Annotated in this window: 56 protein-coding genes and 2 pseudogenes (2 of these 58 running past the window's edge); 30 read left to right on the top strand and 28 right to left on the bottom strand. The window is 64.9% G+C overall.

Annotated features, from left to right (window positions below; translation table 11 throughout):
* The 11 genes and pseudogenes from C3Y15_RS00395 to cynR all read left to right on the top strand — a co-directional run.
* On the top strand, window positions 1–49 hold the 3' portion of the coding sequence (locus C3Y15_RS00395; RefSeq protein WP_059493822.1) for a DUF2325 domain-containing protein. The gene continues 494 nt to the left of window position 1, outside the view; the window shows 49 of its 543 coding nt (coding positions 495–543); its start codon lies off the left edge, out of view; it ends in the stop codon at window positions 47–49.
* Window positions 50–395: 346 nt separating this feature from the next.
* Window positions 396–1,070, top strand: coding sequence for a molybdate ABC transporter permease subunit (gene modB, locus C3Y15_RS00390; protein WP_059493824.1), 675 nt, complete (start codon window positions 396–398; stop codon window positions 1,068–1,070).
* Window positions 1,071–1,085: 15 nt separating this feature from the next.
* On the top strand, window positions 1,086–1,838 hold the full coding sequence (gene modA / locus C3Y15_RS00385; RefSeq protein WP_059493826.1) for a molybdate ABC transporter substrate-binding protein: 753 nt from the start codon (window positions 1,086–1,088) through the stop codon (window positions 1,836–1,838).
* Window positions 1,839–1,850: 12 nt separating this feature from the next.
* Complete coding sequence (locus C3Y15_RS00380) at window positions 1,851–2,630, top strand: ATP-binding cassette domain-containing protein (RefSeq protein ID WP_034192732.1); 780 nt, start codon at window positions 1,851–1,853, stop codon at window positions 2,628–2,630.
* Between the two features lie 12 nt (window positions 2,631–2,642).
* A complete protein-coding gene (locus tag C3Y15_RS00375) occupies window positions 2,643–3,458 on the top strand; it encodes a TOBE domain-containing protein (protein WP_059454659.1) in 816 nt (271 codons plus the stop codon).
* Between the two features lie 147 nt (window positions 3,459–3,605).
* Window positions 3,606–4,112, top strand: a complete 507-nt coding sequence (locus C3Y15_RS00370; RefSeq protein WP_081052188.1) for a PhzF family phenazine biosynthesis protein — start codon at window positions 3,606–3,608, stop codon at window positions 4,110–4,112.
* A gap of 33 nt (window positions 4,113–4,145) precedes the next feature.
* Entirely contained in the window at window positions 4,146–4,712 is a 567-nt protein-coding gene (locus C3Y15_RS00365) for a cupin domain-containing protein (RefSeq protein WP_060715418.1), read from the top strand.
* A gap of 395 nt (window positions 4,713–5,107) precedes the next feature.
* On the top strand, window positions 5,108–5,377 hold the full coding sequence (locus tag C3Y15_RS00360) for a DUF1778 domain-containing protein (protein WP_059457546.1): 270 nt from the start codon (window positions 5,108–5,110) through the stop codon (window positions 5,375–5,377).
* Window positions 5,374–5,862 carry a GNAT family N-acetyltransferase gene (locus C3Y15_RS00355; protein WP_059493830.1) on the top strand — a complete coding sequence of 163 codons (489 nt, stop codon included), beginning with the start codon at window positions 5,374–5,376 and terminating at the stop codon, window positions 5,860–5,862. The genes C3Y15_RS00360 and C3Y15_RS00355 overlap by 4 nt, the downstream gene beginning before the upstream one ends.
* A 165-nt stretch (window positions 5,863–6,027) precedes the next feature.
* Window positions 6,028–6,383 (top strand): annotated as a pseudogene (locus tag C3Y15_RS32080) (hypothetical protein).
* Between the two features lie 287 nt (window positions 6,384–6,670).
* Entirely contained in the window at window positions 6,671–7,558 is an 888-nt protein-coding gene (cynR, locus tag C3Y15_RS00335; RefSeq protein WP_059457756.1) for a transcriptional regulator CynR, read from the top strand.
* 422 nt (window positions 7,559–7,980) lie between these two features.
* Here cynR and C3Y15_RS00330 read toward each other — a convergent pair whose 3' ends face one another.
* The 4 genes from C3Y15_RS00330 to C3Y15_RS00315 all read right to left on the bottom strand — a co-directional run bounded on the left by C3Y15_RS00330 (window position 7,981) and on the right by C3Y15_RS00315 (window position 10,485).
* Window positions 7,981–8,238 carry a hypothetical protein gene (locus C3Y15_RS00330; protein ID WP_059493832.1) on the bottom strand — a complete coding sequence of 86 codons (258 nt, stop codon included), beginning with the start codon at window positions 8,236–8,238 and terminating at the stop codon, window positions 7,981–7,983.
* Window positions 8,239–8,668: 430 nt separating this feature from the next.
* A complete protein-coding gene (locus C3Y15_RS00325; protein WP_046424764.1) occupies window positions 8,669–9,148 on the bottom strand; it encodes a DUF1348 family protein in 480 nt (159 codons plus the stop codon).
* Window positions 9,149–9,293: 145 nt separating this feature from the next.
* Window positions 9,294–9,764, bottom strand: a complete 471-nt coding sequence (gene cynS, locus C3Y15_RS00320) for a cyanase (RefSeq protein ID WP_059457549.1) — start codon at window positions 9,762–9,764, stop codon at window positions 9,294–9,296.
* 61 nt (window positions 9,765–9,825) lie between these two features.
* Window positions 9,826–10,485, bottom strand: coding sequence for a carbonic anhydrase (locus C3Y15_RS00315; protein ID WP_059457757.1), 660 nt, complete (start codon window positions 10,483–10,485; stop codon window positions 9,826–9,828).
* 152 nt (window positions 10,486–10,637) lie between these two features.
* Here C3Y15_RS00315 and C3Y15_RS00310 point away from each other — a divergent pair, with 152 nt between their 5' ends.
* Window positions 10,638–10,817, top strand: a complete 180-nt coding sequence (locus tag C3Y15_RS00310) for a LysR family transcriptional regulator (RefSeq protein ID WP_059493835.1) — start codon at window positions 10,638–10,640, stop codon at window positions 10,815–10,817.
* Window positions 10,818–11,056: 239 nt separating this feature from the next.
* Here C3Y15_RS00310 and C3Y15_RS00305 read toward each other — a convergent pair whose 3' ends face one another.
* The 3 genes from C3Y15_RS00305 to C3Y15_RS00295 form a co-directional block, all read right to left on the bottom strand.
* Window positions 11,057–11,479, bottom strand: a complete 423-nt coding sequence (locus C3Y15_RS00305; protein WP_230972935.1) for a cupin domain-containing protein — start codon at window positions 11,477–11,479, stop codon at window positions 11,057–11,059.
* A 123-nt stretch (window positions 11,480–11,602) separates the two neighbouring features.
* Window positions 11,603–12,010, bottom strand: coding sequence for a DUF934 domain-containing protein (locus C3Y15_RS00300; protein ID WP_059493836.1), 408 nt, complete (start codon window positions 12,008–12,010; stop codon window positions 11,603–11,605).
* Window positions 12,007–13,797 carry a nitrite/sulfite reductase gene (locus C3Y15_RS00295; RefSeq protein ID WP_059493838.1) on the bottom strand — a complete coding sequence of 597 codons (1,791 nt, stop codon included), beginning with the start codon at window positions 13,795–13,797 and terminating at the stop codon, window positions 12,007–12,009. Before C3Y15_RS00295 ends, C3Y15_RS00300 begins: the two co-directional genes overlap by 4 nt.
* A gap of 332 nt (window positions 13,798–14,129) precedes the next feature.
* On the opposite strand from C3Y15_RS00295, the pseudogene C3Y15_RS00290 reads away from it, so the two are divergent.
* Window positions 14,130–14,642 (top strand): annotated as a pseudogene (locus C3Y15_RS00290) (helix-turn-helix domain-containing protein); the annotation flags it as partial.
* 91 nt (window positions 14,643–14,733) lie between these two features.
* On the opposite strand, the gene C3Y15_RS00285 reads toward C3Y15_RS00290, so the two are convergent.
* The 10 genes from C3Y15_RS00285 to C3Y15_RS00240 form a co-directional block, all read right to left on the bottom strand.
* The gene (locus C3Y15_RS00285; protein WP_059493843.1) at window positions 14,734–15,666 is read right to left on the bottom strand and encodes an amidohydrolase family protein; all 933 of its coding nucleotides are present in this window, start codon (window positions 15,664–15,666) and stop codon (window positions 14,734–14,736) included.
* A 2-nt stretch (window positions 15,667–15,668) separates the two neighbouring features.
* The gene (locus C3Y15_RS00280; RefSeq protein ID WP_059493844.1) at window positions 15,669–16,991 is read right to left on the bottom strand and encodes an MFS transporter; all 1,323 of its coding nucleotides are present in this window, start codon (window positions 16,989–16,991) and stop codon (window positions 15,669–15,671) included.
* Between the two features lie 10 nt (window positions 16,992–17,001).
* Window positions 17,002–18,240, bottom strand: coding sequence for an MFS transporter (locus C3Y15_RS00275; RefSeq protein ID WP_059493846.1), 1,239 nt, complete (start codon window positions 18,238–18,240; stop codon window positions 17,002–17,004).
* Complete coding sequence (locus C3Y15_RS00270) at window positions 18,237–19,517, bottom strand: MFS transporter (RefSeq protein ID WP_046422748.1); 1,281 nt, start codon at window positions 19,515–19,517, stop codon at window positions 18,237–18,239. The genes C3Y15_RS00275 and C3Y15_RS00270 overlap by 4 nt, the downstream gene beginning before the upstream one ends.
* Window positions 19,514–20,560, bottom strand: coding sequence for an amidohydrolase family protein (locus C3Y15_RS00265; RefSeq protein ID WP_059493848.1), 1,047 nt, complete (start codon window positions 20,558–20,560; stop codon window positions 19,514–19,516). Before C3Y15_RS00265 ends, C3Y15_RS00270 begins: the two co-directional genes overlap by 4 nt.
* A 10-nt stretch (window positions 20,561–20,570) precedes the next feature.
* Window positions 20,571–21,722, bottom strand: coding sequence for a porin (locus C3Y15_RS00260; RefSeq protein WP_059457556.1), 1,152 nt, complete (start codon window positions 21,720–21,722; stop codon window positions 20,571–20,573).
* Between the two features lie 44 nt (window positions 21,723–21,766).
* Complete coding sequence (locus C3Y15_RS00255) at window positions 21,767–23,146, bottom strand: MFS transporter (protein WP_059457557.1); 1,380 nt, start codon at window positions 23,144–23,146, stop codon at window positions 21,767–21,769.
* Between the two features lie 85 nt (window positions 23,147–23,231).
* Window positions 23,232–24,161 carry an SMP-30/gluconolactonase/LRE family protein gene (locus C3Y15_RS00250; protein WP_059493851.1) on the bottom strand — a complete coding sequence of 310 codons (930 nt, stop codon included), beginning with the start codon at window positions 24,159–24,161 and terminating at the stop codon, window positions 23,232–23,234.
* A 21-nt stretch (window positions 24,162–24,182) separates the two neighbouring features.
* Window positions 24,183–25,130, bottom strand: a complete 948-nt coding sequence (locus C3Y15_RS00245; protein WP_059493968.1) for a hydroxyacid dehydrogenase — start codon at window positions 25,128–25,130, stop codon at window positions 24,183–24,185.
* A complete protein-coding gene (locus C3Y15_RS00240; RefSeq protein ID WP_059454674.1) occupies window positions 25,130–25,828 on the bottom strand; it encodes a methyltransferase in 699 nt (232 codons plus the stop codon). The genes C3Y15_RS00245 and C3Y15_RS00240 overlap by 1 nt, the downstream gene beginning before the upstream one ends.
* A gap of 165 nt (window positions 25,829–25,993) precedes the next feature.
* Here C3Y15_RS00240 and C3Y15_RS00235 point away from each other — a divergent pair, with 165 nt between their 5' ends.
* Entirely contained in the window at window positions 25,994–26,704 is a 711-nt protein-coding gene (locus C3Y15_RS00235; protein WP_059493853.1) for an IclR family transcriptional regulator, read from the top strand.
* Window positions 26,705–26,937: 233 nt separating this feature from the next.
* On the opposite strand, the gene C3Y15_RS00225 is transcribed toward C3Y15_RS00235, so the two are convergent.
* The gene (locus C3Y15_RS00225; RefSeq protein WP_059461602.1) at window positions 26,938–28,344 is read right to left on the bottom strand and encodes a methyl-accepting chemotaxis protein; all 1,407 of its coding nucleotides are present in this window, start codon (window positions 28,342–28,344) and stop codon (window positions 26,938–26,940) included.
* Window positions 28,345–28,993: 649 nt separating this feature from the next.
* Here C3Y15_RS00225 and C3Y15_RS00220 point away from each other — a divergent pair.
* Complete coding sequence (locus C3Y15_RS00220) at window positions 28,994–30,082, top strand: porin (RefSeq protein WP_059493855.1); 1,089 nt, start codon at window positions 28,994–28,996, stop codon at window positions 30,080–30,082.
* 148 nt (window positions 30,083–30,230) lie between these two features.
* Here the strand turns inward: C3Y15_RS00220 and C3Y15_RS00215 are convergent, their stop codons facing one another.
* Window positions 30,231–30,605 (bottom strand): hypothetical protein, encoded by a 375-nt coding sequence (locus C3Y15_RS00215; protein ID WP_046422771.1) that lies wholly within the window; start codon window positions 30,603–30,605, stop codon window positions 30,231–30,233.
* A 330-nt stretch (window positions 30,606–30,935) separates the two neighbouring features.
* Here C3Y15_RS00215 and C3Y15_RS00210 point away from each other — a divergent pair, with 330 nt between their 5' ends.
* The 5 genes from C3Y15_RS00210 (at window position 30,936) to C3Y15_RS00190 (ending at window position 38,610) form a co-directional block, all read left to right on the top strand.
* Window positions 30,936–31,859, top strand: a complete 924-nt coding sequence (locus C3Y15_RS00210) for a LysR family transcriptional regulator (RefSeq protein WP_046422772.1) — start codon at window positions 30,936–30,938, stop codon at window positions 31,857–31,859.
* Window positions 31,860–31,881: 22 nt separating this feature from the next.
* A complete protein-coding gene (locus tag C3Y15_RS00205; RefSeq protein WP_046422774.1) occupies window positions 31,882–32,556 on the top strand; it encodes a response regulator transcription factor in 675 nt (224 codons plus the stop codon).
* Between the two features lie 157 nt (window positions 32,557–32,713).
* Entirely contained in the window at window positions 32,714–35,968 is a 3,255-nt protein-coding gene (locus C3Y15_RS00200; RefSeq protein ID WP_059457566.1) for an efflux RND transporter permease subunit, read from the top strand.
* The gene (locus C3Y15_RS00195; protein WP_059493857.1) at window positions 35,958–37,163 is read left to right on the top strand and encodes an efflux RND transporter periplasmic adaptor subunit; all 1,206 of its coding nucleotides are present in this window, start codon (window positions 35,958–35,960) and stop codon (window positions 37,161–37,163) included. Before C3Y15_RS00200 ends, C3Y15_RS00195 begins: the two co-directional genes overlap by 11 nt.
* A complete protein-coding gene (locus tag C3Y15_RS00190) occupies window positions 37,156–38,610 on the top strand; it encodes an efflux transporter outer membrane subunit (RefSeq protein WP_124259702.1) in 1,455 nt (484 codons plus the stop codon). Before C3Y15_RS00195 ends, C3Y15_RS00190 begins: the two co-directional genes overlap by 8 nt.
* 86 nt (window positions 38,611–38,696) lie before the next feature.
* Here the strand turns inward: C3Y15_RS00190 and C3Y15_RS00185 are convergent, their stop codons facing one another.
* Entirely contained in the window at window positions 38,697–39,872 is a 1,176-nt protein-coding gene (locus C3Y15_RS00185; RefSeq protein ID WP_059493861.1) for a porin, read from the bottom strand.
* 313 nt (window positions 39,873–40,185) lie between these two features.
* Here C3Y15_RS00185 and C3Y15_RS00180 point away from each other — a divergent pair, with 313 nt between their 5' ends.
* Window positions 40,186–40,458 carry a DUF4148 domain-containing protein gene (locus tag C3Y15_RS00180; protein ID WP_059457570.1) on the top strand — a complete coding sequence of 91 codons (273 nt, stop codon included), beginning with the start codon at window positions 40,186–40,188 and terminating at the stop codon, window positions 40,456–40,458.
* Window positions 40,455–40,724: a hypothetical protein gene (locus C3Y15_RS00175; protein WP_059493863.1), complete on the top strand. Its 270-nt coding sequence runs from the start codon at window positions 40,455–40,457 to the stop codon at window positions 40,722–40,724. Before C3Y15_RS00180 ends, C3Y15_RS00175 begins: the two co-directional genes overlap by 4 nt.
* Before the next feature lie 74 nt (window positions 40,725–40,798).
* On the opposite strand, the gene C3Y15_RS00170 is transcribed toward C3Y15_RS00175, so the two are convergent.
* From C3Y15_RS00170 to C3Y15_RS00155, 4 genes are all read right to left on the bottom strand, one after another.
* Window positions 40,799–41,482 (bottom strand): response regulator transcription factor, encoded by a 684-nt coding sequence (locus tag C3Y15_RS00170; protein WP_059454685.1) that lies wholly within the window; start codon window positions 41,480–41,482, stop codon window positions 40,799–40,801.
* 58 nt (window positions 41,483–41,540) lie between these two features.
* Window positions 41,541–42,836 carry a HAMP domain-containing sensor histidine kinase gene (locus C3Y15_RS00165; protein ID WP_224019370.1) on the bottom strand — a complete coding sequence of 432 codons (1,296 nt, stop codon included), beginning with the start codon at window positions 42,834–42,836 and terminating at the stop codon, window positions 41,541–41,543.
* 114 nt (window positions 42,837–42,950) lie between these two features.
* The gene (locus tag C3Y15_RS00160) at window positions 42,951–43,628 is read right to left on the bottom strand and encodes a response regulator transcription factor (RefSeq protein ID WP_046422786.1); all 678 of its coding nucleotides are present in this window, start codon (window positions 43,626–43,628) and stop codon (window positions 42,951–42,953) included.
* A 331-nt stretch (window positions 43,629–43,959) separates the two neighbouring features.
* On the bottom strand, window positions 43,960–44,172 hold the full coding sequence (locus tag C3Y15_RS00155) for a hypothetical protein (RefSeq protein WP_046422788.1): 213 nt from the start codon (window positions 44,170–44,172) through the stop codon (window positions 43,960–43,962).
* 277 nt (window positions 44,173–44,449) lie between these two features.
* On the opposite strand from C3Y15_RS00155, the gene C3Y15_RS00150 reads away from it, so the two are divergent.
* Window positions 44,450–44,755: a DUF4148 domain-containing protein gene (locus tag C3Y15_RS00150; RefSeq protein ID WP_046422790.1), complete on the top strand. Its 306-nt coding sequence runs from the start codon at window positions 44,450–44,452 to the stop codon at window positions 44,753–44,755.
* Window positions 44,756–44,947: 192 nt separating this feature from the next.
* Here C3Y15_RS00150 and C3Y15_RS00145 read toward each other — a convergent pair whose 3' ends face one another.
* Genes C3Y15_RS00145 through C3Y15_RS00130 form a run of 4 tightly spaced genes read right to left on the bottom strand, consistent with a single transcriptional unit; the run spans window position 44,948 to window position 48,013 of the window.
* Window positions 44,948–45,772 (bottom strand): amino acid ABC transporter ATP-binding protein, encoded by an 825-nt coding sequence (locus C3Y15_RS00145; protein ID WP_124259703.1) that lies wholly within the window; start codon window positions 45,770–45,772, stop codon window positions 44,948–44,950.
* On the bottom strand, window positions 45,769–46,422 hold the full coding sequence (locus C3Y15_RS00140; protein WP_046422794.1) for an amino acid ABC transporter permease: 654 nt from the start codon (window positions 46,420–46,422) through the stop codon (window positions 45,769–45,771). Before C3Y15_RS00140 ends, C3Y15_RS00145 begins: the two co-directional genes overlap by 4 nt.
* Before the next feature lie 21 nt (window positions 46,423–46,443).
* Window positions 46,444–47,106, bottom strand: coding sequence for an amino acid ABC transporter permease (locus C3Y15_RS00135; protein ID WP_059454694.1), 663 nt, complete (start codon window positions 47,104–47,106; stop codon window positions 46,444–46,446).
* Window positions 47,107–47,155: 49 nt separating this feature from the next.
* Window positions 47,156–48,013: a transporter substrate-binding domain-containing protein gene (locus tag C3Y15_RS00130; protein ID WP_060043697.1), complete on the bottom strand. Its 858-nt coding sequence runs from the start codon at window positions 48,011–48,013 to the stop codon at window positions 47,156–47,158.
* Window positions 48,014–48,517: 504 nt separating this feature from the next.
* Between C3Y15_RS00130 and speB the strand changes: the two genes are divergently transcribed.
* From speB to C3Y15_RS00095, 7 genes are all read left to right on the top strand, one after another.
* The gene (gene speB / locus C3Y15_RS00125) at window positions 48,518–49,510 is read left to right on the top strand and encodes an agmatinase (RefSeq protein ID WP_046422800.1); all 993 of its coding nucleotides are present in this window, start codon (window positions 48,518–48,520) and stop codon (window positions 49,508–49,510) included.
* A 96-nt stretch (window positions 49,511–49,606) separates the two neighbouring features.
* Entirely contained in the window at window positions 49,607–50,506 is a 900-nt protein-coding gene (locus C3Y15_RS00120) for a LysR family transcriptional regulator (RefSeq protein WP_059457580.1), read from the top strand.
* Between the two features lie 602 nt (window positions 50,507–51,108).
* On the top strand, window positions 51,109–51,819 hold the full coding sequence (locus C3Y15_RS00115) for an alpha/beta fold hydrolase (protein ID WP_124259704.1): 711 nt from the start codon (window positions 51,109–51,111) through the stop codon (window positions 51,817–51,819).
* Window positions 51,820–51,919: 100 nt separating this feature from the next.
* Complete coding sequence (locus tag C3Y15_RS00110; RefSeq protein WP_014725941.1) at window positions 51,920–52,870, top strand: UDP-glucuronic acid decarboxylase family protein; 951 nt, start codon at window positions 51,920–51,922, stop codon at window positions 52,868–52,870.
* A 207-nt stretch (window positions 52,871–53,077) separates the two neighbouring features.
* Entirely contained in the window at window positions 53,078–54,388 is a 1,311-nt protein-coding gene (locus C3Y15_RS00105; protein WP_124259705.1) for a diaminobutyrate--2-oxoglutarate transaminase family protein, read from the top strand.
* Window positions 54,389–54,453: 65 nt separating this feature from the next.
* Window positions 54,454–55,464 carry a TauD/TfdA family dioxygenase gene (locus C3Y15_RS00100; protein WP_124259706.1) on the top strand — a complete coding sequence of 337 codons (1,011 nt, stop codon included), beginning with the start codon at window positions 54,454–54,456 and terminating at the stop codon, window positions 55,462–55,464.
* Between the two features lie 168 nt (window positions 55,465–55,632).
* Window positions 55,633–56,232, top strand: the 5' portion of a protein-coding gene (locus C3Y15_RS00095) for a beta-ketoacyl synthase N-terminal-like domain-containing protein (RefSeq protein ID WP_124259707.1). The gene runs 3,813 nt beyond the window's last position; the window shows 600 of its 4,413 coding nt (coding positions 1–600); the start codon lies at window positions 55,633–55,635; the stop codon falls past the right edge of the window.

Genomic DNA, 56,232 nt, shown 5'->3' with positions numbered 1-56,232 from the left:
CTCGCGCGCGGCGCGTACGGCGGCATGCGTGTGTCCGCGTCACGGCTGACGGTGCCGGCGCTGCACGGCATTCGTGTCATGTCAGGAATCGGACATGTCGGTTTCGTTACGTCGCCTCGGTGTCTTTCTCGATGTCGAATACGCGTGCGGCGACGAGCGCCGGGTTCGGCGGCCTGGCACGCTGCGCGGTGCAGATTCGCCACGTGGCCGTATTGCTCCGCCCGCATCGGCAGCTGCTCGAGCCGGCCCTGCGCGATTTCGAACCTGCGTGCAAGGCACTCGCGCGGCTAGGTCGTAGTTGAGTTTTTCCTGCCGGCCGACGCCTCGCGATGGAGGATGGCCTGCATCTTGCAACGTCGGTGATGTAGCCGAGTTCATCACGAAAGGTGTCGCAAATGTCGGGTTTCCTACAACGCATCGACTGGCCGCCGCTGTTGCTGTCGCTGAAAGTCGCGAGCCTCGCGACGCTGCTCGCATCGATCGCCGGCATCGCGCTCGGCTGGCTGTTCGCGCGCCGTCGCTTTGCGGGGAGCGCGATCGTCGAAGCCGCCTGCATGTTGCCGCTGGTGTTGCCGCCGACCGTGATCGGCTACGGGATTCTGATCGTCGCGGGCCGGCGTAGCGCGCTCGGCAGCTGGCTCCATGAACAGTTCGGCTACACGTTCGTGTTCAACTGGCACGGCGCGGTGCTCGCGTCGACGATCGTGGCGCTGCCGCTGGTGTTGAAGTCCGCAAGCGCCGCGTTCGCGGGCGTCGACCGCTCGCTCGAGGCGGCCGCACGCACGCTGCGGCAGTCGCCATTCTCGACCTTCGTGCGCGTCACGCTGCCGCTCGCATGGCCGGCGATTCTGGCGGGCGCGCTGCTCGCGTTCGCGCGCGCGATGGGCGAGTTCGGCGCGACCTTGATGATCGCGGGCGACATCCCGCGCGAGACGCAGACGCTGTCGCTCGCGATTTACGACGCGATGCAGGATGGCCGCGACGGCACCGCGTTCTTTCTCGCGTGCGTCACGTCGGTGCTGTCCGTCGCGGTGCTCGTGTTGTCCAAGCGCTTTTTCACACTACGTTGAGCCGGAGAGGGCTTCATGAAATCAATGATTCGATGCTTCGCGAGCCTGCTATGCGTGCTCGCGCCCGTCGTCGCGCTCGCGCAGCAACTGACCGTGTCGGCCGCGGCCAGCATGACCGATGCGTTCAAGGAGATCGTGCCGCGCTTCGAAGCCGCGCATCCCGGCGTGACGGTGCGGATGAACTTCGGCGCATCGGGCACGCTGCTTCAGCAGATCCGCGTGGGCGCGCCGGTCGACGTATTCGTCAGCGCCGATGCGGCGACCGTCACGCGCGGCATCGATGCGGGCATCTTCGACGGCGCGACGCAGCGCACGCTCGCGACGAACACGCTGGTGCTGGTCGTGCCGGCCGGCGACGCGTCGCCCGTGAAGTCGCTCGCCGCGCTAGCGGACCCGGCCGTGCGACGGATCGCGATCGGCAAGATCGCGACCGTGCCATGCGGCCGGTATACGCAGCAGGCGCTCGAGCGCGCGAAGCTGTGGGGCGTACTCGGGCCGAAGATCGTGGAGTCCGACAGCGTGCGGCAGGTGCTCGACTACGTCGCGCGCGCCGAGGCCGACGCGGGCTTCGTCTATCGGACCGACGCGATGCTGATGCCGGATCGGGTCGCGGTCGTGCAGACGGTGGACGACCACGATCCGGTCGTTTATCCGGTCGTCGCCGTTCGCGCGAGCAGCGCGCCTGCGCTCGCGAAGGCGTTCATCGCGTATCTGTTCGGCCCGGACGCACAGGCGATCCTGAAGCGGTACGGCTTCACGCATGCGTGACGGAGCGTACCGGTGATCGACGTCGACTTCGATGTGGCGGTGTCGGACGGCACACGGCGTTTCGCGCTCGCGATGCGCTTCGCGTCAGACGCGCGCGTGATCGCGCTCTACGGACCGTCGGGCGCCGGCAAGTCGTTGACGCTGCAGACCGTCGCCGGGCTGCTTGCGCCGCGACGAGGGCACGTGCGCGTCAACCGGCGCACGCTGTTCGACGCGGACTGCGGAATCGACGTGCCGCCCGAGCGGCGCGGCATCGGCTGCCTGTTCCAGCATTACGCGCTGTTTCCGCATTTGTCGGTGCGCGAGAACGTCGCGTTCGGGCTGACCACGTGGTATCGACGCCGCTTGTCGAACGACGCACGTGGGCGTGTGGACGAGTTGCTGGAGCGCTTCGGTCTCGCGTCGCTTGCCGGGAGCCGGACCGACGGGCTGTCGGGCGGGCAACGGCAGCGTGTCGCGCTGGCGCGCTCGCTCGCGTGCCAGCCCGGCCTGCTGTTGCTCGACGAACCGTTCTCCGCGCTCGATCCACCGTTGCGACGCGACTTGCGACGCTATCTCGACGAGGTGCTCCGCGAGTGGCAGATCCCCGCGATGATGATCACGCACGACGTCGACGATGTGGTGGCGCTTGCCGACGTCGCATTCGTGATCGAGCAGGGCCGGGCCGTGCGCGAGGTCGACGTGCAGCGCGGCGTCGCGACTTCGCTGGAACGCATGTGCGCGGACGCGCGCCCGCCGACGCCGCACGAACAGCGTGTGCGCGGTTTGCTGCGCGCGTCCGCGATCGACTGACGCGGCGGACGGATGCGAGAGACGTGCGGCACGCGCAACGATGCGACGCTGTTGATCGGCGAGCTGAAGCTCGCGGGCCGCCTCGACGAGCGGTTTTTCGCGCTCCTGGAAGCGATCGACAACACGGGTTCGATCAACCGTGCGGCGCGCGTGGCCGGTTATAGCTACAAGGGTGCGTGGCTGGTGCTCGAGAGCGCGTCGAATCTTGCGAGCCAGCCGTTGTTCACGACGGAGACGGGAGGCAAGGGCGGCGGCGGTACACGGCTTACGCCCGTTGCACGGGAGTTGCTGTCTGCATGGCGGGTGCTGCAGGTGAGGACCCGACGGTTCCTGCGGGAACAGGAAGCATGGCTGGTTCAATCTCCGGCGCTGTCCGGACTACTCAGGAGAATCGCAGTGAAAACCACCGCTCGCAATCAGTTTTCGGGAACCATCGCCGCGGTCAGCGATGGACCGGTCACGACCCAGGTGACGTTGAAGATATCGGGCGATCAGGAGATCGTTGCGACGATGACCACGGCCGCGGCGAAGCGGCTCGAACTCAAGATAGGGCAGGACGCGATCGCGCTGATCAAGTCGTCGGCCGTCGTGCTGGTCGCCGATTTCGCCGGCTACGTGCTGTCCGCGCGCAACCAGTTCAGCGGGACGATCTCGCGGATCGAGCGCGGCGCGACGACGTCGCTCGTCGTCGTGACGCTGGCGGGGGGTGTGAACGTGACGTCGAGCGTCACGAACGACGCGGTCGATGCGTTGGGGCTTGTCGTGGGGCAGCCGGCGACGGCGGTGTTCAAGGCTTATTCGGTGATGGTGGCGGTGGCGGCGGCTTGAGGCGTCATCGTGGTGAAGAGCGCGTTGCCGCCGGTCGTGCGGATGCAGGCGATCGCCACGCAACTCACGCTGCCGACCACGGCCTTCGTGATCGAACGGTAGCCGGGCGCCGAGCTGAACATCTGCGGTCACGCCACCATCGCGACGATGGGGTATCTGTACGATGTCGAGCAGGTTCGGGCAAGCGGTCCGCTGTGCTTTCATACCCATTGCGGACCGCTGCATGCATACGACGCCCGCCGCGCTGTCGCCGCGCCTCCTCGCGGCGCCGGGCGCGACGATCGACCATTTCGCGCGCGCGGTCGACGACTTTCTGGTGCTGCTGATTCGGAGGAAACGGCAAGCGGGCTCACGCCCGACTTCGACGCGCTGAAGACCTTCGACTGCCGCGGCCATGTCGTCACGGCGCCCGGCCGGCGCACCGGCGTCGATTTTGTGTCCCGTTCCTTCTTTCCCGCGCTCGGGGTGAACGAGGATCAGGTATGCGTGTCGGCCCATTGCAAACTGGCGCCGTTCTGGGCCGGGCGTCTGGAGCGGCGTCGCTTGTCGGCGCTGCAGGGGCCCCCGCGCGGCGGCCGCCTGATCGTTGAGGACGCGGAAGACCGCGTGCACGTTGCGGGCACTGCGGTCGTGCGGGCGCGGCTGACCCTATAGAATGGTCAGCCGCCCCGCAAGCAAGGACACAAGATGAAGAAAAAGCGCCTGCAGCTGAATGTCGTCAACGTCGAAGATGTCGAGGCGGTCGATCACATGGAAGGGACGCACTGGGGCGGGTCTTACAAACCACTTACGCCTGTGCTCGACACGGTTCCCGGCAGAATCGGCGTGAATCTTTCACGCGTGCCGCCCGGCCGCACTGCCTGTCCGTTTCACACCCATGCGCGCGAGGACGAGGTCTTCTTCGTGCTGTCGGGACGCGGGGTGTTCCGCTATGGCGATACGCTGCGCGAAATCGGTCCCGGCGATTGCATCTCGTGCCCGGCAAGCAGCGGCATCGGACACCAGCTGGCGAATCCGTTCGACGAGGATCTGGTCTACCTGGCCATGGGGTTGAACGATCCGCACGAGGTCTGCACCTATCCCGACAGCGGCAAGGTGATGATTCGCAGCCTTAAGACGGTCGGCCGGATCGACACGGCAGATTACATGGACGGCGAAGCGAACATGCCGCAGATCTTCACGATGCACACGACAGCCGGTCCCGCACCGAGGAAGCGCAAGTCGTCCGGCAGACAGAAAAGCAAAAAGGCCTGACGAATCGGTGGGGTTGCGGGCGCCGCCGCACAGGATGGCGCATCCGGGGATATCGGATCCGCAATACGAAATGAATGCGTCATGGAATTTCCGGTGTCGGACTGCACGACGGAACCTATCCGAATCTTTGTGTGCGAGGCATAAACCGGCGACCAAGGAGCCACTTTATGCCACGCAAACGCAAGGAAGAAGTGACGATTGAACCTGGACCCGAAACTGATCAGACAACTGGTACCCGGAACGCTGGATCGGGCGAGGCTGCCCCAAGCGCCGTTTCACGGGAGTACGCATTGACCGGCGCCGGTTTCGATACTCGCGAATGCCACCGGCAATTTTCCGTACAATTTGACGAGCCCGGCAAATTTCCGTACAGTAGCGCAAGGAGGTAACACCTTATGGCTACTACTCGCTTTGAAGCGCGCGTCGAGGCCGACGTGCTGGCGGTGATCCGCCGGGCCGCCGAGATCCAGGGGCGCACGATGTCGGACTTCGTCGTGTCCGCTGCGCGCGAAGCCGCGCAACGCGCCATTTCCGACGCGGACTTGATTCGCCTGTCGGTGGCGGATTCGGAGCGCTTCGCCGCGGCGATTCTATCGCCCGCCAAGCCCACGGACGCCTTGCAGCGGGCGCTCGGTCGTCACGACCAGTTGCTGCGTAATGAATGACCGGTCCGCAGCTCACGGTGGCCGTGCTCGCCGCAGCCCATGATCGAACCGGTTTTGAATGTGGCACGCCGGCGCTTGACCGCTACTTGCGCGAAACGGTGACGCAGGACGTTCGCCGTCGCGTCGCCGCGTGCTTTGTGATGCTTGACGGCAATTTCGTTGCTGGCTATTACACGCTGTCAGCCGCCAGCGTCGCGTTGGCCGATTTGCCCCATGAGGTAGCGCGCAAGCTGCCGCGCTATCCCGCGATCCCGGCGGTGCGCATGGGGCGACTGGCCGTTGATCGCCGGTATAGGGGCAGGGGCCTGGGTGCCGCTTTGCTGGTCAATGCGCTCCGGCGCGCGACCAGCTCGGAAGTCCCGGCCGTCGCGTTGACCGTCGACGCGAAGGACGAGGGCGCCGCGGCGTTCTATGGCCACTTCGGCTTCCAGCCCCTCACGCACGACCCGTTGGCATTGTTTTTGCCGTTGGCGACGGTCAAGTAGGGTAGAGCATTGAATCTGTCGCGACGCTTGTCCAGCTTATTCTCGAGATAAGCGGACGGCTGACTGGCGCCATATCTACGATCCTCAACGAAGCACCAGAGTGGGCGATCAGGAACGGTGACGAGTGCATCGATATCGCTCGCCTTGCACGAGTTGCCCGCGCGCATGTTTGACACCCCCTGGCCGTGGCCCATCGCACCTCGGCCCTTCCTGGAAGAGGCGTTTGGTAGCTGGTTGGGTCGAATCGCGGCGCGGTATCAGACGAGCGTGGACTTGACTTGGTGTATTGCTTCAGATGTCTTGTTCTGAACGACGCCGATGTCACTGCATCACGGTGGAAGAGGGAGTGGCTCGATCCGTCAGCCGACTACTGCCGGGCGCACCACAGCCTGCTCGAGACTGTTCCGCAATCGATTTTTGCCAGAGATCCGAATTTCGATGCCGCGCTGCTGGCGATATCACGTTATCGATGCCCACGCAGAAAGGAACCGTCACGCAGCTTTGGACCTGCGCCTTGTTGACGCGCCTTCTTCGATTCTCGCCAGTACACGCTTCCCGGAATCCACCACTGTCGAATCATGTGTCACCTGATAGCGCACAATCATGCCTTCCACAGAATAATTTCATTCAGCACCAGCGCCCTAACGGGCCGGTTCGGCGTCTTCCGCAATCCGTCGACGATCTCCTTCACGATCAGCTTCAATGTGGCGTTGATTCGATGCACCTAGGATGGATGCGAATTTCAATAGTGTCCAAGGCTGGTTTGCGATAGAGTCGATAGGAATGACCAATAGATGAGGGGATGCCCGTGCTGCTCCGTCACATCCGTTACTTCCTTGCAGTGGCAGAACAGCAGAATTTCACGCGCGCTGCCGAGGCACTTCACGTATCGCAGCCGACCTTATCGCAGCAGATCCGGCAGCTCGAGGACACCTTGGGAACACCGCTGTTCGACCGTTCCGGCAGAACCGTTCACCTGACCGACGCGGGAGAAGCGTGGATGCGTTACGCCAAACTCGCGCTGCAGGACCTTGACGCAGGGGTGAGGGCGATACACGACGTGGCGGAGCTGAGTAGGGGTAGCCTGCGTTTCGCAGTAACGCCGACCTATACGGCATCCTTGGTCGGGCCGCTCGTCGATGAGTTCCATCAGCTGCATCCTGGCATCAGAATCGATATTCGCGAACTCACGCAGGACCAGATGGAGGCGCAGCTTGCGGACGACAAGCTCGATATCGGTGTGGCATTCCATCCGGCCTTTTCGGCCGACATAGAAAGCCAATCGCTTTTCGAGGAGACGCTGAGCTTGGTAGTCGGCCACAGCCACCCGCGTGCGTCGCGCCGCAGGGCACTCGCGGGGCGTGACTTTGGCAAGGAACCGTTGGTCTTGCTGAACGACACGTTCGCGACGCGCCGGTTCATCGATGAGCATTTTGCGCGTCACGCGATTCGACCGCTTGTCGCAATCGAAGTGGACACCATCGGTGCAATCGTTGAGATCGTGCGTCGCGGGCAGCTGGCGACGGTTCTCCCTGATCACATCGCACGCGTGCAAGAGGGCCTGCATCCCGTGCCGCTCGATCCACCTCTGCCAACGCGCACGGCCGCCGTTTTAGAGCGCAAGGGTGGGTATCGCACCGCAGCAAGCAGGGCGTTCTTAAAGCTGCTCACTGATCGGTTCGGGAAGTCGACCTGACCTTCGCCGACATCGACGGTGTCGAGTAGTTGAGAGACTTGCATCGGAGCTGATGCAGCGTGAGCGGATTTGCCTACGACAGCGGTTTTTGCCGAGATCGTCGACAGGAAACCCGGTCTTGATGACCCGTCGCGGCCTCGGTAACGATCCAACATTTCAGTGGCGAGCGGCCTTGCCGCCGCCGCGTTAGCATGCGCGTCGATCGCGACACCTTCATCGCAGGGCGCTTAGCCAAACCGTCAACCGCGTGCTTGGTGGCTGTAGATTCGGCCGCGTCAGCAAATCCGACGTGGGCTCTGGTTGAAGAATTATTCACGATCGAATTCGCCGTGATCGTTGCCGCATTGAGTGCTGCAACTGACGATCCACTGGACAGAGACACATCGAGGCGACTCGCTTCGCCGCAGCCGCTTGGTCTGGCGTCACGAGCCGTGGAAAACCGTGTCGTCCGGGCGTTGCAGAGTACCGTCCTGCCCGGCCTTGATCATGTCGTTGATCACCTCGCCGCGGGTCATTGCGCGCTGAGCTTCCGGCGCCGCATTCCGCTGAATCAACGGCGCAGCAGAGTGGTAACCCGGTGAAGCCGCTTCTGCGGACGATGCAGCAAGCGCGGTCGTGGCGGAAGCAGCCAGCGTGAGTGCCGACAGGACGTAAGAGATGTGACGGATTCTCTTGTTCATGATGTTTCCATTTCCTTGTTTCGATATAAGGTCAGTTTTACTAATGGTAGTGCTGTCGCGGTTCGAAGACTCTGCTAACAGTGACCATAGATTCAGCTAGCGGGCAAACCAGCGCCGCCGCCGTTAGAAAACCCTGAGAGCGACGGTCTCCTCGTCTCCGCACGCGATGCGTTCGGGTAACAGAAGGGGATGTCCGTGCGAAGGTTTTGCTATTGGACCTTCATGTCGGATGTGGTTCACGAGGCTGCGGATCACTTCCTCAGCTAGGCCTTCGTCGGCCCGAGGTAGCTGAGCCACCAGACGAGATTCGCGCACCACTCGACACAACCAGTAGTACCGGTGAACTTCAACACACGCCCAACAATCCGTTGTGCTTCGCCACGAGATTGTTGGGCGCGAACCTCTCATTGCGGCTCTAACGCGCCGGGCTTCAAAGTCCCAACTCGCTCAGTCCCGGATGATCGTCCGGCCGACGGCCCAAGGGCCAGTGATACTTGCGCTCGGACTCTTTGATCGGCATGTCGTTGATACATGCATAGCGGTGTTGCATGAGGCCGTCCTCGCCGAACTCCCAGTTCTCGTTGCCGTAGGAGCGGAACCAGTTGCCCGAGTCGTCATGCCATTCGTAGGCGTAGCGCACGGCAATGCGATTGCCGCCGAATGCCCACAGCTCCTTGATCAGACGATACTCGTGCTCCTTCTTCCATTTGCGCTCGAGAAACGCCTGCGCTTCCGTGCGATTGTTCGCGAACTCTGCACGATTGCGCCATTTCGTGTCGAGCGAATAGGCGAGCGCGACCTTAGCGGCGTCGCGCGAATTCCAACCGTCTTCTGCGAGACGGACTTTCTCGATGGCCGACTCCAGCGTGAACGGGGGGAGCGGCGGGCGAATTGCTGCGGGTGAAGTCATTTCGGATCTCCTTGTGGGGTGCGGCGCGTTGCTGGTGCTCGACGTGGAGCGCAGCTCCGCGATCGTGCAGCCCGAGAGGGCAAGGCCGCCTGAAGCAAGCGCGGCACCGGTGCTCAGTAAGAACTTTCGTCTTTGAATCGTGGGTTCAGAACGGCTTGGTCGGCAGATACTTGCCGTCGAGCGTGATGACGGCACGCTCGCCACCTTCCGGGTCGGGGACCTTCTGGATATCGAGCTTGAAGTTGATCGCGCTGATGATGCCGTCGCCGAATTTCTCGTGTACCAGCGCCTTCAACGTCGAGCCGTACACCTGCACCATTTCGTAGAAGCGGTAGACGGTCGGATCGGTCGGCACGCCACCCGGAATGCTGCCGCGCACGGGAATGGTTTGCAGCAGGCGTACGGCGTCGTCGTCGAGCCCGAGGCGTTCGGCGACGAGCTTCGCCGCATTCTCAGGCAGTGCATGCTGACCGAGCAGCGCGGCCGTCGTGTATGCGAGGCTCAGGCCCGTGCCTTCGTTGATGGCTTCGAACGTGAGGTTCTTACGCACCTTCGCGTCGACGATCGTTTCGGTCAAAGCTTCGCGCGCGTTCGGTGTAACTTGCGATTGGGTCATGATGTTGCTCCTTGAGAAAATCAACCTGGTGAGATCGGCAGTCGGTGTGACGAGCCGGGAATCAGAGCGCAGCCACGCATTCGGCGGGCGTCGCGGTGACATCCGGATGCGCGGCGAGCGGCACGAACCGGCGAGTCGCGGCGTCGAGCGCGTCGATCGAGCCGGATTCGATGTCGTAGACCCATCCGTGCAAATTGAGGCGGCCTTGTGCGAGTCCCAGTGCAACGGAGGGATGGGTCTTGAGGTTGTCGAGCTGTGCGATGACGTTCTCGCGCACCATCGAGTCGACGCGCTTGCGCTCGCTCGCATGTTCACGCGATTCGTTGACGAGCTTCGCCGAGTCGGCGTAGCGCAGCCAGTTGGCGACGGCAGGCATGTGATCGAGACACTTGCACGTCGCAACGGCGGTCATCGCGCCGCAGTCCGAGTGGCCGCAAATCACCACATCCGTCACGCCGAGCGCGGCCACTGCATATTCGACGGTAGCCGATACGCCGCCCGGCTCGGGACCGAACGACGGTACGATGTTGCCGGCATTGCGGATCACGAACAGATCGCCCGGTTCACGCTGCGTGACCAGTTCGGGAACCATGCGACTATCGGAACAGGAAATGAACAGGGTGCGCGGCGTCTGGCTGGTGGCCAGCTTGCGGAACAACTCCCTGCGCGCGGGCATGATGTCCCGTTGAAACTTCAGAAAACCGTCGATGATCTCTTGCATGGTCAGCTCCATTCAGTCTGGCATTCGTTGCCGTGTCGGTCGGTGCGGTGCGTTGAGCAGAGAATGGACCTGTTCCGTCATAGTGTCCAAGACGGGTTTGTGATGCCAACCATAGGCAAGACCAATTGTTCCCGGGTGCGAGGAAATTCACCATGCTGGTGTGGGTTATCCGTTACTTCCTGGCCGTCCCGGAACACCGCTATGTCACGTGCGCCGCCGAGGCACTGCACGTTTCGCAGCTCCCGCGGTCGGAGCAGATACGTCAACTGGAAGCCACGCGGCGCACTAAGCGAATTGCTGAGTGGATTCAGCATCGCTGCGCGTGCCGCTGACGCGACGCGTCTGAAAGGCCCGCCCCGAATCGAAGACTTCCCGCGCGCGCCGCGAGGTGTCTTTACCAGGTCGTTGAATTCGACGGGCACCGGCTCGATATCCGGCATCAAAGGTCGTGATGCTCGATCAGCCCGGCCTTGCCCGAGAGTTCGAAATCAAATCGAACCCGTTTGGCTGCTGGTAATCATTGACGTATGCCATAGCCGAGCGTCAGGCCGCGCGTGTAATGTCGGGAGCGTTACGCGGCGGTGCCGCCCGTATGAACGGCGAGTTGCGCCCTAACTGGACCGCGTTGGGGGAACGATCGGAATGAATGCGGCTTCGCGCCAGCGGGGTCGAAGCGGGACCCGGCATTGCGCAGATCGCCGCAGCCGCCATTCGCCCCGAGCTCGAGGAGCGACACGATCGCGTGCGACACGGTGGAGTGCAACCCGATGAAGCCGCAGGCGAGGGCGACGCTACCGTCGACAGACGGGGCGAGCGGTTGCAACGACACGCGTCGCTCGAGCGGGCGGCTGCCACCGACGGCGCAGGCCCGCTGGTCAACCAGGCTCGGCGACAATCCGTGCGGCACATCGGGCAGCAGAAAAACGACTTTACCAGCGGCAAGCGGGATGCTGCCGCGCTTGTCGGCATAGTGAAGCCACGCCGACCCATGCAGGATGATGTGGAAGCTCGCCTTCGCGCAACCGGCGGTCGATGCCTGCCGGTTGCTGCAATACTGGGAAGAAGATCAAATTGCCGAGCGATCTCGCGTCGTGAACCCACATGAAGCAGTAGTCGTTCAGCGACCTACGTCCTGCTCACGATAGGGTGCTGCACGCGTGACATCGCCCTGATAGAACGCCGCAAATCGTTCCAGCTGCCGCCGGGCCGCTTCGCTGTCGGAGCCCTCCTTCAGTACCGCACTCGAAAAACCCATGCGCTCCATCTGCTGCAATTGATCGACGAGAACCTCACCAGTGGCCCGCAAGTCGCCCTTGAAGCCGAGCCGTCGGCGCAGGTAATAAGCCTGGCTATACGCTCGCCCGTCAGTAAACGACGGGAAATGCAAATCGACGCGCGTCGCGGTTGCGATCTGGAGCGCGTACACGCGCGGGTCGGCATCGTTCGGCAACGTGAGTACGGATGGGGCGGCGTCGGCGGCATGTTCGCCCGCGTCGAGAAGACGAATGCGTGCAACGGCGTTCATGCGAGAGTCTCCGCGGTTGTGCGAGCCGCATCGGCAGCCGACTTGAACGGTTCGAGTCCGACCCGGCGCAACGTTTCGATAAAGGTCTCGTAGCGTTCGCCCGACCGCGCACGTAGCGCCAGATAACAATCGAGCACCGCCCCGACGGCATCGGTTACTTCATGTGCCGCGAACGACGGGCCGATGACCTTGCCGGGCCGTGCAACGCCGCTGCGCGCGGAGCCGTCTGCTCCACCCAGTGTGATTTGGTACCACTCCGCGCCGTCCTTGTCGACGCCGAGGATGCCTATATGCCCGCTGTGATGATGTCCACACGAATTGATACAGCCGCTGATGTGGAGGTCGATTTCGCCGATGTCATTCAGTTCGTCGAGATCCTGGAAGCGCTCCATGATGCTTTGCGCAACCGGTAGCGACCGAGCATTGGCGAGCGCGCAGAAGTCGCCGCCAGGGCACGAGATCATGTCAGTGAGCAAATGTACATTTGCGCTTGCGAGTTGCACGGCAACCGCCGCGTGCCAGAGCGGGAGCAAATCGTCGACATGAACCCAGGGCAGCACGATATTCTGGCTATGGGTGACGCGTGCTTCGCCTGCCGAGAAGCGATCCGCGAGCTCTGCGATCCGTTCGAGTTGCTCTGCAGACGCATCTCCTGGTGACTGCAATGGTCGCTTGAAGGAGAGGGTGACGATGCGCAGCGACGGATCGCGGTGTGACGCGACGTTACGCTCGAGCCAGCGCGCGAATTGGGGAGACTGCCGTGCAGTTGCCGTACGCACAACTTCCGCTTCCGGATCGGCGGGGCGACTCGCGGCCACTTCGGGCGGCACCGCGAAGTACGACCTCATGCGATCCAACTCTGCCTGCGGGATCGTATGGGGCCCCCCGTCACAGTCCACGATTTGCCTGAATTCCTCTTCGACCTCGTCGATGAAACGCTGGCCTTCAGCCTTTGCGAGGATCTTGATCCGAGCTTTGTATTTGTTGTCTCTTCGGCCGAACTGGTTGTACACGCGGACAACGGCCTCGATGTAGTTCATGATGTGCCGCCACGGAAGGAATTCGCGCAGCACGACGCCGATCACCGGCGTTCTGCCCATGCCACCGCCCACCAATACGCGAAATCCAAGTTCGCCGTCCTCGTCTTGGACGAGTCGCAGTCCGACGTCGTGCCAGCCCGTTGCCGCACGGTCCTCGGTGGAGCCGGAAATGGCGATCTTGAACTTGCGCGGCAGGAATGCGAATTCGGGATGCAGCGTCGTCCATTGGCGCATCAGTTCTGCAAAAGGCCGCGGATCTGCAATTTCGTCCGGCGCAACACCTGCTCGCTCGTCGCAGGATATGTTTCGGATGCAGTTGCCGCTCGTCTGTATGCCGTGCATGTCGACGGTTGCGAGAAGATCCATCACGTCGGCGGCTTTGGAGAGCGGAATCCAGTTGTACTGGACATTCGTTCGGGTCGTGAAGTGCGCCTGATGCGTCGGCAGGCGTTCGGTGCCAAGTTTACGCTGGGCATCAAGTGCTCGACGGTAGACTTCGGTATCAGGCTCGTCGTACTCGCGAGCAATGCGTGCCAAAACGCGAATCTGCGCACTTGAGAGTTCGCCGTACGGAACGGCGACACGCAACATCGGAGCGTGACGCTGCACGTACCAACCGTTTTGGAGACGCAGTGGCAGAAACTCTGCGTCACTGAGTTTGCCACTTTGCCAGCGCTCGATCTGATCGCGAAACTGAGCGGCGCGATTCGCCACGAAGGCCTTGTCGAATTCGTTGTAACGATACATGGTGGCTGCAGAAATGCCGGGATCCGGTGGACATGGAGCGTTCACGTTATCGTGCCCCGGAATGCAGTTAAAGCAGCAGACGACACTCGAACGAGCGTAGCAGTTTGAGATAGTCGAAAAGCTGCCCGTGGTCGACATTACAAAGCACCGTTCGTCATTCGCAAGCGGTAGATTGGCAGTCACATTGTCGCGCATTTGACTTTACATAATGCGGATTATCATCTGGAACGATGTAGTAGCTTTTTAGAAATGTCGTGTTCCAGCCATTTAGAAATGTCGCGTTTTGGACCTCGGTAAGCTTGCCGGCTCCCCGTCAGATCATGGAGCCGGCGATGCACCGAACAGCTCTGGTGACATTGAACATGCGAGAACTCGACCGTCTGAAGGTAATCCAGGCCGTGGTGGATTTGGGGCTGAAGCCTGGTCGCGCGGCCGAACGCCTGGGCCTGACGGTCCGGCAGATCGAGCGACTGGTGATTCGATACCGGGAGTCTGGCGCGGCGGGCCTGACCTCGCGCAAGCGTGGCGGTCCTGGCAACCGGCGGCTGGATGCGGAGTTGGCCCAGCGGGCCCTGACGATCATCCGGGATCGCTACGCCGATTTTCGGGCCGACGCTGGTTCGGAGACTGCCGGCAAAGGCGTCACGCAGTTTGGCCGAGCACTGCACGAACTCAATGTCGACGCGTTCTGTGCAAACTCAAGTCAGGCCAAGGGCCGTGTGGAACGGGCCGATCTGAGGTTGCAGGACCGGCTCGTCGAAGAGCTTAGACTGCGCGGAATCAGCACACGGGAGGCTGCCAATGCGTATGCGCCCTCCTTCATCGCAGACTTTAACCGTCGCTTCGGCAAACCGCCGAAGCGCGGTCGCGAAAGCGGTGCATGTCGCCACCGCGGAGATCAAAGTTGACCGCTCCTTTCGCGACATCCCGTCTGCGCTATGCAAATCCGTACAGTTTTGCAGGGTTACTGACGAATATCCGCTGCTGCCAGTCCGGACGCCCGATCCACCCGGCGATCACGTCCAGCATGCTCGCGTCGTCCGGTTTGTCCGTCTTCTGCGTCGGGTGCGGCCAGTCGGTGCCCCACAGCATGCGTTCCGGCGCCATGTCGATCAGCGCCTTCGCGACCGGCGCGACGTCGTCGTAGGCAGGCGCGCCCGTCTTGCTGTCGACGTACGGCCCCGACAACGTGATCCACGTACGGCCCTTCTCGACGAGGCGTTGCGCGGTGCGAAACGCGGCCGACGACAGCCCGCCGGGCTGCGGCACATGCGCGATATGGTCGATGACGAGCGGACAAGGCAGCACCGCAAGATGACGCTCGAGTTCCGGCAGCCGCGCGCCCTGCACCACCAGTTCGATATGCCAGCCGAGGTTCGCGATACGCGCGGCGAGCGGCGCCAGCATGTCGAGCGTCGTCGCGCCCGGATAGCTCAGGTTGAACCGGATCGCACGGATGCCGCCGCGATCGAGCGCCCGAAGTTCGTCGTCGCTCACGGTGCCGTCGACGACGGCCACGCCGCGCGCGTCGGCGCCGAACTGCGCGAGCGCCGCCAGCGTGCAGCGGTTGTCCGTCCCGTACGTCGACGGCGTCACGACCACGTTGCGCTTCACGCCGATCCGCGTCTGCACGCGCCGGTACTGCGCGACGGTCGCATTCGGCGGGCGCAGCGTCGTGCCCGGCGCGACCGGAAACCGGTCGTCGTAGATGTGCATGTGGCAGTCGATCGCCCCTTCGGGCAATTGGAACATCGGCCGCTCGGTGCCGCCCGACCACGTTTCGTCGGCAGCGACCAGCCGCGGCAATGCAGCCGAAGCCAGCGTCGCGCCGGCGATCCTGAGGAATTCGCGTCTCGCGATGCGCGCCATGATCAGATCGTCCCCGTCGTGCCGACCAGCTTGCCGGCCGAATGATTGCGCGTGAGCAGCAACAGCGTCGCGACGCTCACGAGCGTGAGGATCGCGAGCGGCATCAACGCGAGCGCATAGCTGCCCGTCGCCGCCTTCACCCATCCGTACACGTTCACCATCAGCCCGCCGCCGAGCAGGTTCGCGATCGCATTGACCGTCGCGAGCCCGGCCGCCACGGTGCTGTTGGACAGCATGTCGGTGGCGAGCGCCCAGAACGGCCCCTTGAACGAATACGCACCGACCAGCACCGCGCAGAGCATGCAGACCGTCGGCAGCAGCGATCCGCTCAGCGACGTCGCGAACAGGCCCACGCCGATCAGCAGCATCGGCACGACCGTGTGCCAGCGCCGCTCGCCGACGCGATCCGAGCGCCGGCCCCAGTAAACCATCAGCACGGAGGCCACCGCGTACGGCACCGAGTTCAACAGGCCGGTCTGCATGACGGTCAAGCCGAACGACTTGAGCAGTTGCGGCTGCCACACCGACAGCGTGCTGCCCGCCGCGGAAGCGCACGTGTCGACGAGCGCAAGGCACAGCACGTAGCGGTTGCGGAACAGCTGCGTGAGCGGCAGCGACGGCACCTTCTTGCGCGTCTTGTGGCCGGCAGCCAGCGCGCTCGAGAGCCATGCGCGCTCGTCGTCGTCGAGCCACCTCGCATCGTCCGGCTTGTTCGTCAGCATGAACAGGCAAGCGATGCCGAGCAGCACGGTCGGCACGCCTTCGAGAATGAACAGCCAGTGCCAGCCACGCAGGCCCCAGACGCCGTCCATCTGCAACAGCAGCGCGGAGATCGGCGAGCCGATGAAGCTGGCGGCCGGAATCGCGACCATGAACGTCGCGACGATCCGCGCACGATACTGCGTGGGAATCCAGTACGACAAATACAGCAGCACACCGGGGAAGAAGCCAGCTTCGGCCGCGCCCAGCAGGAAGCGCACCGCATAGAACGTCGTCGCGTTGTGCACGAGCGCGGTCGCCGCCGACACGATGCCCCACGTGATCATGATTCGCGCGATCCAGATCCGCGCGCCGTATTTCTGCAGCGCGAGGTTGCTCGGCACTTCGAAGAAGAAGTATGAAATGAAGAACAGGCTGCTGCCGAACCCGAACACCTGCGCCGACATCCCGAGGTCATGGTTCATCTGCAGCGACGCCATCCCAACGTTGCCCCGGTCGATGAAGGCAAGCAGGTAGCAGAGCATCAAAAAGGGAATGAGTCGCCAGACGACCTTTCGTATGGTCCGGCGCTCGATCGCGGACGCGTCCATGAAAGCGGTTTGCATGTTGTCTCCTTTATTGTGCGCCTGAGCGCGTTCCTGTAAACCGTTGCCACGCGATGACCGCAACGACGCCGCACGCGAGCACGGTGGCCATGGCGGCAAAGGTGTGTCGGACGCCGAGCGCCTCCGATGCGCTGCCGACGAGCAGGTAGCCGAACGGCATCGTGCCGTTGTAGGCCATCCCGTACATCCCGACGAGCCCGCCGCGCACGTGGTCCGGACACTGGCGCTGAATGGTCGCGTTGGTCGACGTGGCCGCGAACGTGAGGCTGAAGCCGAGCGCATAGAACGCGGGAATCGATCCCGCCGCATCGGTCGTCGCGGCCAGCACGGCCAGCGCGCCGACTGCCGTCCACGGTGCATACGCGATGAACCGGTGCGACGCACGCGGCCCCAACGCCGACGACAGCAGCACCGCCGCGCTCAACGAGCCGGCGCCGGCGCAGGCGAAGAACACGCCGGTAAAGCGCGCCGCGTCGTGGAAGCCCTGGTCAGCGAGCAGCGGCACGAGCGTCTGATAGCTGCCGGCAAACAGGCCGATGCACGCGAGAATCGGCAGATAGCGGGCCGAGAACGCATCGGACAGCACGTAGCCGACCGCGTCGCGCAAGCCGCTGTCCGCGCGCGCTGGGCGATTCACCGACGCGGTCCGGATCGAGCGCACGCACGCCGCCATGAAGCACAACGCGAGCGCATAGATCGCAAACGACGTCCTCGGCCCCAGCGTCGGATACACGAATCCGGCGATGGTCGGGCCGACCATGCGCCCGACGTTGTAGACCATCGTGTTCATCGCGACCGCGTTGGAGGTGTGCGTCGCATCCTGCAGGCTCGTCAGCAGCAGCACCTGCCGCGCGGGCGTCTCCACCGCGCTCGACACGCCGATCGCGAGCGCATGCGCGAGGATCAGCTTCACGCCGAGCAGGCCGAGCAGCGACAACGTGAAGAGGCTGGCCGTCAGCAGCAGCGATGTCGTCAGCACGCATAGCGTCACGCGGCGCGCGTTGGCCGAGCCGATGCGCGAACCCGCCACCGGCGCGACGATCAGCTGCGGCCCGTACAGCAAAAAGTTGAGCAGCGCCAGGATCGCCGCCGATCCGGACAGGTGATAGGTCAGCAGATTCAGCGTGACGTTCTGCGTCCAGCTGCCGAGCACCGACGCGACCTGCCCGCTCAGATAGCGCCGCAGCGATGCCTCCGTCAGCGCGGGAAACAGCTTGCTCACCCAACCCGCCTGCGCCGCCACGTTCACGACAGCGCCTTTCCGCGCGTTTCGGGCGCGAACAGTACGACCGCGGCCGCGGCGATGAACGCGACGATCGTCGTTGCGAGCCCGAGCACGAAACCGCCCGACGTCGACGCCAGCGCACCGATGATCAGCGGCGCGATGAAGCCGCCGAGCCGGCCGCCGTTGTACGCGAGGCCCATGAAGAACCCGCGCGATGCCGTGTTGCCGATGATCTCGGCGAGGAATGGACCGGCGCCCGCGAAGATGCCGTTCACGCTGAAGCCGGTCAGGAAGATCGCGGTCATCAGCAGCAACGGATTCGCCGACACGATGTACACCCCGACGGCCAGCGCACCGACCAGCAGGTAGGCCAGGAACATCGGCCGCCGCCCGAGCCGGTCGACCCATGCCGAAAACAGCAGGAACCCGGTGATCGCGCCGAACTGCAGCGCCAGCACGAACTTCAGGCTATGCACGAAGTCGAGGTGCTTCACCGTGATGAGGAACGTCGGCGTCCACGTGAATACGCCCCAGTACAGGTACTGCAGAAAGAAGATGAAGCAGAACGCGGTGAGCAGGCCGCGCACGTTCAGCTTCTCGTGACTTGCCGTGTCGGGCTTGCGGGCCTGCGACTTCGCGTGCCTGCGTTCGAGCCAGATCGGCGATTCCGGCGTCCTGCGCGCGACCCAGAACAGAATGAAGAAAGGCGACGCACCGATCAGGAACAGCAAACGCCAGCTGTCGCCGGTCAATCCGCCATGCGCGGCACCGACGACGCCCGAGATCGCGATCGCCAGAATCGCGCCGATCGGCAGGCCCATCTGCATCAGCGCGCCGCCCTTGCCGCGCCGGCTCGGATGCCAGGTCTCCGCGACGAGCGCCGCGCCGGCGGTCCAGGTGCCGCCCATGCCGAGCGCGCCGAAAAAGCGCAACGTCGCAAACCAGTGCGCGTCGGGCGCGAATGCGATCAGGCCGGAGAACAGCGAATAGATGCCGACGCAGAGCAGCGCGGTGCGCACGCGCCCGATCCGGTCGGACACGAAGCCGAACAGAATGCCGCCGACGATCTGTCCGGCCGCCGTGACGCTCGTGAAAATGCCGAGCTGCGCCTTGCTCAGCCCGAACTGCAGCGCGAGCGTCGGCAGCAGCAGCGAAAGCAGGAACGAGTCGTAGCTCTCGAACGTCCAGCCGAGCCCCGCGAGCGACAGCGAACGCCGCTCGATACGGGTAATGCGCGTGAGCCTCTGTTCCGCGGCTGCGGAATCGATGTCCTGCGTCGCCACGGTTGCACTCGTCTTCATGGGTTGTCTCCGGGAATCGCGATGCGATACGTCGATGCGGCCGTCCGGCTGAACAGCGCGGCCCTTTCATCGGCCGACATCGCGGACGCGAGTCGTTTGAAGGCGTTCCACAGCACGCGATAGCTGAACATCCCCTTGTCGACGGGAAAGTTGCTCTCGAACATGCAGCGATCGACGCCGAAAAGTTCGACGCAGGTGTCGAAATACGGCTGCCATGCGGCCGCCAGTTCCTGCGACGACGGCGGCAGTTCGCGCGCGGCGAACGCGTAACCGAACACGGTCATGCCCGCGCCGCCGAGCTTCATGCGCGTGTTCGGCAGTGCGGCCAGACGCGCGAGGTGCCGTTTCCATCGTGCGTGGACTTCCGCACGCCGTCCGGCATGCGGGCCCACGCCGACGGGGCCGCCGAAATGGTCGATGACGACGATGACGTCCTCGCATGCGCGCGCCAGGTCGTAGAGGTCGTCGAGCTGCGTGTGATAGACCCACGCATCGAGCGACAACCGGTAGCGCGCGAGCGTCGTCACGCCCTGCCGGAAAGCCGGATCCGACATCCGGTCGCGCGGCGGTGTCACCGGGCTCGACCGCACGTCGGGGCTCGCATGCCACGCGAGCGGATTGCGGATGCCGCGCAGCCGCCCGCCGGACACCTGCAGCATCGTGTCGAGCACCGCATCGAGTTGCGCGCCGAGCGACAATTCGGCGCCGCCGACGATGGCCTCGCAGCACCGCGCGGGGCCGTATGCGCCGCTTTCGAACATCGCGGCGATGCCGTTCGCGAATTCCACTTCGCCAACCGGCTTGAACGCGTCCGGCCCGCTTGCACGCAACATCGACCGACACTGTACGTAGACCGTCGACACGACCCGATGCCCGCCATGCACGTCCGCGCCGAATTCGTCCGCGAGATAGCGCCCGCTCTGTCGATCCCACAGGTGATGATGGGCGTCGACGATGGGCAGCGCGGGTTCGAGCACCGGCTCGTCGCGCAATGCAAGCCACTCGGGCCTGACGGGCAGATGGGGCGCGTGAACGGTCTGCATCGCGCTCGCCTCAGAACTTCTGGCGCATGCCGATCACCACGCCCGTCTGGTTGTGATCGGGGGCGACCGTGCCGTAGCCATTCACGCCGAGCGCGGAGCCGCCCTTGTTGCGCGCGAAACCCGCCGTTGCGTAGATGTCGGTGCGCTTCGACAGCAGATAGTCCACACCGAGCACGGCGAGCCACGGATCGGCACTCGTCGAATGCACGTCCTGGTAATAGGCGGTTGCCGTGACCACGAACGCCGGCGACACCGCGTATTGCGCGCCAGCCCAGTACAGGTTCGCCGCGCTGGCTTCGGAGCCGTTCGCGACACGGATCGGGTTCGCCGGCAGGAACGCGTTCGACGCATGGAGGTAGCGATAACCGGCGAATCCCTTCACAGGTCCGATCGCATACGACGCGGCGGCCGTCGCGCGGCGCTCGGTGCCCGTGTTCGACGCAACGGTGTTGCTGTTGCGCTGCTCGTACGACACGCTCGCGGCGAACGATCCTTGCGCGAAATTCAGCGCCCCGCTGAAGAAGCGGCCGGTGAGTTGCGCTCCCGGCACCTCGGCGCCGTACCCGGTGTCGTAGCGGGTGCTGTACATTGCCTGCGCCGTCAGCGGACCGAACACGCCGGTGTACTTCGCCGAATTGTCGATCCGCGCGGCCGCTGCGTAGTCGAGCGACAGCACCGAGTATCGAGACGACGCGCCCATCGGGTCGAACGCCACGGCCTGTTCGTAGAAGAGCGAGTTCTGGCGGCCGAACGTCAGTTGCTGACCGCGGTACGACAGCCCGACCCAGGCCTGCCGCCCGAAAATCCGCGACGTCGTGGCCGCATTCGAACCGAGACCTTTGGTCGACTGCGCGGTCGTGCCGTCATTGATGTTGAAGCCGCCTTCCAGCTGGAAAATGGCCTTCATGCCGCCGCCGAGATCCTCTACTCCCTTCAGCCCCCAGCGCGAACCGGACAGGTTGCCCGACGCTTCGCGCGTCTGCGCGCCGCCGGTGCTCGTGTTGTTGATGTGCTCGATACCGACGTCGGCAATGCCGTACAGCGTGACGCTGCTTTCCGCATGGGCGGCGCCGCACCACGAGGTCGCGCTCGCGACGGTAATGGCGCCGAGCACGAAGCGGGAGGTCGGGCGGGTATTCCGGCTGGCCTGATTCGACAACATGGAGTCTCCAAACTGTTTTTGTGGGTGGTCTGACGAAGAAAGATTCACGGCTCGCGGGCTGCGGGCGCTTCGCCGGCGCCCGAGCCCGGATCGCCGAGCCATGCAATGGTCAATGCGCCGAGCAGCAGCACACCGGACACGGCGACGAGCGGCGCGGTAAAGCCGCCGGAGAATTGCTTGAGCGCGCCGATCATCGACGGCCCGACGAAGCCGCCGAGATTGCCGACCGACACGATCAGCGCGAGCCCGCCCGCGGCGGCCCGGCCGGTGAGGAATCCCGACGGGATGGCCCAGTACGTCGCCTGGAACGCGAGGATCCCGCTCACCGTGACGCATAGTGCGATCAGTTTGAAAGCCGGCTCATGAATGAAGGCGCTCGCGCACAACGCCACGGCAGCGACGGCCAGTGCGCCTGCGACATACGGAATGCGGTTGGCCGCGCGATTCGCGATACGCGCCCACCAGAGCATCACGCCGGCACCGATCGCATACGGAATGGCCGTCAGCCAGCCAACCACCGCGTGTTCGACGCCGAACTGCTTGATGATCTGCGGCATCCACAAGCCGACGCCGAGCGAGCCGACGATCCCGCAGAAGTTGATGAACGCGAGCACGAACACGCGCCAGTTCGTCATTGCGTCGCGCAGGTTGGTGCCGTGCTTCGCGCCGATGTCGCGCTGTTCGAACGCGAGGCGCTTCGCGAGCGACGCCTTCTCTTCGTCGCTGAGCCACGCGGCTTTCTCCGGACGGTCGGCCAGCACGAACAGACACGCGATGCCGAGCAGCACGGCCGGTACGCCTTCGATCAGCAACAGCCACTGCCAGCTGCGCAGCCCATGCAGGCCGCCGAGTTCGAGCAGCGCGCCGGAAATCGGCGAGCCGATCATGTTCGCGACGGGAATGCCGACGAGGAATGCGGCCGTCACCTTCGCGCGCCACTTTCCGGGAAACCAGTGCGTGAAGTAGAGATAGATGCCGGGCGTGAACCCCGCCTCGGCAAGCCCGAGGAGAAAACGCGCAGCCGCGAAGCTCTTCGGCCCGACGACGAACGCCGTCGCCATCGAGAACAGGCCCCACGTGATCATGATTCTCGCGATCCACACGCGCGCGCCGACCTTCTGCATGATCAGGTTGCTCGGAATCTCGAACAGGAAATAGCCGATGAAAAACAGGCCGGCACCCAAACCGAACTGCTCGGCCGTGAGGCCGAGATCCTTGTTCATCGTGAGCGCGGCAAAACCGACGTTGGTCCTGTCGAGATAACTGATCACGTAGCAGACGAAGATGAACGGCAGAATGCGCCGGAACGCCTTGGCGAGCGTGCGCTCGCTGGCCGCGTAATCGTCGTCGGCAAGGCGCTCGGCGGATGGCGCGTCGGCGCGCAATGCGTCATCGCCGGCACGCAGCACGTGCGAAATGGTCATGCTTGTCTCCTTCGTCGCGCGGCTGGCGGCGCGATCTTTCGGCATACGGGCGGGAAGCGGACGAGCGGCTTCCCGGCTCGTGGTCTCAGTCCTTCTTCGTTGCCTGTTTCGGCAGCGGACCGGCAATGCTCATATCCGCTTTCAGAATCGAACCGGACGTCGATTCGGTGATGAAAAGCGTCTTCATGTCCGGGCCGCCGAAGCACACGCTTGTGAGCGACGCGCCCTTCGGTCCGGTCAGGATCTCGACGGGCTCCGCGCAGTGGTTGAGCACCCACACGCGGCCGAGCCCCGGATTCGCGACGAACAGGCGGCCTTCGAGATCGACGGTGAGGCCGTCGGGACCGCTCGGTCCGTATGACGTGAAGAACTGGCTGACCTTCGTGACCGACCCATCGGCCTGCAGCGGCATGCGCCAGACGGCATTGCCACGCGTCATCGCGACGAACAGCACTTTCTCATCGCGCGACAGGACGAGGCCGTTCGGGCTTGGGCAGGTGCCGAGCAGCAGGTCGAGCTTGCCGTCGGGCGACAGCCGATACACGCGGCCGGTTGGATCGTGCAGCCCGGTCTGCCCCTGGTCGGTGAAATAGATGTTGCCGGCCGAGTCGAACGTCAGGTCGTTCACGCCCTTGAAGCGCTCGGTGTTGCGGCGCTCGAGATACGGACGGACTTCGCCGCGCTCGATATCGAGCAGCATCAAGCCGTTGCGGTAGTCGGTGATGATCAGGTGCGATGCGTCGAAGCGCTTCATCCCGTTGGGCTCGCCCTCGTATTCGGCGACGAGATCCCAGTCGCCTGACGGCGAAATGCGGAAGACGCGCCCGTGCGGAATGTCGGTGACAAACAGATAGCCGTCCGGATCCCAGACCGGCCCTTCGAGAAAGGAATCCGTGACCATTCCGCCGCGATTCGCGCGCGCCCATTCCGTGCGAACGTCCGGCTTGCGAAACTTGTCCGGCATGCGCGTGAACACTTCGGCTTCGCGCACGTCGGGATTCGTTAGATAAAACATGCGTACCTCGATGTTCAGGGTTCAAGCCGCGCTGTGCGCGCGTTCGTCCAGCACCGCGAGGAGGTTGGCGGCCGCGCCCTTCCCCATGTTCACGTATGCGGCATCGCTGACGCCGCCGATATGCGGAGACAGAATCACGTTGGGGATTTGCTGGAACGGGTGCGGCGCCGTCATCGGCTCGACGTCGAAGCTGTCGAGCCCGGCCGCGCGCAACTGGCCGCTCGCCAGCGCGTCGGCAAGCGCGGCTTCGTTGATCAAGCCGCCGCGTGCGGTGTTGACGAGAATCGCCCCGCGCTTGAAACGCGCAAGCGTGTCGCGGTTGAGCATCCGGCGGTTGTCGGCCGTCAGCGGACAATGCAGCGACACGACGTCCGATTCCGCGTACAGCGTGTCGAGCGGCACGAGCTTCACACCGGCGGGCGCTTCCTTCGCGAACGGATCGAACGCGAGAACCTTCATGCCGAACGCCGCGCCGATCGCGGCCACGCGCCGGCCGATCGCGCCGAGCCCGACGAGGCCGAGCGTGCGCCCGTCGAGTTCGACGGACTTGTGCGTGGACTTGTCCCAATGGCCTTCGCGCATGCGGATATCGAGCTGCGGGACCGACTTCGCACAGGCGAGCATCAGCGCCCATGCGTGCTCGGCTACGGCGGCCGCGTTCGCGCCGACAGCGGCGCGCACCGCGATGCCGCGTGCGGCGGCAGCGTCCTGATCGATCACGTCGATGCCGCTGCCGTGCTTCGAAATCACTTGCAGGTTTTCGGCGGCGTCCATGATGCGGGCGTTGATCTTGCCGTACCGGACGATGATCGCGACCGGCTTGTGCTTGATGCAGAGCGCGACGATATCGTCTTCGGTCGGTTGCTTGCCGGCAAACACGACGTCGAACTGCGCAAGCATCTCGAGCGCTTGCGGCGCGAGATCGGCGGCGGTCACGAGGACCACGGACTTATGCGAAGCCGTCTGCATCACAGAGCCTCGCCTTCGGCCAGCATGCCCGCTGCGCGCAATTCCTTCTCGATCCAGCCCGGACGAACGTCGCCCTTGTGGATCGCCGCGATACGCGCGGTTTCGACGTCGAGCTTTTTCTGCGCGAGATCGACGATGCGCGCGACATCGGCGCGCGGAATGACGACAACGCCGTCGGCGTCGCCGACCACCAGGTCGCCCGGATTCACCGCCGTGCCGCCCAGCGAGATCGGCGCATTCACGCGCCCCGCGACGCTTTTGGTCGGGCCGCACGGATTGAGGCCGGCCGAGAAGATCGGATAGTCGCCGTTGGCCAGTTCGTGCGCGTCGCGCACCGCGCCGTCGATGACGATGCCCGCGATGCCGCTCGCCTTCGCCTGCGCCGCCATGATTTCGCCGAGCAGCGCGCACGAGATGTCGCCCTTGCCATCGACCACGACGACGTCGCCCGGCTTCGCGACGGCGAGCGCCGCATGGATCGCGAGGTTGTCGCCCGCGCGGACTTCGACCGTGACTGCCGGGCCGGCGACCTTCATCTTCGGCGACAACGGCCGCACGCGGCCATGCACCGTGCCGCGACGGCCCGCGACGTCGGCCAGGATCGCGGCCTGGTAGCGCGCGGCCGCCTGAACGAGTTCGGGCGAGACGCGTTCGATGTCGCGATTGATCGGAGAAGTGCTGACGGATGTCTTGCTCATGATTCGACCTCGGGTTATTCGTTGTACTCTGTACAACACTGGTGTACGTAGTGAAATCACTATAGCCAGACGAGGCACGCCATGGCACTGGCGTTTACCCTTTTACGTGGTAAACCAGCGTTTTACTCTGTACAATTACGGGGGAATATCGACGGGAGAAAAGGAATGGGAAACGACGGGGTCGTTGCCGTGGAAAAAGCGCTTTCGTTGTTGGACTGCTTCAAGCCCGGCGCCGAATCGCAATCGCTCGCGACGCTGTCGCAGGCATCCGGCATGCACAAGACGACGGTCTATCGGCTGATGAACTCGCTGGAGCGAATGGGCTATGTCGTGCGCGCGCAGTCCGGCAACTATTCACTTGGGCACCGCGTGCTTTACCTCGGCAAGCTGTACGAGCAGTCGTTCCATCTGTCCACGGTGGTCGAACCGGCGCTGCATGCGCTGGCGGCGCTGACGAAGGAAAGCGCATCGTACTACGTGCACGACAGCGGGCAACGGCTCTGCCTGTTTCGGGCCGAGCCGTCCGAAGGCCTGCGTGAAACGCGGCTCGCGGGGACGATGCTGCCGCTCGATGACACGGCCATCAGCCAGGTGATCCGTTTCTGGGGACTCGGCGAACCGATCTATGACAAGCCGCCCGCACTGCCCCTCTTCACCGCGGGTGCACGCGATGTGCACACGGCGGCGTTCGCGGTGCCGATCTTCGGCGCCGGCGACAAGTTCATGGCGGCGCTGACGCTTTCCGGTCCGGCGTCTCGCCTCAGCGCCGCGCACGAGTCGGGCGAGCTGGATCGACCGCAACTGGATGCGGCCGCCGATCTCTCCCGGAAGCTGGGGGCGAGTGTCGCGCTCTGCGAGAACATCTACGGCACGTGATCCCCGTGCTGAGACGGCCAATCACGACTGGCTGTCCTCAACCAGCACCGTACGCGACGTATCGCCTTGCAGATAACGCGCACCACTTCCACGTCGATGGGCGATGTCGCCCGGATTGTAGAGCGCGCAAGCTTTGAGCGACAGACATCCACAGTTACACGGTGGCTGGTCGACGCTCACGAGCGCAGTGATCAGCGGCCGATGCGCGTGGGACTGGAGCGGTAAGCGCCGATTCAGACGCTGTAGCCGATCCGCAGGACACCCCATGGCCTTCCGCCGACGACGATGGGCGCAGACACGTCCTTCATCAGCGCGAACTGGCCGTTGCCCATGTCGCGGCGATAGGTCTGCAACAGGAACGGCTTGGTATGCGACACGGACATGCGCGCCGTCCGGTCCGTATAGATCCGGCGGTTCCGGCAGTTCGCCGCGTTCCATGCGGCATCCGCGCGCTGCGGCAGCGAGAACTTGCGGTTGTGGGTTGGCAGGTAGCACTGCCGGTCGAAGCTGGCGCAATAGACGATGCGTTCGTCGAGGTCGAGCACCGGCTCCTGGACGGCCGGCAGCACGCGATCGGTAAACGCCGTGAAGCGCGTCATGAACTGCTGCGGGTCGGTGCCGGGAATCGGTTCGTAGTGCGCGTCGAACAGCGCGTCGAGTGCGATATCGCCGCGGCCGACCGCCTCCTCGAAGAGTTTGCCGATCGCGGCGGCCGTGCTCCGCGCGGTGTCGATCAGGCGCGTGTCAGGCGATTCGATGCCGGTCGCGGCAGTGAGCTCGATCAGCGTCTCGGAAACGGTGAGCAGATTGCCGAGCCGGTCCTTGGCCTGCGAGAAGTTGTCGCTCGAGTTCTTGACGCCGGACGCCATCTCGCCCACCTGTTCGTCGAGACGGTGGCACTGCGTCTCGATCTCGTCCGTCAGCGACGCGATCTGTTCGGCCTCGCCGGCGAGCTCGGTGATCGCGTTGCCGGTCGCGTGCACGACTTCGCCGATCGTGCGCGTGCCCTCGCGCACGCGATGTGCGCGCGCGGCGTTGCCGGTTCCTTCCGCGATCAGGTGTTCGGTCTGCTCGGCGAGCCGCGCAAGGGTCGTCTCGATCTGGGCGGTCGCCTGCCCGGTCTTCGCGGACAGATTCTTGACCTCCGCCGCGACGACCGCGAAGCTGCGACCCGATTCGCCCGCGCGGGCGGCCTCGATCGCGGCGTTCAACGCGAGCAGGTGGGTCTGGCGTGCGATGACCGAAATCTCCTCGGACACCGCCCGCACATGGTCGAGCGCGTCGCGTAGGGCGCCCATCTGATCGCTGATCGTGGTGACGCCCTCGACGAGCCCATGAATGTCCGCGAGCGAGGCTTCGATCGTCTGCTGTGACTGCCGAACCGCGTTCGACGCATTGGCGCTGACGTCGCGCACCTGCTGTGCGGCCTCGGCGATCCGGTGGTTGCCGCGAAGCGTGAAGGCGGCCGACTCGCGCAACGTGTGGCAGAGCTCCGCCTGCCGAGCGACACGGGTCGCGACTTCCTCGACGTGACCCGATACGTCGCAGATCTCGATGCCGAGCCTGCCGGCCTGCTCGGCGATGTCGCCGACGAGTGCGCGCGACGCGCGGCCGCCGCGGCCGATTCCGAAGAAGTTCACTTTGGTGGGTCTCCTTGATCTCACGCGCGCTAGGTTCCCGACGGATGTTGCGCATGCGTTCCTGACTTAACGGCGGCACGGCCGCGGACTTGAGGTCGGGTAAACATCGAGATGGGCATACCGGATGATGGCCCGGCGCGGCGACAAACCGCCGCTGGTCTCCGTACGGTACGAAGAGTTCTAGCCGCGATGCGTGGACCGGCCGCGCCAGAAATACTTGGGGAGCCGAAACGGCGACGGCACCGCTTGTCGCTCGCCGCGGCGCGAGCGCTCAATGCCCCCTCGGACACCCGCGCTAGATCAATGCACTCACACTTTTACTCCAGAGCACTGCTGCGCCGGCAGCTTGCGCCGACTGCGCCGGACATGGCGCCGTCGCGCATTCTCGACCGTCCGAATCCGGATTTCGCGTATGGCGAGACCACGCAGCCGCGATCGTCGTCCCCATGCGCCCCACGAAGCTCAATCGCCCATGTCGATTGACACGTGCGCGAATCCAACGCGAAAACCGAAAGACTGAATTTCCGTCTCGCGCGCTATTGGCGACGCTATATTGTCGACGACCAGCCCTTTAACAAAGGACTGCAAAAGATATCCGTCAACCCGATCGAGACACCCATCCATGAATCAAACGACACGGTTACTGCGCATGACGTGCGCGCTCGCCTGCTGCGGCCTGTTCTCCCATGCACACGCGCAAAGCAGCGTCACGCTGTACGGCATCATCGACACCGGGATCGACTTCGCGTCGAACGTCGGCGACCAGCACCTTTGGCAGATGGCGAGCGGCGTCAGCGCCGGCAGCCGCTGGGGGCTGCGCGGTCGCGAAGACCTGGGTGGCGGGCTCGCCGCGATCTTCGATCTCGAAAGCGGCTTCAATTCCGCGAACGGCGGGCTCGGCAGCGGCCTCGCGTTCTCCCGCAACGCCTACGTCGGGCTGTCGAGCGAGCGCCTGGGCACGGTGACGCTCGGTCGCCAGTGGGATCCGGTCGTCGACCTGATCGAGCCGTATTCGCTGAACAGCTATTTCGGCGGCTGGTATTTCTCCCACCCGAACGACATGGACAACCTCGACAACGGCTTTGCGGTCAGCAACGCCGTGAAATACACGAGCCCGACGATCGCCGGCTTCACCGGCGAGGCACTCTACTCGTTCGGCGGCCTGGCCGGCCGCTTTTCCGACAACGCCGCCTACAGCGCGGCCGTCGCGTATACGAACGGGCCGTTCTCGGCAGGCGTCGGCTATCTGCGCGTCAACGATCCGGAGCAGGCCGTGCAGAGCTACCAGAACGGCAGCGGCTACACGAACGCGGTATACGGCAACGCCCTCGAGAACGCGCGCAGCCAGAACATCTTCGCGGCCGGCGCGTCGTACCAGATCGGCAAGGTCAAGCTGATGGGCAACTTCACCGACGTCGATTTCCAGCAGGGCGACGACGAGCAGGACGTGAAGTTCCAGAACTACGAAATCGCCGGCACGCTCGCCGCCACGAGCCAGCTCAATTTCGGCCTCGGCTATACGTACACGACCGGCCGCGACCATGCGACCGGCCAGGCGCCCCGATACCGGCAATTGAACGCGAGCGCCGAATACGAACTGTCCAAGCGCACGGCCATCTATGCGCTCGCGGCGCTGCAGACGGCGTCCGGCGGTGCCGTCGCGCAGGTCGCGGGCTTCGATCCGTCGTCGAACGGCCGTCAGGCGGTCGGCCGGGTCGGGCTGCGTCACACGTTCTGAGCACCCTTGCGCCGCGGCGGGCTTTCGGTGTTCCGGAAGCCCGCACGCGCCTCGCGTCGAGCGATGCCCCTCTCGTCCGTCGCGCAGTCGCACGACCGCACGCTGCCCGCCGGCGCCAGGGCCGGCGCAACCGACTGGCACCTCGTCCTCAGTTCGGCAGGCCGATCACCTGCTGCTCGTCCTCGAGCAGTTGCGTCAGCGATCCGTGCAGACGCGCGAGGCTCTGCGGCGGCAGCGCGAAACTCGCCCAGCCAAGGCCGGTGTGCCGCAGCAACAGCACCGCGCCGCCGTAAAGCGGATGGCGTTCCGCATACCAGCACGGGTCCATTTCCGTCACGAACTGGTGCTCGCGCGGCGGCATTTCGGGCACCGCCGGCTGCATCGACGCACGCAGCAGGCTCAGATACTGGATCACTGCGTCGACATCCTCGGGATCGAGCACCGCGGCGCCACGTTCGATCGACACCAGCACCACCGGCTTGCCGTGCTCCTCGATCATCTTGATACTCAGCGGCTGCGTCATTTCTTGCGTTCCTCATGGCTAGCTGTCTCGCGCTATTATCGGCAGCCGCCCCCCACGCGCACCTGAAGATTTGGTGTCGCTTCATGAAGTTTTTTTTAGATGCCGGACGCCGCCGCGAAGCCGTTCATCGTGTGCCCGCGCAGCGCATGCCCTCTCCTCTCCGGCCGCTTCCTTAAACGAAATTTCATCCGATCCGCGTCGTTTTTTAAGCGTGCGCGCCGGATCCGCCTCCCATAATCGGCTCGCTATCTCGCCGGCCAAGCGCAGCAGGATGCAGCGATCGATCCTCGTCGGCGCGGGCCTCCGGTCAATTCCATCCTTCCGCAGACCATGAATCAATTGCAAGCGATGCGCGTCTTCACGCGCGTAGTCGAGTTGTCGAGTTTCAATCTCGCCGCCCGCCAGCTCGGGATGTCGGCGGCTGCGGTCACGCGCAGCGTCGGCATGCTCGAAGCGCATCTGAACATGCGCCTGCTGAACCGGACGACCCGCAGCCTGTCGCTCACCGAGACCGGCCGCGAATACCTCGACGGATGCCGCACGATCATCGAGAAGCTCGACGAGATCGAGTCGAATCTCGCGCAGGCCACGCGCGACCCGCGCGGCACGCTGAGGATCGCCGCGTCGGCCACGTCCGTCGCGGCCGGTCTCGGCGCGCTGCTGTCGACGTATCGCGCGAACCATCCGCGCGTGCGCTTCGACGTCACGACGTTCGACACGCACGTCGACATGGTCGAAGGCGGCTACGACGTGTGCTTCTGCGACGATCGCCGCCTGATCAACGCGACCTGCGTGTCGCGGATGCTGATGAACGTGCGCGACGTGGTCGTCGCATCGCCCGAGTACCTCGCGCGCCACGGCACGCCGAACGATCCGGTCGAACTGAACGAACACAGCCTGCTGACCGTATCGAACGGCACCGCCCGCAGCTGGGAGTTCTCGGACGTCGACGGCTCCTACCGCGTCTATACGGGCAACGCACTGGCATCGACCGGCAGCATGATGGTTCGGCTCGCGGCACTCAACCACATGGGCATCACGCAGTTGCCGCAGCCGCTCGTCGCCGACGATCTCGCACGAGGCACGCTGCTGCCGCTGCTCGAGCGCTACGAAGTCAACGGCGGCCCGCGCTGCGTATCGATGCTTTATCCCAGCCGCAACTATCTGACGCTGAAGGTGCGCAGCTTCATCGACTACGTCGTCGACCACTACCGCGCGCACGAGCGCGCAGCCGTGCGGCTCGCCGCTGCGTGACGCTGCCTGGTCCGCTTCGTCGATGACACGCATCCTCACGATCGAAGACGATCCGCTGATCGCGGATCACATCTCGCAGACGCTGCGCGCCGCCGGCCACGAGGTCGACGTCGCGCGCACCGGCCGGGACGGCATGGCGAAGGCGATGAGCGCCGACTACGACGTCGTCACGCTCGATCGCATGCTGCCTGACCTCGACGGCCTCACGATCCTCGCGACCATGCGCGGCGTCGGGCTCGACACGCCGGTGCTCGTGATGAGCGCGATGTCCGAGGTCGACCAGCGCATCCAGGGGCTGCGCGCGGGCGGCGACGACTATCTCGTCAAGCCGTTCTCGCTCGACGAAATGTGCGCGCGTATCGATGTGCTGATTCGCCGCCGGCCGCGCGGCCCGCAGGTCGAGACGGTGTTGCGCGCGGGCGAGCTCGAACTCGATCTGGTGCGCCGCCGCGTCACGCTCGACGGTCGCGAACTCGCGCTGCTGCCGACCGAATGGCGCGTGCTGGAATTCATGATGCGCCACGCCGGACGCGTGCTCACGCGCACGATGATCTTCGAGGCCGTGTGGGGCTGCCGCTTCGATCCCGGCACGAACCTGATCGACGTGCACGTCGGCCGCCTGCGCAAGAAAGTGAACCGTCCCGGCGGCGCGCCGCTGATCCGCACGATCCGCGGCTCGGGCTACATGCTCGGCTGAATCCGGCCGCCGCCACCTAAAACTTGTTTCATCTTTTTAGCGACCGGCTGTTAGGGGCCGCTGCGCAGAATGCGGTCATCGGCGGCGCGTCGGTGTTTTCCCGAGGCCGCGCACCGCCGGCTCTTCTTGACGACGCTTTTGAACGGAGCAGCACCCCATGCTGAAAATTGTCCGGCTCGCGCTCACCCGGCCCTATACGTTCGTCGTGCTGGCGCTGCTGATCCTGATCGCAGGACCGCTGGCGGCAGTGCGCACGCCCATCGACATCTTCCCGGATATCCGCATTCCGGTGATCAGCGTCGTCTGGAATTATTCCGGGCTGCAGCCCGACGACATGTCCGGCCGCATCGTCACGTACTACGAGCGCGCGCTCGGCACGACGGTCAACGACATCCAGCACATCGAATCGCAGTCGTTCCGCAGCTTCGGCATCGTGAAGATCTTCTTCCAGCCGACCGTCGACATCCGCACGGCCACCGCGCAGGTCACGTCGATCTCGCAGACCGTGCTCAAGCAGATGCCGCCCGGCACCACTCCGCCGCAGATCCTCAACTACAACGCGTCGACCGTACCGGTGCTGCAGATCGCGCTGACCAGCAACACGCTCGACGAGCAGAAGCTGGAGGACTACGCGGAGAACTTCATCCGCCCGCAACTGCTGTCGGTGCCTGGCGTGGCGATTCCGACGCCGTACGGCGGCAAGGCGCGCGAGGTGCAGATCGACCTCGATCCGCAGGCGCTGCAGTCGAAGGGGCTGTCGGCCCAGGACGTCGCGCACGCGCTCGCGCAGCAGAACCAGATCATCCCGGCCGGCACGCAGAAGATCGGCCGCTTCGAATACAACATCAAGCTCAACAACAGCCCGCTCGCGCTCGACGCGCTGAACGACCTGCCGATCAAGTCGGTCGACGGCACGACCATCATGATCCGCGACGTCGCGCACGTGCGCGACGGCTTCCCGCCGCAGAGCAACATCGTGCGCGTGGACGGCCACCGCGCGGTGCTGATGAGTGTCCTGAAGAACGGCTCGGCGTCCACGCTCGACATCATCGCGGGCGTGAAGGCCAAGCTGCCGTTGATCGAGCAGACGCTGCCGCCGGGACTGAAGCTCGTCACGATGGGCGACCAGTCGGCCTTCGTGAAGGGCGCCGTCAGCGGCGTCGCGCGCGAGGGCATCATCGCCGCCGCACTGACCTCGCTGATGATCCTGCTGTTCCTCGGCTCGTGGCGCTCGACGCTGATCATCGCCGCGTCGATCCCGCTGGCCGTGCTGTCGGCGATCGCCCTGCTCGCGGCCACCGGCGAGACGCTCAACGTGATGACGCTCGGCGGCCTCGCGCTCGCGGTCGGGATTCTCGTGGACGATGCGACCGTGACGATCGAGAACGTCAACTGGCACCTCGAACAGGGCAAGGACACGCGCACCGCGATCGTCGACGGCGCGAAGCAGATCGTGATGCCGGCGCTCGTCTCGCTGTTGTGCATCTGCATCGTGTTTGTGCCGATGCTGATGCTCGACGGCATCTCGCGCTTCCTGTTCGTGCCGATGGCGAAGGCCGTGATCTTCTCGATGATGTCGTCGTTCGTGCTGTCGCGCACCTTCGTGCCGATGCTCGCGCAATACCTGCTCAAGCCGCACGCGTCGGCCGGCCATGCGTCGGGCGAGCTCGCCGCGATCATGGATTCGCATGCGGGCCATCCGGGCGCGCACGACGTGCCGCCGTCGCGCAATCCGCTGGTGCGCTTCCAGCGCGGGTTCGAGCGCCGCTTCGAGGCCGTGCGCGCGTCGTACCGGATCCTGCTGGGCCTGGCGCTGACGCGCCGCAAGCCGTTCGTCATCGCGTTTCTGGCTGTGGTGGCCGCGTCGTTCCTGCTCGCGCCGTGGCTCGGCCGCAACTTCTTTCCGGCCATCGATTCGGGCGAGATCTCGCTGCACGTGCGCGCGCCGGTCGGCACGCGCGTCGAGGAAACCGCCGCCGAGTTCGACCGCATCGAGAACACGATCCGCAGCGTGATCCCGCCCGCGCAGCTGGGCGAGGTGATCGACAACATCGGCCTGCCGAAGAGCGGGATCAACCTGACCTACAACAACAGCGGCACGCTCGGGCCACAGGACGGCGACATCCTGATCTCGCTGTCGAAGGATCACGCACCGACCGCCGGCTACGTGCGCCAGCTGCGCGAACGGCTGCCGCGCGCGTATCCGGGCACCACGTTCTCGTTCCTGCCCGCCGACATCGTCAGCCAGATCCTCAACTTCGGCGCGCCGGCCCCGGTCGACTTGCAGGTGGCCGGCCCCAACCGGCAAGCGAACCTCGCGTATGCGCGCGAGCTGTACCGCAAGCTGCGCCTGATCGCCGGTGTCGCCGATGCGCGCATCCAGCAGGCCAGCACCTACCCGCAGTTCACGGTGGCGGTGGACCGCACGCGCGCCGACCAGCTCGGCATCACCGAGCAGGACGTGACGAACTCGGTGGTCGCCACGCTGGCCGGCACCAGCCAGGTCGCCCCGACCTACTGGCTCAACCCGCGCAACGGCGTGTCCTATCCGATCGTCGCTCAGACGCCGCAGTACAGGATGACGACGCTGTCGGCACTGCAGAATCTGCCGGTCACCGGCGCGAGCGGCCAGTCGCAACTGCTGGGCGGTCTCGCCACGATCACGCGCGGCGTCGGCGACGCGGTGGTGTCGCACTACAACATCGAGCCGCTGTACGACGTCTACGCGACCACCCAGGGGCGCGACCTCGGCGCGGTCGCGGCCGACGTCGACGGCATCGTCAAGGCCACCGCGAAGGATCTGCCCAAGGGCTCGACCGTCACGCTGCGCGGCCAGGTGCAGACCATGAACGGCGCGTTCGCCGGCCTGCTGCTCGGCCTCGTCGGCGCGATCGCGCTGATCTACCTGCTGATCGTCGTGAACTTCCACTCGTGGGCCGACGCGTTCGTGATCGTCTCGGCGCTGCCGGCCGCACTGGCGGGCATCGTCTGGATACTGTTCACCACGCACACGCCGCTGTCGGTGCCGGCGCTCACCGGCGCGATCCTGTGCATGGGCGTGGCCACGGCGAACTCGATCCTCGTCGTCAGCTTCGCGCGCGAGCGCCTGGCCGAAACCGGCAACGCGCTGGCGTCCGCGCTCGAAGCCGGCTTCACGCGGTTCCGCCCGGTGCTGATGACGGCGCTCGCGATGATCATCGGCATGGCGCCGATGGCGCTCGGCCTCGGCGACGGCGGCGAGCAGAACGCGCCGCTCGGCCGCGCCGTGATCGGCGGCCTCGCGTGCGCGACGATCGCGACGCTGTTCTTCGTTCCCGTCGTGTTCAGCCTCGTGCATCGGCGCGACGCCCTGAAGCACGACGCTTCCCGCGCTTCCTCCCTTTCCGCGTCCGGAGCTTCCCATGTCCACTGAGATCGATATCAAGTCGCCGAAACGGCTACCCAACCTCAAGCTCGTCGCCACGATCACCGCGCTGATCGCGGTCGGCATCGTGACGAACGGCATCGTCGGCCGCGCGCACGCGAAACAGGCAATGACGACCTGGTCCGCCGAACAGGCCGTGCCGACCGTGGTCGCGTATACGCCGTCGACCGGCGCCGACGCCGCCACGCTGGTGCTGCCCGGCCACCTGTCCGCGTTCGAGAGCGCGCCGATCCATGCGCAGGTGTCGGGCTACCTGCATGCGTGGTACACCGATATCGGCGCACACGTGAAGTCGGGGCAGCTGCTCGGCCTGATCGACACGCCCGAGCTCGACCAGCAACTGCAACAGGCGCGCGCCGACCTGCAAAGCTCGCTCGCCAACGAAAAACTCGCCGCGTCCACGGCCGCGCGCTGGACCAGGATGCTCGCGCAGGATTCCGTGTCGCAGCAGGAAACCGACGAGAAGACCAGCGACCTCGCAGCCAAGCAGGCGATCGTCGCGGCCAACGAGGCCAACGTGCGGCGCCTCGAGGCGCTGGAGGCGTTCAAGCGCATCGTCGCGCCGTTCGACGGCGTCGTGACCGCGCGCAAGACCGACATCGGCCAGCTGATCTCGGCCGGCGGCGGCGCAGGCCCCGAGCTGTTCGCCGTGTCCGACGTGCACCAGATGCGCGTGTACGTGAGCGTGCCGCAAAACGAGGCGGCCGCGATCCGCCCCGGCATGACGGCCACGCTGACCGTGCCCGAGCATCCGGGCGAGACCTTCCATGCGACGCTCGCCGACACCGACGACTCGATCGCCGGTTCGACCGGTACGCTGCTCGTGCAGCTGATGGTCGACAACCGCGACGGCAAGCTGATTCCCGGCGAATACACCGAAGTGCATTTCGCGCTGCCGGCCGGCAGCAGCCACGTGCTGACGATCCCGGCGAGCTCGCTGATCTTCCGGCAGGCCGGCCTGCAGGTCGCCGTGGTCGGCAAGGACGATCGCGCGGTGCTCAAGCCCGTGACGATCGCGACCGACCTCGGCACGCACGTGCAGATCGCGACCGGCCTCGCACCGGACGATCGCGTGATCGACAACCCGCCCGACTCGCTGGCCGCGGGCGATCTGGTCAGGCTGGCGGCGCCGGCCCGCACCGTCGCATCGGCCGCGCACGGCACGGAGCGTGCGAATGGCTAACCGGCTTCGGCTCTGCGCGCTGCTCGCCGGCGTCGCGTTCCTCTCCGCGTGCTCGTTCGCGCCGACCTATCACACGCCGCGGACCGCGCTGCCGGCCAGCTTCAAGGAAGCGGGCGGCTGGCAGGCCGCGAAGCCGGCCGACCGGATCGCACGCGACGGCTGGTGGAAGGCCTTCCGCGATCCCGTGCTCGACCGGCTCGAAGCGCAGGTGGCCGCGGCCAACCCCGACGTGGCCGCCGCCGTGGCCCGCCACGACGAGGCGGCCGCGCTGTTCGATCAGGCGCGCTCGGGGCTGTTCCCGACCATCGGCCTCGGCGCGCAGGTTTCGAGCAACCGGCAATCGGCCACGCGGCCGCTGCGCGGCTCGAACCAGCCGAACGTCTATGGCGCCAACACGCTCGACGCCGGCTTCGACTACGACCTCGACCTGTGGGGGAAAGTCCGCAACGAAGTCGCGGCCGGGCGCGCCGACGCACAGGCCAGCGCCGACGATCTCGCGTCGGTGCGGCTGAGCCTGCAGACCAGCCTCGCGAACGCGTACTTCAACCTGCGCGGGCTCGACCAGCAGCAACGACTGCTGGCCGACACGATCGACACCTACCGGCGCGCGCTGCAGCTGACGATGAGCCGGCATGCGGGCGGCATCGCGTCGGATCTCGACGTCTCGCGCGCGCAGACGCAGCTCGATTCGGCCCGCGCGTCGGCCGAGGACGTGCGGGCGCGGCGCGCGCTCTACGAGCACTCGATCGCGACGCTCACGGGCGTGCCGGCGTCGTCGTTTTCGCTGACGCCGGACCGGCACGCTGCCTATCTGCCGTCGATCCCGGCCGGCCTTCCCGCCACGCTGCTTCAGCGGCGCCCCGACGTCGCGGCCGCCGAGCGCCGCATGGCGGCCGCCAACGCGAAGATCGGCGTGATGCGCGCGGCATTCTTCCCCGACGTCACGCTCGGGCTGATCGGCGGATACCAGAGTTCCGGCCTCGGGCACTGGCTCAGCGCGCCGAACGAGATCTGGTCGCTCGGGCCCAGCCTCGCGCTGACGCTGTTCGACGGCGGCCGCCGCCGGGCGCTCACCGACCAGGCGTACGCGCAACTGGCCGAGAACGGCGCGCAGTATCGCGCGGTCGTGCTCGCCGCGTGCCAGCAGGTGGAGGACAACCTCGCGCTTACGCATCACCTCGGCGACGAAGCCGCTCGCGAGCAGGAGGCGCTCGATGCGGCCGAACGCGCGCTGCAGCTGTCGATGTCGCGCTATCGGGACGGCGTCGTCAGCTATCTCGACGTGGTGACCGCACAGACCACCGAGCTGAACACGAAGGTCGCGATGCTGGAGCTGGACACCCGCCGGCAGTTGGCGGCGGTGGGGTTGATCGCCGCGCTGGGCGGCGGGTGGTCGGCGGAGGAAACCTCATCCGGCACCGCGACACCGGCCCGTTCCGCGACCTGAGTCCCTCTCGACACGCAGACGGCGTGTCGCAGGTCAAGGCACCCGTCGCGATGACGGGTGCCTTGTTCTTACGTGGCCCCCGCCGCTCAGAACTTGTGACGGATACCGGCCGCGACCACCGCCTGGCGATCGTTGCCCGACGCGGCGAGGTTGAAGATCCCCGCGTTGCCGAGCACCGCGACGCCGTCCGCGCCCGCCACGCGCTGGTACACGCCTTCCAGATAGAGGTCGGTGCGGTGCGACAGCGCGTAGTCGGCCTGCAGCATGAACTGGCTCCACGTCGGTGCGATGCTGCGGCCCGCATCGTCGAAGCGGCCCTGCGTGAGCGTATAGGAACCGCCCAGCGAGAATGCCGGCTGCAGGAAATAGCGCGCATTCAGTTCGTAGTTGCTGAACGTCAGCAACCGGCCGTTCACGGCGCCGTACGCGCCGCCTTGCGACAGTTCGCGCGGGTCGTTCAGGATCGTTCTCGTGTAGACGAAGCCGACCGTCGCATGGTCGAACGCGTAGTGCGCACCGGCGCCGAACGTGCGCCAGCGGCCGCCGACCAGCATCGCGTCGCCATCCGAGCTGCTCAGCGAACCGCCGGTGTTTTGCGGCGCGTTCACGCCGCCCGGCTGGTTCGACTGCAGGTATGCGACGGCGAGATCGACCGGGCCGTTCACGTACTGCGCGCCGACGCTGTACGCGTTGTTGTTGCCGGCCGCGCCGCCCTGGTTGCTGAAGCCGTATGCACCGCCGAACGAGAAGCCGCCGTACTTCGCGCTGCTGAACTTCACCGCGTCGTTCATCCGCGTGTCGTTGGCGAGGTTATCGTTGTCGTACGGATGATCGGCGATGTTGCCGCCGAATCCCGAGCCCGTTGCCGACAGCGGCGCGACGAAGTCGACCAGGAAATCGTACTGGCGGCCGAGCGTCACCGTGCCCCATCGGCGGCTCGACAGGCCGACCCACGCCTGGCGGCCGAACTCGTCGCCGCCGTTGCCGAACTTGCCGTTCGCGCCGTTGAAGCCGTTCTCGAGGGTGAACACGGCACCCAGGCCGTCGCCGAGATCCTCGTTGCCGCGCAGCCCCCAGCGCGACGTGCTGACGTTGCCGCTCTGGACGCCGTAGGCCGGCCCGGCACCGGCCGGCGATTTCTGGTTGCTGATGTAGTCCAGGCCCGCGTCGATCGTGCCGTACAGCGTGACGCTGCTCTGCGCATGGGCCGGACCCGCAAGCAAGCACGCGATCGCCGCCGGGATTGCCAGATATTTCTTCATGATGGTTTCGCTAGAGTGGATCGGTCTTCTCGCATCGCCGGCCACGGTGGGACGGCGCGATGCGATCGCGCACAATTTAGGCAGCGGGCATGACAGCGCCGTTATCAAAACGGCCTGAAAAATGAAACCTGCTTCATGTTTGCGACGCACCGGTTTCATGTCGGCCCGATGAGGCCGCCCGCATGAATTTCTTTTCACGTTGCGTATGCCGGTCCGCTAGCTCCGCTCTTCTATGCTTGTCCTCAACCCGATGCGCGGCAGCCACACGCCGAACAGGGGATGACTCCAGTCGATCATCATGAGGAATCCGAATATGAAAACCGCCAACATCGTCGCCGCCGCCATGCTCGCCGCCATCGGCACGCTATCCGTTCCCGCGTTCGCCCAGGCCGCGGGCCAGCCGGCGCAGATGTCACCGGCCGCCACCAAGGACGGCGTGCCCGGCACGCGGGCTGCGGGCCAGTGGGTGCCGCCCTACGGCCAGGCGATGCACGAGAAGACGCGCGCCGAGGTCTACGCCGAACTCGTGCATGCCGAACAGGACGGGCAGATCAAATACCTGGACTCCACGCTCTATTCGCATTGATCGCATTGATCGCATCGATGCCCGCCGCCGTGCGGCCGGGCGCGGTGCCCGGCTCACGCCGCCACGCCGCCTACGCCGCCGCCTTCCCTTCACCGGATCGCCTGCCGTTCATGAAGATTCGTCCCCTGCTCGTCCGCTCGGCGCGCCTCGCGCTCGTCGCGCTCGCCGCCGGCTTCGTGCTGTCCGGCTGTGCCGCCGCGCAGCCCGATGGCCCCGGCGATTGCGTCGGCCCGCCCGATTTCTGCGTACCGTTTTTCGGCTCGTAAACGCGCGAAGGGCGCGCTGCCGTCGGCCGCGCGCCCTTCGTATTCGCAGTGCGGTGCGAGCCGCACTAGCGGGCTCATGCATCCGTCAGCGTCACCTGATAGCCGTAACGGCTCACCGTATCGATCCGCACGCTGGGCAGATGCCGCTCGAGCTTGCGGCGCAGCCGCGACACCACGAGATTGACGCTCGACGGATCGACGTCCTCCTTGTCCTGCCATACATAGCGGATCAGCTGATCGCGCGGTACCGGCGCATTCGGATGGCGCATCAGGCATTCGAGCAGCAGGCATTCGCGGCGGGTCACGGCCAGACGCAACTTGCCGTCCTTGAGTTCGCGCGCGAGCGTCTCGATGGCAGATACCGGCGCGGCCGGGCCTTCCGCGTCGCGCACGCCGGCCAGCCGCTGCAACGCCTGCAGACGCTCGTGCAGCTCGATGAACGAGTATGGCGCGCCGAAGCATGCGTCGGCGCCCGCACGCAGCATGCGGGTGCGCTCGCGCGCCGACGCCGCGCCGATCAGCACCACCAGCGCCGCACCGCCGCCTTCCGCGACAAAACGCGGCAGCATCGCAATCAGCGCGGCATCGCTGCCGGGTTCGAAGGCCGTCGCGACGATCGCGTCGAATGCCTCCTGCGACGCGAGGAACAGGCCGTCGCGCAGATCGTCGGTGCGTTGCAGGCTGTGCCCGCTCTCCTGGAGCGCCTTGTGCAGCCACGACGCTTCGGGATGCGGCGAGGTCACGAGCAGGATCCGCATCGTCAACGGACCTCGCAGCGGCAATACGCGAGCGCGGATAGCCCGCTCCATACGGCCGTCATGCCAGCGACCTCGGCCAGCATTCGATCGTCACGCGCGTGCCCGGCTCCGCATCGCCGATGCGCAGCGTGAAGTCGTGCACGTTGACGACCGCCGACACGATGCTCAGGCCGAGGCCGGCGCCGGCGAGATGTCCGGTCCGGCGGCTGCGGTAGCGATGGCGCAGCACCGCCTCGCGCTCGTTGGGCGCGATGCCGGGGCCGTTGTCGACCACGTCGATGCGCGGACCGGACGGCGTGTCGTGAAGCTCCACGCGCACGGTGTCGCCCGACGTCGTGTACTTGAGCGCGTTGTCGAGCAGGTTGGTGAGCGCCTCGAACAGCAGCGCGCGATCGCCGTGGATCCGTGCGACGGGCTCGACGCACACGACCAACTGGATCGACCGGCTGTCGGCGAGCGGCTCGAACAATTGCCCGACGTCCGTGACGAGCTCTTCCAGCACCACTTCCGCGAACCCGCCGCGCCGCTGCAATGAACCGATTTCGGCAATCCGCAGCATTGCGCGAAAACGGCTGAGCAGCACGTCGGTCTCGTTGCGCGCCCGCGCGACGAGGCTCGCCAGCGCCGCATCGTCGAGGCCGTCCGCCCGTTCCGCCGCGTGCGCGAGCAGCGTGTGCACGTGCGCGAGCGGCGTGCGCAGGTCGTGCGCGATACCGTCGCAGACGCCCTTCACCTCGTTCATCAGACGCTCGATTTCCTCGAGCATGTGGTTGACGAGATGAGACAGCAGATCGATCTCGTCGTGCCCGCCGATCGGCAGACGCTGGCCGAGGTCGCCCTGCGCGATGCGCTGCGTGATGCGCCGCACTTCCTTCAGGCGCCGCATCTGCCGGACGCTGAGGATCAACCCGCCGACGACGCCCGCGCCCAGGCAGAACAGCCCGCCGCCGACGAGCGCCTGGATGATCGCCGCGCGGATCCGCAGAATGTGCGTGAGGTCGCGCCCGAGCACCAGGATGTCGCCGTTGGCGCGCCGCTCCGCCATCGTGCGGACGACCGGCGGCACCTGGTCGCCGGCGATCGTCATCGTGTGGTCGAGCGTCACGCCGGTGTGATCGAGGCGGATGCCGTCGGGCAGCGCCAGCACGTCGCCGGCGATATGCTTGCCGTCGGCGGTGAACAGTCCGTAATAGTTGGTGTGCATCCGCTCGCGCTCGATGCGCTGATGAATGGCGGCGGGAAGCTGGCCGTCCTGGATCGAATCGAAGTAGATCATCTGCCAATCGATCACCACATCGGTTTCATGCGCCATGTCGTGCGTGATCACCGATGCAATGAAACCGAGCAGCAACATGACCGAGACGGAAAACGTCAGGGCATAGACGGATACGAGCCGGAACGTGCTGGAATACCAGCGCCGCTTCGGCGCCGGCTGGACGTGATGCGTGAAGGACGGCAAGGTAGAGGCTCAGGCAAGAATGTAACCGGCACCGCGTACCGTCTGGATCATCTGTTTCGCATCGGGCGGATCGATCTTCTTGCGCAGCCGGCCCATGTGCACTTCGATCAGGTTGGTGCCGGGATCGAAGTGATAGCCCCAGACTGCCTCGAACAGCATCGTGCGCGTGATGGTCTGCCCGGCATTGCGCATCATGTATTCGAGCACGCGGTATTCGGTCGGCAACAGCGCGATCTCCTCGCCGTCGCGAAACACCTTGCGCGAGACCAGGTCGAGCCTCAGCGGCCCGACGGTCAGCGTCGTGCTGAACGGCGCGGGCGCCGTCTGGCTGCGGCGCAGCAGGACCTCGAGGCGCGCGGCCATTTCTTCGGGATCGAACGGCTTGGTCAGGTAGTCGTCGCCGCCCGCGCGCAGGCCGCGGACGCGCTCGTCGACGTCGCCGAGCGCACTCAGCATCAGCACCGGCGTGCGCACGCCGACGCTGCGCATCGTGGTCAGGATCGTGAGGCCGTCGACGACCGGCAGCATCCGGTCGAGCGTGATCACGTCGAATTCGTTGCCGAGCGCGCGGGCCATGCCGTCGCGTCCGTTAGCCACCCATTCGACCGTAAAGCCGCGGCTCGTCAGCTCTCTTACGATTTCATTCGCGGTGATTTCATCGTCTTCGATCGTGAGCACGTGCGCCATGGCCGCACTCTTCTCGGTCGGCTGGTTGGGAGGGGCCGGTTTGTTGCCCGGGGAAACTGGTGATGCCATATACGATTCTCGTCTTCGTCGAAGGGACGCACGCGCCTCGACACCCGATGTCCAGACGCGCTCGGACGGAGACTACACGCGCGCGCGTAACTCGTGTGCATCGGCTTCGTGAAGAAAATTTCATATACGGCGGCCTCGCGCCCTCGCCATGACCGGCCGGGGCTGGCGCGCGATGGCCTTGGGGTGCCGGCAACGATCCCGCGACCGGATCGTTGCGACATGATGCCGCACCACCCTCGGCAATCGTGCGTGATGCCGGCAATCAGCCTCGTTGCGGCTCGACACCCCGCTTGCCGGCCCGTTGCGAGGCGGCGCGATACGCGGCATCTTCCGCACGATGCAGGCGCTCGACCTTCGCATGCGCGAGCGTCACGTCGGCAATCGCGAGCCCCGCCCCCTGCACCTTCGCGAACGCCAGCACCGGCGAGCACACCAGCGCGACGAGCGTCGCCATCCTGAGCGTCGTTGTTTTCATTGCAGCGCCTCCATGCCGGGCCGCACCGTGCGCAGCGCCGATTGATCACCGGCTCGACGATACGCCCGCACTGCTAACCGTTCGACAGCGCACACATGAAGGATTGTTTAAGGTCCGATGCCGGCGAAGACAGGCGCCTCGGCACGGGCCGTACCGCATGAAACTTGTTTCATCTTCGCGCTGCCGTTTCGCTAGCGCGCCGCACTTAACCTTCGTCGTGCAGTCGACGTTGGCTTCCCACCGTACGGCTAGTTCCCAACGCTTCCAGGAGTCGAAGATGAATCATCCCGCCCGTTACCTTGCCTGTGCCGCCCTGCTCGTGCTGAGCGTCTCCGCGCAAGCCGCGCCGAAGCTCACGCCGTCGCAATGCCACGACTATCCGTTCGTGCATACGAAAGGCCCGGTCTCCCATCGGCAACTGATCAACGAGCTGAACGAGTTGCAAGCCGTCGGCTACAACCCGTCGTCCGGCGACGAGAGCAGCTATCCGGACGATATCGACTCGGCCGAGGCGCGCCTGATGCGGGAGTATCAGAAGGACTGCGCGGGCGCGGCCAATACGGTGGCATCGAACGGCAACTGACCCGCGACCGGTAACCGATCTCCGACTTTGCGCGCGTGCCTCGCGGCCGCGCGTTTTTTTTGTCTGGCTCGAGGTGGTCCGGGGCGGGGTTTTTTGTCGGGGAGCGTCGATCATTGGCCCAATTGAAGGGACAGGCCAATGCTTGCCCTGCCCGTCCGTCGGCGACCCGGACGCCGTGTGCTGATCAGTGACTTAAGCAAGCCTCTGTTCGGGCCTCGATAGATCTTCCGCAAGGGACAGGCTACGGTCGAGCCACGGCTTGAGAAACTGCCGTAGACGCGGCGTGCGGGTGTCGCCGAATAGTTGCGCGGGCGCTCCCGTCTCGACGATTTGCCCCGCCTCCATGAACACCACCTTGTCGGAAATCTTGGCTGCAAAACTCATTTCGTGGGTGACCATCACCATCGTCAGCCCTTCCTGCGCCAGCATCCGGATAACGTTGAGTACCTCGTCCACCAGTTCCGGATCGAGAGCCGACGTCGGCTCGTCGAGCAACATGACCTCCGGGCCGACGGCGAGCGCACGCGCGATCCCGACGCGCTGCTGTTGACCGCCACTCAGTTGAGCGGGGTAAGCGTCCGTCTTATGCGAAAGACCGACGTGCTGGAGCGCCGCCTTTGCTCTTTTCTCGGCTTCCGCTTTCTGAACCCGCCTCGACAGTACAAGCGGTGCCGCAACATTGTCCTGAACCGTCATGTGCGGCCACAAATTGAACTGTTGGAAGACCATCGCAATGGGCCGTCGTACGTCCGCGATGTTCGCGTCGGTGTCTCGGACGCGCGAGCCGTCGCCATCGATGCGGTAGCCAAGCAGCTTCCCTTTGACTCGCACTTCGCCTTCGTCGTAAGCCTCGAGAAAATTCATGCAGCGTAGCGCCGTGGTCTTGCCGGACCCCGAGGGGCCAATAAGCGATACGATCTGCCCGCGCATGACGTCGAGATCGAAGTCTTTCAGCACGCGCAACGACCCATACGATTTTCCGACCGCGCGGAGTTGCAGAATTGGGGAATCGCTCACAACGTCCTCCTGAGGATCGGGTTCAGTCCAGCCAGGCGCTTGGCCACAACGGCGACCGATTGAGTCAACAACCAATAGCTCGAAATCAGCATCGCGTACGGTCCAATGTAGGAATAGGTAGACGAGACGAAATCGCTCGTCGTCATCGTCAGTTCCGGTACCGTGATAATGGAAGCGACCGAGCTTTCCTTGATGACGAGGATGACCATGTTGGTCAGAAGCGGAACGGCGAAAGCCAATGCCTGCGGCAACTCGATCGCCCGGAACGACGCCCACCGACCGATGCCGAAAGCGCGCACCGCCTCCATCTGCCCGCGAGGAATGCTCGCCCACGCGGTACGAAAAATCTCTGCGAAGTAACCGGCCGAATAGAACGCCAACGAAACGATTGTCGCCTGCACCGCGGTCATCGTCAGGCCAAGGGACGGCAAACCGAAGTAGACGATCACCAGTTGCGACAAATACGGCATTCCGCGCACGAGCCACACGTACAGCCGGTACGGATGCGCCAGTGCACGAGGAAAGCGCAGACGGAGCACATTCAACGAGAATCCACCCGCCATCCCCAGAAGCGCCGCTATCAGACTGACTTCGAGTGTCACCAGCATGCCGGCGGCAAAGCGCGGCAGCAACGTCAAAAACGTATCCATTGGATTGCGCCGTCCTTCGTCTCAAGCGCGCCTGGAGAGGCGCTGTTCGTAGCCATGCCCCGCGAGCGAAAGCAACGTGGTAATGGCCAAGTACATGACCGCAACCCACACGTAGACTTCCAGCGGGCGATAGGTCGCAGAGGCGATCTGTTGACCCACACGCATCAAATCGGTGACCGAGATCACGGAGATGACTGCCGATGCCTTGACAATGTCGATCGTTTCCGAAACCAGCGCTGGCAATGTTGCGGCAATGACTTGCGGCACTTCGACATGCCACAAGGTCTGCCACCTTGTCAGCCCGAAAATGCTCGCGGCTTCCCGCTGACCATTCGAGATCGTCCGGAAACCGGCGCTCAGGATCTGCGATTGGTAAGCAGCAGTGTTGAGAGAAAGCCCGATCACCGCGGCAACAGGACCCGGCAATCCAATCCCGAGTGCCGCGGGTACGTAATAAAACACCAGAAGTTGAGCAAGCATAGGCGTGCCCCGAAACACGCTCACGTATGCGCGCGCGGCGCCTGCCACGAAACGGTTCCTGCTCGCCCACATCGTGTAGATGAAGACGCCGGCGAAGAAGCCGAAAATCACGGCAATCGCGGATAACACCAGCGTCGTCAAGGCGCCATTGACCATTTGCGGCAAGCTGACGAGACTGCGGGTGAGAAAGGTCGAAGCGTTCATATCGTCTCGAGGCACATTTGATGATGGGGCATCGTCGCGCGTGTCCGCGTCACATGGAAGGATTCGTCAATGCTTGTGCAGGGACGTCCATGGTCGTGCCAAACCACTTCTGCTGAAGCTGCTTCATCGTTCCATCGCGATTGGCACGTGCAATGCCGTCGCTGAACAGCTTTACGAGCGATGCGCTATCGCCATCCTTTCGAGCGACCCAAGCAAAGTACGTCTTCGGCCCAATAGTCTGCGGCAGGACCGCAAAAACGCCCGGGCGCGATTTCATCAACGGACCGAGGTTGGCAAGCGACTGTGCAACGGCGTCGAGCCGGCCGACGGCCAGGTCGGCGTATGCCTCGTCAAACGCGACGTACTGCTTGATTTCCTTGATTCCCGGGCCTCCGGCGTCTTTCAGCTTCTTGTCGAGAGCAATCAGCGCCTGAAGTTGTGCCGTACCTGCTTGGCTGCCGACCGTCTTGCCATTCAGGTCCTCCGGCTTCTTGATCGCAGGCTCGTTGGCACGGAGCAGGACGCCGGTCGTGGCATCCGCAACCGGGAATGTGAACGCGAAATGGTTGAGGCGCTCCTTGTTGATCGTGACGGCCGTCACCACGATATCGAAGCGCTTCGCGTCGAGGCCGGGCAAGAGACCCTGGAACGGCAAATCGAGCTGATTCACTTTCACGCCCTGCAGCGGTTTCAGGACGTAGTGCATCAGATCCGCGTCGTAGCCCACGATCTTACCGTCGTCGATATATTCGAACGGTGCATAACGCGCTTCCGTGCCGATGGTAATTCGTCCGTCAGCCTTGATTCTGGACAACAGATCGCTGCTTTGCGACCAGCTGGCGGACGATGCCACCAACGCGCACGCACCTGCCAACGACAAAATCAAAGAATGGATAGACTTGGGCATAACAGCTCCATCGAGATGAATTCAGGTGACTCGTTACGGTGTGAAGGCTGCGACATGGACAGCACATCACACGGTGGCTCACTGCGGTACAACCTTCATTTGTGACTGCGTCGTGCGGGTCTTCCTCCTGTCCCTGGTGAGCATCTGCCGCGCTTGACCAACTGGCTGGTCGTGCCACTGACGTGCCTGATTACTTCGCGCCATTTCAATCCTGGAGAACGCCCTCGCGAGCGAGTGCCGACGCGACATGTTTGTCCCCAAACCTGAAATGGCCAGCAAATGCAGGCCGCAGCGCGTACAACGCCTCCCTACACGCTCGGTTTGAATGTATGAACGCCAAAATTTCGCATCAATTCCGAACTCAAAAAGCCGACTTTCCAGGTTTGGAAAGTGGCAAGTCGAAGTTTTCGAATCCGTAAAGTCGGCTTGCTCAATAGGAAAAGTCGAAACGAGATCCGCGTGCTACCGTTAAATCCCTTCGCCGATAACCGAACAGGAGCCACGATGGCCAGCACTTTTCCGCAACCGATCGATGCAGCACTGGTGCCGCGATTCGCCGGCCTTCCCACCTTCATGCGCCTGCCTGCCGTTTCGAGTTTTGACGACGTCGATATCGCATTGGTAGGTGTACCGTGGGACGGTGGAACGACGAACCGAGCCGGCGCGCGACACGGTCCGCGTGAAATCCGGAATATGTCGAGCCTGATGCGCAAGGTCCATCACGTCAGTCGCATTGCTCCGTATGACCTGCTGCGCGTCGGAGACGTCGGCGACGCGCCGGTGAATCCGATCGACTTGCTGGACACGCTCAAGCAGGTTGAGACGTTTTATGAATCGATTCATCGAGCCGGCGCGATCCCGATTTCCGCCGGCGGTGACCATCTGGTGACCTTGCCGATATTCCGTGCCATCGCGCGCGACCGGCCGATCGGCATGGTCCATTTCGATGCGCATTCGGATACGAACGACACGTACTTCGGCAACAATCCGTACACCCATGGCACCCCTTTTCGTCGCGCCGTCGAGGAAGGGCTCCTGGATCCCGCACGAACCGTCCAGATCGGCATCCGCGGTTCGGTCTATTCGTCAGACGATCTCGAGTTCGCCGAGTCCGTCGGCATTCGCGTCATTCATATGGAAGAGTTCGCGGAACTGGGCGTCGAGGGGGCTTTGGCGGAAGCGCGTCGCGTCGTCGGAGACGGTCCGACCTACGTGAGCTTCGATGTCGATGTACTGGATCCTGCGTTTGCACCCGGCACGGGGACCCCTGAAATCGGTGGCCTGACCACGCTCGAAGCGCAGCATCTCGTGCGTGGGCTTCGCGGGCTGGATTTGATCGGTGGCGATGTCGTCGAAGTTTCGCCGCCCTTCGACCAAGGCGGCAACACGGCGCTCGTCGGCGCGACTATGATGTTCGAGTTGCTTTGCGTCGTTGCGGAAGCACACTCGCAGCGTCTTGCGATCGCGGCCGAGTATCCGGCTATCGTCGAACACTAGTTTTCGTTCGGTACGCGATGACGCGATTGCGCAGCGATCGTCAAGTTGTCGGTGCTTTTGCAGGACAATCGGAAATCAACCCAAAACAGTCGAGTCATGCTTGCTAGCCTCTCCGACCTGGACCTCAAGTCTCTTCGGGTGTACTGCACCATCGTTGAAGCTGGCGGCTTCACAGCCGCCCAGTCGATTCTGAACATGGGCCTTCCCCGCCTGAGCATCGTGGTGCGAGACCTTGAAGTGAGACTCGGTACGAAGCTCTGCCATCGCGGGCGTCAAGGGTTCCAGGTTACGGATGAGGGCATGGCCGTCTACGAGTCGGCACGTGTGCTTTTCTCCGATATCGGGCGCTTCCTTGACAGCGTCGGCGTGCTGAACGGTCAACCCAAGACGCGGCTCGAGATCGGCTTCGTCGATGGCTTGCTGTCCTTCCCAGGTGCGCCGATCGTCTCTGCGCTGGAGCGGTTCAAGCGCCGTTCGCCGGCGACCCATCTGACCGTGCACGTCATGAGGCCGGACGAACTCGAAAAGGCCGTATTGGAAGAGCGACTGACGCTTGCAGTCGGAGCCTTCCATCATCGCCTCTCCGGCCTCGTGTACAAGCCGATCTTCTCTGAGGAGCAGAATCTCTACTGCAGCTTCGCCCATCCGCTTTCGTCCGCAACTGGCGTCGGGCTCATGGAGGCAATCGCAAATGCGGACTATGTCGAACGCGGCTACATGGTCGAAAGTCAGCGACCGAACCCCGTGAATCTGAACCGAGCAGCGACTGCCTACAACATGGAAGCGATTCTCACCATGCTTCTGACAGGCCTGTACATCGGATACCTGCCGACTCATTTCGCTTCGCGTTGGGTGGCGGAAAAAAAGCTGTTCGCGCTCGCGCCAGCCGCATGCTCCTACTCCGCGTTGTTCAGCGTCGCGACACGCCAAGGCAAAGCATTGGATCCGATCGGTCAGTTGATGCTCGACAGCTTTGACTTCGGCAGCGGCGCCTGACGTCACGGCAGGCGACACAGCCGCCCCCTAAGACGACAACGAAGCTCGTCAGCATCGCCGTCCAAGGGAGCGGGAACTGCACGTGCCGAAGGGTCTCGACGACAGCGTAGGTGCCACACGATGGCGGCTGTCGAACCGGGCTGAGCCCATTCCAGTCCTCAGCCTCCAATGGCCATCCGGCCGCCGTGGGCACGTCCGAGATGACCGGCATTCGACGTTCACACCCCTGCCTCGATCCCCTCGCCCCCCGCGTCCCGTTTTCCTACGACATACACCGACACGGCCTCATGTTTAACTCATGCCGAACCGTATCGCGTGCATGCTGAAACCGAGCGGCACCGCGATCGAATCTTCATGAACTGAACGACCGCCTTCGCGACTTCAGGCGTATTCGCCATGCTGCCGTTGCAAAGCGCTGACGCCCCAGCAACCGGGAACCGAGCGAGACCCGCGCAGGGCAATCGCGCCGCTTTCCTGCCGAGCCAAAATCGCCGACGCATCGCGACGACAACAGCGACTGGAACCTCAATGACGACATCCCGCCAACACGTGACGCCCCGCCGCGCGCGCACCGACCCGTCCGAAGCAAGCACCCCGCCCGCATGCGCCTGATCTGCTTCCCCTACGCCGGCGGCTCGGCCGCCGTCTATCGCCCGCTCGAAGCCTTGTTGCCCGGCATCGACGTATACCGACACGAGCTCGCAGGCCGCGGCAGCCGCTTGTCCGAGCCAGCCGCACGCGACATGTCGGCGTTGATCGACACGTTGCTGCGCGACCTGCGCGACTGCTTCGATCGTCCCTTCTCGTTGCTCGGCCACAGCATGGGCGCGGCGATCGCCGCGGAACTGGCGCTGCGGCTTCCCGCCGACGTGCGCCCGAACCTGCGCCATCTGTTCGTGAGCGGGCGCGCCGCACCGGGCAACGCGCGACCGGGACGTCGCATGCAGGCGCTCGACGATCGCGCCTTCATCGACGCCTTGCACGAAATGGGCGGCACGCCGAAGCCCGTCCTGGAGAACGACGAGCTGATGGCGCTGCTGATGCCGGCCCTGCGCGCGGATTTCGCGCTGATCGAAAACTACCGGCCCGAGCCGCAGCGCCGGCTGGCGGTGGACATCACCGCGTTCGCCGGCCGCGCGGATACGCATGCTCCGGTCGATTCGGTGGCTGGCTGGGGCGCGGCGACGGCCGGGCGCTTCGATTTCCACGTCATCGAAGGCGATCACTTCTTCCTGCGCAGCGAAATGCGGACGATGGCCGGCATCATCGCGGCGCGCCTGCGGCACGCGCACTGCGTCGCGTCGAACGCTTGAAACGCATCACCGGCCGATCGTCGCGATCGGCGAACGAAACGGCCCGCGCGCCCGCTCGGCCCTGCCGCCGCCGGGCGCGCGAAACTTTTGGGGTGCCATTGTGCAACGTAATCGAAAGCGAATCCTCGTAACAGGCGGCGCGGGTTTCCTCGGTTCGCATCTCTGCGAGCGACTGGTCGAACTCGGCAACGACGTGCTGTGCGTCGACAACTACTTCACCGGTACGAAGCGGAACGTGGCGGCGCTGCTCGGCAACCCGAGCTTCGAGGCGCTGCGCCACGACGTCACCTTTCCGCTGTACGTGGAGGTGGACGAAATCTACAACCTCGCCTGCCCCGCTTCGCCGATCCACTACCAGTTCGATCCGGTGCAGACGACCAAAACCAGCGTGATGGGCGCGATCAACATGCTGGGGCTCGCGCGGCGCACGCATGCCCGCGTGCTGCAAACGTCGACCAGCGAAGTGTACGGCGACCCCGACGTGCATCCGCAGCCCGAGAGCTATCGCGGCAACGTCAGCCCGCTCGGCCCGCGCGCCTGCTACGACGAAGGAAAACGCTGCGCGGAGACGCTGTTCTTCGACTATCACCGTCAGCAAAACGTCCAGATCAAGGTCGTACGCATCTTCAACACGTATGGGCCGCGCATGCATCCGAACGACGGCCGCGTGGTGTCCAACTTCATCGTGCAGGCGCTGCGCGGCGACGACATCACGCTGTATGGCGATGGCAGCCAGACCCGCGCGTTCTGCTATGTCGACGACATGGTCGACGGCCTGATCCGGATGATGGCCACGCCCGCGGATCTCACCGGGCCGATCAATCTCGGCAATCCGCACGAGATCGCGGTCAGCGAACTCGCGCAAGTGATCCTGCGCCTGACCGGCTCGAAATCGCGGCTCGTGTTCCGGCCGCTGCCGCAGGACGATCCGACCCAGCGCTGCCCCGATATCGGCCTCGCGCGCACCCACCTCGACTGGGCGCCGACGGTCGGGCTCGAAGCCGGTCTGCGACGGACCATCGACTATTTCCGCTCGACTCTGCCCGCTTGATGCCGCGCATGAAAGCGACCGGACGGCGACCGGCACGACGACGGCCTCACGCAGTGACGCGCGCAGCGCAATGTCCCATTTTTACGTGACAGACGCGCTATGGCGTCCATGCTCCAATCACACCGTGCCGTTACACCATTGGCGGAGATCGAGCGCTCCTCGCGCGCCAGTGTTCCTCACTCCGTATCGCAAGCCGGATCTCCGCGCATGGAAAAACTCGAGTATCTGAAGCGTGTCGAATCGAAGGCGCGAACCTACGCGACCTCCATTCCGCGACTGTTTACCCATGCCAAGGGCGTCCGCATACGCGACTCGGACGGGCAGGAATACATCGACTGTCTGTCGAATGCGGGCACGCTCGCGCTCGGACACAATCACCCGGAAGTCAACGAAGCCGTCATGCGGTTTCTGTCGTCCGATCAGATGCAGCAGGCGCTCGACCTCGGTACGCCGGCCAAGCACGCGTTCGTCGAGCAGCTGTTCTCGCTGTTGCCCGCCGCGCTCGCCAGAACCGGCAAGATCCAGTTCTGCAGCCCGAGCGGCGCGGACGGCGTCGAAGCGGCGCTGAAGCTGACCCGGCACCATACGGGCCGCTCGACGGTCATGGCGTTTCACGGCGCGTATCACGGGATGACGGCGGGCGCGCTCGCCGTGACGGGCAAGCTCACGCCCAAACCGGCCGGCGCCAACGGGCAGGACGTGCATTTCCTGCCGTTTCCGTATGCGTTCCGCTGCCCGTTCGGCACGGACGGCTCGGCCACCGATCAACTGAGCATCAACTATATCCGGACCGTCCTGTCGGACCCGGAGAGCGGCATACCGAAGCCGGCGGCCGTCATCGTCGAGGTCGTGCAAGGCGAAGGCGGCTGCATCCCCGCCGCCGACGCGTGGCTGATCGAGCTGCGCGAGCTGACGCTGCGGCATGAAATCCCGCTGATCGTCGACGAAGTGCAGACGGGGCTCGGCCGAACCGGCGCGATGTTCGCGATCGAGCATTCCGGCATCCGTCCCGACGTGCTGGTGTTGTCGAAGGCATTCGGCGGCGGCTATCCGTTGTCGGTCGTGGTCTACGACGAGCGTCTCGACACCTGGCCGGCCGGCGCGCACGCCGGCACGTTCCGCGGCAACCAGATCGCGATGGTGGCCGGCCTGACGACCATGCAGATCGTCGAACGGGACGGGTTGTCGGCGCACGCCGGGCGCGTCGGCAAGCTGCTGTTCGCGGGCCTCGAGGCGCTGGCGCAACGGTTTGCGTGCCTCGGCCAGATCCGCGGCCGCGGCCTGATGATCGGCGCCGAAGTCGTCGCGCCGGGCAGCGACGGCCGCGCCGGCCCGGCCGATGGGGCGCTCGCCAAAACCATCAAGCAGAACTGCCTGCGCAACGGCCTCGTCATCGAAACCGGCGGACGCAACGGCGCGGTGCTCAGGTTCCTGCCGCCGCTGATCCTGTCCGAGCCGGACGCCCACGAGGTTCTCAATCGCTTCGAGCATGCCGTGGAAACGGCCTGCCGCGCATAGCCGCGCCGCGGCGCGACCACGCATTCCGGCCGGCTGCGACCCGGCTCCAGAAAGGAACACACACGATGCAGGGCATGACGGAACGCAAGCTGCTTGCCGACGGGAGTTCTCCGTGGCTGCTGGAACCTGCGTCGAACGAGCGCGATATCGCCGCGGCGGTGAATGCCAACCGGCCGGCACTCGCAGCGCGGCTACACGAGCACGGCGCGCTGCTGTTCCGCGGCTTCGACGTTTCATCCGTGAGCGACTTCGACGCATTCGTCAATGCGGTTTCAAGCAACAAGTCCGACTACGTCTATCGCTCCACGCCGCGCACGTCGGTCGGCAACGGCATCTTCACGGCCACCGAGTATCCGCCGAGCGAGACGATCGCCCTGCATTGCGAAAACGCGTATCAGCGCAGCTGGCCGCTCAGCGTGGCGTTCTGCTGCCTGACGCCGGCCGCGAGCGGCGGCGAAACGCCGATTGCCGACATGCGCGAAGTGACCCGCCGAATCGGGCCGCGGCTCCTGGACGCGTTCGAGACGAGGCAGGTCCGCTATGTCAGGCACTACCGCAGCCATGTCGACATTCCGTGGGAAACCGTCTTTCAGACGCGCGACCGCAGCCGGGTCGCGGCGTTCTGCGCGGACCACGACATCGCGTTCGAATGGCTCGACGACGACACGCTGCGCACCGTCCAGATCAATCAGGGCGTGGCCTACCATCCCGTCACCGGCGAGCGGGTGTTCTTCAATCAGGCGCATCTGTTTCACATCTCGAACCTCGAAGCCTCGCTCGCCAGCTCCATCGTCAGCCTGTTCGGCCTCGACCGCGTGCCGCGCAACGCGTGCTACGGCGACGGCCAGCCGCTCGATCTCGCCGACATCGAGCACGTCCGCAACGCGTTCCGCGAATGCGCGATCACGTTTGCGTGGCAACGAGGCGACGTCCTGCTCGTCGACAACATGCGATTCGCCCACGGCCGCAACCCGTTCGAAGGCGAGCGCAAGGTCGTCGTGTCGCTGCTCGACCCGTACGCGCCCACCTCCGCGCAACAACCGCGCGCCGGCGATCACGCGCGCATTCCGCAATAGAAGCGCGGATCGATCGCCTGCGCGAAACGCCGTGTCATTGGATTACGGGGCAGACGTCGGATTAGAGCGATGCTCTAATTTCAATGCCGCCCCGACCCCGGCAAGCGCCGCGGGATAGCGACACCGGTCCAGAGGGTTTGAACGTTCAGCGGACAATGAAGATCGAGTATGAATCCCGATACAAAATTCAGGACTGTTACTGAAGTAATAGCGTTTCGCGGCGCGACCCAACCCGAGAAGACGGCTTTCATTTTTCTCGAGAACGGCGAAACGGAACAGGCTCGGCTCACGTTCGGCGATCTGGACAGGCGGGCTCGCGGTGTCGCCGCGAGGCTGCAGCGCCTCGCGCAACCCGGCGAGCGCGTGCTGCTGGTCTACCCGCCCGGGCTCGAATTCATCTGCGCGTGGGTGGGATGCCTGTACGCCGGCCTGATCGGCGTGCCGGCCTATGCGCCGCGCCGCCATCGGCCGGCCGACCGTCTGAAGGCCATTGTCGCCGACGCGACGCCCGTCGTCGCGCTCACCGATGCGGCCACGCTCGACGGTCTGACGGATCGCGCCGACGGCTATTCCGACACGCTGGAACTGTATGTCCTCGCGACGGACCAGCACTTCGATGCGCCGGCCGAGCAATGGCGTGCGCCGGACATCACGCCGCAGACACTGGCGCTTCTGCAATACACGTCCGGTTCGACCGGCACGCCGAAAGGCGTGATGATCAGTCATGCAAACATCCTGAGCAATATGGCCGTCATCGCCGAGGCGAGC

The sequence above is a fragment of the Burkholderia sp. B10 genome, from assembly GCF_004368385.1.
Classification (GTDB): domain Bacteria; phylum Pseudomonadota; class Gammaproteobacteria; order Burkholderiales; family Burkholderiaceae; genus Burkholderia; species Burkholderia vietnamiensis.
This window is presented reverse-complemented; position numbering and strand designations above follow the sequence as displayed.

Excerpts from the sequence above, each read along its gene's own strand:
- modB (WP_059493824.1), top strand. The coding sequence starts at position 396 with ATGTCGGGTTTCCTACAACGCATCGACTGGCCGCCGCTGTTGCTGTCG.
- modA (WP_059493826.1), top strand. The coding sequence starts at position 1,086 with ATGAAATCAATGATTCGATGCTTCGCGAGCCTGCTATGCGTGCTCGCG.
- C3Y15_RS00375 (WP_059454659.1), top strand. The coding sequence starts at position 2,643 with ATGCGAGAGACGTGCGGCACGCGCAACGATGCGACGCTGTTGATCGGC.
- C3Y15_RS00370 (WP_081052188.1), top strand. The coding sequence starts at position 3,606 with ATGGGGTATCTGTACGATGTCGAGCAGGTTCGGGCAAGCGGTCCGCTG.
- C3Y15_RS00365 (WP_060715418.1), top strand. The coding sequence starts at position 4,146 with ATGAAGAAAAAGCGCCTGCAGCTGAATGTCGTCAACGTCGAAGATGTC.
- C3Y15_RS00360 (WP_059457546.1), top strand. The coding sequence starts at position 5,108 with ATGGCTACTACTCGCTTTGAAGCGCGCGTCGAGGCCGACGTGCTGGCG.
- C3Y15_RS00355 (WP_059493830.1), top strand. The coding sequence starts at position 5,374 with ATGACCGGTCCGCAGCTCACGGTGGCCGTGCTCGCCGCAGCCCATGAT.
- C3Y15_RS00330 (WP_059493832.1), bottom strand. The coding sequence starts at position 8,238 with ATGAACAAGAGAATCCGTCACATCTCTTACGTCCTGTCGGCACTCACG.
- C3Y15_RS00325 (WP_046424764.1), bottom strand. The coding sequence starts at position 9,148 with ATGACTTCACCCGCAGCAATTCGCCCGCCGCTCCCCCCGTTCACGCTG.
- cynS (WP_059457549.1), bottom strand. The coding sequence starts at position 9,764 with ATGACCCAATCGCAAGTTACACCGAACGCGCGCGAAGCTTTGACCGAA.
- C3Y15_RS00315 (WP_059457757.1), bottom strand. The coding sequence starts at position 10,485 with ATGCAAGAGATCATCGACGGTTTTCTGAAGTTTCAACGGGACATCATG.
- C3Y15_RS00310 (WP_059493835.1), top strand. The coding sequence starts at position 10,638 with ATGCTGGTGTGGGTTATCCGTTACTTCCTGGCCGTCCCGGAACACCGC.
- C3Y15_RS00300 (WP_059493836.1), bottom strand. The coding sequence starts at position 12,010 with ATGAACGCCGTTGCACGCATTCGTCTTCTCGACGCGGGCGAACATGCC.
- C3Y15_RS00295 (WP_059493838.1), bottom strand. The coding sequence starts at position 13,797 with ATGTATCGTTACAACGAATTCGACAAGGCCTTCGTGGCGAATCGCGCC.
- C3Y15_RS00285 (WP_059493843.1), bottom strand. The coding sequence starts at position 15,666 with ATGGCGCGCATCGCGAGACGCGAATTCCTCAGGATCGCCGGCGCGACG.
- C3Y15_RS00280 (WP_059493844.1), bottom strand. The coding sequence starts at position 16,991 with ATGCAAACCGCTTTCATGGACGCGTCCGCGATCGAGCGCCGGACCATA.
- C3Y15_RS00270 (WP_046422748.1), bottom strand. The coding sequence starts at position 19,517 with ATGAAGACGAGTGCAACCGTGGCGACGCAGGACATCGATTCCGCAGCC.
- C3Y15_RS00265 (WP_059493848.1), bottom strand. The coding sequence starts at position 20,560 with ATGCAGACCGTTCACGCGCCCCATCTGCCCGTCAGGCCCGAGTGGCTT.
- C3Y15_RS00260 (WP_059457556.1), bottom strand. The coding sequence starts at position 21,722 with ATGTTGTCGAATCAGGCCAGCCGGAATACCCGCCCGACCTCCCGCTTC.
- C3Y15_RS00255 (WP_059457557.1), bottom strand. The coding sequence starts at position 23,146 with ATGACCATTTCGCACGTGCTGCGTGCCGGCGATGACGCATTGCGCGCC.
- C3Y15_RS00250 (WP_059493851.1), bottom strand. The coding sequence starts at position 24,161 with ATGTTTTATCTAACGAATCCCGACGTGCGCGAAGCCGAAGTGTTCACG.
- C3Y15_RS00245 (WP_059493968.1), bottom strand. The coding sequence starts at position 25,130 with ATGCAGACGGCTTCGCATAAGTCCGTGGTCCTCGTGACCGCCGCCGAT.
- C3Y15_RS00240 (WP_059454674.1), bottom strand. The coding sequence starts at position 25,828 with ATGAGCAAGACATCCGTCAGCACTTCTCCGATCAATCGCGACATCGAA.
- C3Y15_RS00235 (WP_059493853.1), top strand. The coding sequence starts at position 25,994 with ATGGGAAACGACGGGGTCGTTGCCGTGGAAAAAGCGCTTTCGTTGTTG.
- C3Y15_RS00220 (WP_059493855.1), top strand. The coding sequence starts at position 28,994 with ATGACGTGCGCGCTCGCCTGCTGCGGCCTGTTCTCCCATGCACACGCG.
- C3Y15_RS00215 (WP_046422771.1), bottom strand. The coding sequence starts at position 30,605 with ATGACGCAGCCGCTGAGTATCAAGATGATCGAGGAGCACGGCAAGCCG.
- C3Y15_RS00210 (WP_046422772.1), top strand. The coding sequence starts at position 30,936 with ATGAATCAATTGCAAGCGATGCGCGTCTTCACGCGCGTAGTCGAGTTG.
- C3Y15_RS00205 (WP_046422774.1), top strand. The coding sequence starts at position 31,882 with ATGACACGCATCCTCACGATCGAAGACGATCCGCTGATCGCGGATCAC.
- C3Y15_RS00200 (WP_059457566.1), top strand. The coding sequence starts at position 32,714 with ATGCTGAAAATTGTCCGGCTCGCGCTCACCCGGCCCTATACGTTCGTC.
- C3Y15_RS00195 (WP_059493857.1), top strand. The coding sequence starts at position 35,958 with ATGTCCACTGAGATCGATATCAAGTCGCCGAAACGGCTACCCAACCTC.
- C3Y15_RS00190 (WP_124259702.1), top strand. The coding sequence starts at position 37,156 with ATGGCTAACCGGCTTCGGCTCTGCGCGCTGCTCGCCGGCGTCGCGTTC.
- C3Y15_RS00185 (WP_059493861.1), bottom strand. The coding sequence starts at position 39,872 with ATGAAGAAATATCTGGCAATCCCGGCGGCGATCGCGTGCTTGCTTGCG.
- C3Y15_RS00180 (WP_059457570.1), top strand. The coding sequence starts at position 40,186 with ATGAAAACCGCCAACATCGTCGCCGCCGCCATGCTCGCCGCCATCGGC.
- C3Y15_RS00170 (WP_059454685.1), bottom strand. The coding sequence starts at position 41,482 with ATGCGGATCCTGCTCGTGACCTCGCCGCATCCCGAAGCGTCGTGGCTG.
- C3Y15_RS00165 (WP_224019370.1), bottom strand. The coding sequence starts at position 42,836 with ATGTTGCTGCTCGGTTTCATTGCATCGGTGATCACGCACGACATGGCG.
- C3Y15_RS00160 (WP_046422786.1), bottom strand. The coding sequence starts at position 43,628 with ATGGCGCACGTGCTCACGATCGAAGACGATGAAATCACCGCGAATGAA.
- C3Y15_RS00155 (WP_046422788.1), bottom strand. The coding sequence starts at position 44,172 with ATGAAAACAACGACGCTCAGGATGGCGACGCTCGTCGCGCTGGTGTGC.
- C3Y15_RS00150 (WP_046422790.1), top strand. The coding sequence starts at position 44,450 with ATGAATCATCCCGCCCGTTACCTTGCCTGTGCCGCCCTGCTCGTGCTG.
- C3Y15_RS00140 (WP_046422794.1), bottom strand. The coding sequence starts at position 46,422 with ATGGATACGTTTTTGACGTTGCTGCCGCGCTTTGCCGCCGGCATGCTG.
- C3Y15_RS00135 (WP_059454694.1), bottom strand. The coding sequence starts at position 47,106 with ATGAACGCTTCGACCTTTCTCACCCGCAGTCTCGTCAGCTTGCCGCAA.
- C3Y15_RS00130 (WP_060043697.1), bottom strand. The coding sequence starts at position 48,013 with ATGCCCAAGTCTATCCATTCTTTGATTTTGTCGTTGGCAGGTGCGTGC.
- speB (WP_046422800.1), top strand. The coding sequence starts at position 48,518 with ATGGCCAGCACTTTTCCGCAACCGATCGATGCAGCACTGGTGCCGCGA.
- C3Y15_RS00120 (WP_059457580.1), top strand. The coding sequence starts at position 49,607 with ATGCTTGCTAGCCTCTCCGACCTGGACCTCAAGTCTCTTCGGGTGTAC.
- C3Y15_RS00115 (WP_124259704.1), top strand. The coding sequence starts at position 51,109 with ATGCGCCTGATCTGCTTCCCCTACGCCGGCGGCTCGGCCGCCGTCTAT.
- C3Y15_RS00105 (WP_124259705.1), top strand. The coding sequence starts at position 53,078 with ATGGAAAAACTCGAGTATCTGAAGCGTGTCGAATCGAAGGCGCGAACC.
- C3Y15_RS00100 (WP_124259706.1), top strand. The coding sequence starts at position 54,454 with ATGCAGGGCATGACGGAACGCAAGCTGCTTGCCGACGGGAGTTCTCCG.